Below are 55,983 nucleotides of genomic sequence, written 5' to 3'. Positions count from 1 at the left end.
GATCGGCCTCACGCCGTCTCCCGCCGGGGACCTCGCGTACACGATGTACCCCTGGGTGGTGAGCGGGAGCCGGTTGCACGACGCCGGGTGGCGGCCGCAGTGGACGAACGAGGAGGTCCTCGAGGAGCTGCTGGAGGAGGTGTCCGGGCGGCACACCGTGGCGGGACGGCGGCTCGGACGCAAGGACGCGACGGCGGCGGGGGCCGCGGGGGCGACGGTGGCGCTGCTGGGCGCGGCCGCGGTGGTGCGGCGGGCGCGGAAGGCCCGGCGGCGGATCTGAGAGGCGTGGCGTGCGGTGCGGGCGCCTCGTAGCCGGGCCGTGGCGGATCCGCCCCTGTCCTGTAGGGCGCTCCGAACCTCGACGCGCGCGTGGAGGTGAGTCGTCTGTTCCTCGTTGTCCGTGGTGTGCGGCACGATGGGGACATGGCATCCCACAGCGATCACCCCGGTGAGCAGGCGGCGGACGAGCCCATCAAGCTGCTCGCGATCCGCGACACCCCACTCTCCGTCGACGAGGTCTTCCGGGCCGTCGGTGACGACGCCGCCGGAGGGATCGCTCTGTTCGTCGGGACCGTGCGGAACCACGACGGCGGGGCCGACGTCGACTCGCTGGGGTACTCGTGCCACCCCAGCGCCGAGGCGGAGATGCGGCGGATCGCCGAGAAGGTGGTCGCCGAGTATCCCGTGCGCGCGCTGGCGGCCGTGCACCGCGTGGGGGACCTGCGCGTCGGCGACCTCGCCGTGGTCGTGGCCGTGGCGTGTCCACACCGGGGCGAGGCCTTCGACGCCTGCCGCAAGCTGATCGACGACCTCAAGCACGAAGTGCCGATCTGGAAGCACCAGAAGTTCTCCGACGGGACGGAAGACTGGGTCGGCGCGTAGAGCCGTCGTCGAGGGCGGCGGTCGCGCGACTTACGCGGCGCCTGCCGGCTTCGGAGTAACGCTCATAGGGTTAACCAACCTCTCACCCGGACTCCGGTTGCGTAACCGTACCCCTGGCGTGAGCGTTGACATGGCGGATGATTAATCTGCTGATCAGTCAGTTGCGGTCGCTCATGGGGTTGGGAGGTCGGCATGGCGGCGCTCGCCTGGTTGCTGATTCCGCTTTTGGCTGCGATCGGTGCCGGACTGTGGGGCAGTTGGGCCAGCCGCAACCGCAAGGCGGCGGGCGACGGCTCCGAGCTCGCCGGATACGCCCGTTTCCGCGAGGCCATGGAGAGGTCCCACTCGGGCGGCTGAGCGCTCCGTGATCCGGCGGCCGCCCGCTCGTACGGACGGCCCCGACGGTGCACTGACAGGACCGTCCCGTACTGTCGTTCCATGCCACGCCGCACCGCGACGATGCTCGCCTCCACCCTGATGCTGATCGCGCTTTTGTGCGCGGGAGTGTTCATCAAAGTGCCGTACTCGGAGATGTCCCCGGGTCCGACGGTGAACACCCTCGCCGAGCACGACGGCGAGCCGGTGCTGCAGATCTCCGGGCGCAAGACCTATCCGACGACCGGCAACCTGAACATGACCACGGTCCGCGTCACCAGCGCCGACTACAACATGAACCTGGTCGAGGCCGTCTACGGATGGCTTGCCCATGACAGCAAGGTCGTCCCGCACGACACGCTCTACCCGGACGGCAAGACCGAGCAGCAGTCCACCCAGGAGAACGCCGAGGAGTTCAGCCAGTCCCAGGAGAGCGCCAAGGTCGCCGCCCTGAAGCAGCTCGGTGTCCCCGTGAAGTCCTGGGTGATCGTCTCGACTGTCCTCAAGGGATCGCCCGCCGAGGGCAAGCTGCACGCGGGCGACGTCATCAAGGCCGTCGACGGGTCGGCCGTCAAGGCGCCCGACGACGTGGCCAAGCTGGTGACCAAGCACAAGCCCGGCCAGGACGTCGTGTTCACGATCGTGCCCGCCAAGGAACAGGCCGCCGCCGAGAAGGCGCACAAGACGGCCACCAAGACACAAAATGTGACGATCACCACGATGAAGTCGCACGACAGCGGTCAGCAGCGGGCCATCGTCGGGATCTCCGCCGGGACCGATCACACGTTCCCGTTCACCATCGACATCAAGCTCGCCGACGTCGGAGGACCGAGTGCCGGCCTGATGTTCGCCCTCGGCATTTACGACAGGCTCACTCCGGGCAGTCTCACCGGCGGCAAGTTCGTGGCCGGCACCGGCACCATCGACGACGCCGGTCAGGTCGGTCCGATCGGCGGCATCGAGATGAAGACGGTCGGTGCGCGCAGCAAGGGCGCCCAGTACTTCCTGACACCCAAGGACAACTGCGCGGCCGCCACCGAGGACACCCCCGAGGGGCTCACGCTCGTCAAGGTCAACACCATTGAGGACGCCCTCGACGCCCTCAAGGACATCCGCACGGGCAAGACCGCCGACCTGCCGAAGTGCACGACCAAGGGCTGACCGGCAGCACCCCGACGTGATGAGGGGGCACCGGGTAACCCCGGGCGCCCCCCGTCACGCACGCGCGGCGCTCGGTCCGCTCAGTCCTCGAACGTCGCCGACAGCGCCTCGGCGAGGCCCGGCACCAGCTCCGGACCCGTCAGCACCTCGGTCGGCGAGTCCTTCTCGCGCAGCCGCAGAGCGGACTCGCGCGCTCCGTCCCGCAGGACCGCCACCGTCATCCGCACCTCCTGGCGTTCCGGGTGCTCGGCGACCCACTTCGCCAGCCTCTTTTCGCTCAGGCCCTCCGGGACCTTTGCCTCCGCGGACGGCGGCAGCATCAGTCGCTCCACCGTGAGCGCGCAGCCGGCCACCGCGTCGGGCCAGGCGATGGTGCCGAGGAACTCGTCCAGCGGCCTGTCGGCAGGGATCTCGTCCTGCTCGATGGGGGTGAGACCGGCCGTCTCGGGCTCGTCCTCCAGGCCGAGCTGGACCGCGAGCGAGGGCTCCTCGACCCGCAGTCGCGCGGTGTCTACGAGGGCGAAGAGGCGAGCGGGCTGGTCCCAGCCGAGGCCGGAGGCGTACTCGTCGATCTCGAGCACGGCCCGGGTGAGCGGGTTCGCTGCCATGGGAGTGTTGGACATGGTCACAATCCTGCCTCGTTCCCACCCGGAAGCGGGAACCGAGTAAAGCGCCAGTAAGTTGCATAGGTGGGGCTCCGTGATCGTGGAGCCTCATCCATGGTCCGCGTTCACGGGGGCCTGACGGATCAACACGGATCAACAGCGAACTTCGAGGTGCGCACCTTGGCTTTCCAGATGCCGGACCGCGGCGGAGGCCCGACGGGGCCACGGATCAGAGTGGGCCGCCCGTCCCGGCGTGCCCGGACCCTGCTCATGACACTGGGGGTCCTCGCCGTCCTCGGCATGGCGTTCGTCATGTTCGCCGGCTTCTGGACGGACTGGCTCTGGTACCGGTCGGTGAAGTACTCGTCCGTCTTCACCACCACGCTGTGGACCAAGATCGGGCTCTTCTTCGTCTTCGGTCTGCTGATGGCGGCCGCGGTCGGCTTCAACATCTGGCTCGCCCACCGGCTGCGTCCGCCGCTGAGCGCCATGTCCATGGAGCAGCAGAGCCTCGACCGCTACCGGATGGGGATCGCGCCCTACAAGAGGTGGCTGCTGCTCGGGATCACCGCCCTGGTGGGCCTGATCGCGGGCGCGTCGGCGTCCAGCCAGTGGCGGACCTGGCTGATGTGGGTCAACGGCGTGCCCTTCCACCAGAAGGACCCCCAGTTCCACCTGGACGTCGCCTTCTACGCCTTCGACCTGCCCTGGTACCGCTTCCTGCTCGGCTTCGGCTTCGCCGCCACCGTGCTGTCGCTGATCGCCGCCGCTCTCACGCACTACCTGTACGGCGGTCTGCGGATCACCTCCCCGGGAGCGCGCGCCACGACCGCCGCCACCGGACACCTGTCGGTGCTGCTCGGCATTTTCGTCGCCCTGAAGGCGGTCGCCTACTGGCTCGACCGGTACGGTCTCGCGGTGAAGTCCAGCGACTTCAAGGCGACCGGCAACTGGACGGGCCTGAGGTACGTCGACGCGAACGCCTACCTGCCGGCCAAGACGATCCTGTTCTGCATCGCCGTCATCTGCGCGCTGCTCTTCTTCGCCACCCTGTGGCGGCGCACCTGGCAGCTGCCCGTCATCGGCTTCGGCCTGATGGTGCTCTCGGCGATCCTCATCGGCGGGCTCTACCCGGCGATCGTGCAGAAGTTCCAGGTCCAGCCGAACGAGCAGGCCAAGGAAGCACCGTACGTCGAGAAGAACCTCAAGGCGACCCGCGAGGCCTACGGCATCGACGACGCCCAGGTCACCGAGTACGCCGGGACGAGCGGCACCAAGGACAAGACCAAGCTGCGCGACGACGCCGACGCCACGGTGAGCATCCGCCTGCTGGACCCGAACATCGTCTCGCCGACGTTCCAGCAGCTCCAGCAGATGAAGAACTACTACGCGTTCCCGACCAACCTGGACGTCGACCGGTACAACAAGGACGGCAAGGACCAGGACACGGTCATCGGTCTGCGTGAGCTGAACCTGGCGGGCATCCCGAAGCAGAACTGGATCAACGACCACTTCCGCTACACCCACGGTTTCGGTGTGGTCGCCGCCAAGGGCACCACCGCCGGTACCAACGGCCAGCCCGTCTTCACCGAGTCCGACCTGCCCTCGACCGGAGACCTCGGCACGTACGAGCAGCGGATCTACTACGGCGAGAAGACCAGCACCTACTCGATCGTCGGTGGTCCCCAGAAGGAGATCGACTACTCCGACGACAGCGGTGAGAAGACCACCAGCTACCAGGGCAAGAGCGGGGTCAACCTCTCCAACCCGATCAACCGGGCCGCGTACGCGGTGGCGTTCAGCGAGCCGCAGATCCTGTACTCGGGCGCCATAGGCGAGGGCTCGCGGATCCTGTACAACCGCACGCCCAAGGACCGTGTCGAGGCGGTCGCGCCCTGGCTGACCATCGACGGCGACGCCTATCCGGCGGTGGTCGACGGCCGCATCCAGTGGATCGTCGACGCATACACGACGACGAACGGCTATCCGTACGCCTCCCGTACGACCCTCGGTGACACCACGGCGGACTCGCTGACCGCGGGCAACACCCAACGCGCCGTGATGGCCCAGCAGAACCAGGTCAACTACATCCGCAACTCGGTGAAGGCGACCGTCGACGCGTACACCGGCGAGGTCAAGCTCTACCAGTGGGACACCCAGGACCCGGTCCTGAAGACCTGGATGAAGGCCTTCCCGGGTACGGTGAAGCCGAAGACCGACATCTCGGCCTCGCTGATGGCCCATCTGCGCTACCCGCAGGACCTGTTCAAGGTCCAGCGCGAGCTGCTCACCCGCTACCACGTCAAGGACGCGCAGACCTTCCTCAGCGGCAGCGAGGTGTGGCAGGTGCCGGACGATCCGACGAACAAGTCGGGTGACGCGGTGCCGCCGTACTACCTGAGCATGAAGATGCCCGACCAGACGTCGCAGGCGTTCTCGCTGACGACCACGTTCACGCCGAACGGCCGGGACAACCTCAGCGCGTTCATGACGGTCGACTCCGAGGCGGGCACCAGTGACTACGGCAAGATCCGTGTCCTGAAACTGCCGACGAGCACAACCGTCGACGGACCCAAACAGGTACAGAGCCAGTTCAACTCCGAGCAGGACATCGCCGAGTCCATCAGGCTGCTGAAGGGCGGCGACTCGGAGGTCGAGTACGGCAACCTGCTCACCGTCCCGCTCGACGGTGGACTGCTGTATGTGGAGCCGGTCTATGTACGCGGCGGCGGGCTGAAGTACCCGCTGCTGCGCAAGGTGTTGGTGACCTACGGCGGCAACACCGCGTTCGAGGACACACTCGACCAGGCGCTCAACAAGGTGTTCGGGGTGCAGGGTTCGACCACCACGCCGCCGGACACCGGCACCACCAACCCGCCTCCGTCCGGTAATCCGACGGTCCAACAGGCGCTTGAAGACGCCCAGAAGGCCTTCGACGCCGGCCAGGAGGCTCTCAAGAAGCCCGACTGGGAGGCGTACGCCAAGGCGCAGAAGGACCTCGAGGCCGCTCTGAAGCGGGCCGAGGAGGCGCAGGCCAAGGCCAACAAGACCAGTGGCGGCGGCGGCAGCAATCCGTCCGCCAGTCCCAGCGGTTCGCCCAGCAGTTCACCGAGCAGCAGCCCGAGCAGCTCCGGCGGCGGCTGAACCGAACGCCCCTCCGCGCCGTGATACGGTTGCCTGACAACGGCGCGGGGTGGAGCAGCTCGGTAGCTCGCTGGGCTCATAACCCAGAGGTCGCAGGTTCAAATCCTGTCCCCGCTACTGAAGTCGAGGGCCCGGATCCTGATCAAGGATCCGGGCCCTTCGCGTGTGTCCGCGACACGACGAGGCGTACAGCGTGACCTGGCGACTCTTGCGAAGTGCGACCGCTTGCGGGGGGAGTTGGCCGTTCTGTGTTTGACTTGTCTCTCTGTGGGCATGTCGACAAAACGCTGAAGTGACCTCACTGGCTGCGGTATACCAGGTGTACCCAGGTTGCAGGTGGTGCGACGATGGACGTTATGGGGGAGAAGGCAACTCTGTTCGAGACGGGGCGAATTGCGCAGCCTGGCGGTCGGGACGAGACCGGCGAGGCGGTCGATGAAGCGCGCCAGCGGCTCGCCGCCGAGGCCGGGGACATCGAGGCGATGAGCGTCCTCGGGGCCATGCTGCTGCGCCGCGGTGATCTCGACGGAGCCGAGCCCCAGTTGCGTGCTGCCACCGCCGCGGGTGACCGTGCCGCCGCCAATAACCTGGGTGTCCTTCTGCATCAGCGCGGATACGCCGACGAGGCCGCCGGGTGGTGGCGGATCGCCGCCGTCGCCGGGTCCGCCGCGGCCGCACACGCGCTCGGGCGGCACCACCGTGAGCGCGGCGACGAGCCGGCAGCCGAGTACTGGCTGCGCCAGTCCGCCGAACAGGGACACGCCCTCGGCGCGTACGCGCTCGCCGACCTGCTGGAGCACCGCGGTGACGAGGGCGCCGGGCGCTGGATGCGCGCTGCCGCCGAGCGCGGGCACCGCGAGGCCTGCTACCGGCTGGCGCGCGCACTCGACCGCAAGGGCCTGGACGGGCAGGAGACCGGCGGTGACAACGGTGTCGAGCCGTCCGCGCTCGACGAGGCCGAGCAGTGGTACCGGCAGGCCGCGGCGCGCGGGCACCGGAGGGCCGCGCTGCACCTCGGGGTGATCCTGGAGAAACGCGGCGACCTCAAGGAGGCCGGGCGCTGGTATCTGACGAGCGCCAAGGACGGGGAGCCGAGGGCGGCCTGTGCGCTCGGCTTCCTGCTGCGGGACGCGGGGGACACCGAGAGCGCCGCCGTCTGGTGGCTGCGCGCGGCGCAGGAGGGCGACGGCAACGCGGCGAACGCGCTGGGCGCGCTGCACGCCGAGCGCGGCGAGACGCAGACCGCCGAGCGGTGGTACCGGGCGGCGATGGACGCCGGCGACGTCAACGGCGCCTACAACCTCGGGTTGCTCTGCGCCGAGCAGGGCAGGACCGCGCAGGCCGAGCAGTGGTACCGGCGGGCGGCGTACGCCGGGCACCGTGAGGCCGCGAACGCGCTTGCCATCCTGCTGCTCCAGGGCGGGGACACGACGGGCGCCGAACCGTGGTTCTCCAAGGCCGCGGAGGCGGGGAGCGTGGACGCCGCGTTCAACCTCGGCATCCTGTACGTGGGCCGGGGCGACGACGAGGCGGCCCTCGGATGGTACGAGCGGGCGGCGGCCGCCGGGCACACCGAGGCGGCGCTCCAGGTCGGGATCGCCCGGCTGCGGGAGGGGGACGAGCGGACGGCCGAGCGGCATCTGCGGTGCGCCGCCGGGGGCGGCAGCCCGGAGGGCGCGTACCGGCTGGCCACCCTGCTGGACGCCCGCCGCCCGCCGGCGCCCGCCCATGAGCTGGGCGAGCCGTCGCACGAGAAGAGCGAGTGCGAGGAGTGGTACGAGCGGGCGGCCATGCAGGGGCACCGCCGGGCACAGGTCCGGGTCGGGATGCTGGCCGCCGCGCGCGGTGACGTCGTGGAGGCGGCCCGGTGGTACCGCGAGGCGGCGGAGGGCGGCTCGCGCAACGGAGCGTTCAACCTGGGGCTGCTGTTGGCGCGCGAGGGGAGCGAGCCGGAGGCCGCGCTGTGGTGGACACGGGCGGCGGACGCGGGGCACGGCCGGGCCGCACTGCGCCTGGCCCTCGTCTATGCGCGGCGGGGAGAGCTGGCGGAGGGGCAGCAGTGGGCCGACCGGGCGGTGTCGCTCGGACCCGCCGAGGTGTCCGAACGTGCGGCACGGTTGCGGGATGCGCTGAGGGAGGAGTTGTCGGCGTGACGGACGCCGGGATTCGCGCCCTTCCGTAAGCGATTTGCCTCTGTCAGCGTCATTGACGTAATGTTGCGTTCACCGACGCGGGGTGGAGCAGCTCGGTAGCTCGCTGGGCTCATAACCCAGAGGTCGCAGGTTCAAATCCTGTCCCCGCTACTGAAAGTCCAGGGCCGGAACCCACAAGGGTTCCGGCTCTGGCGCGTTCACGGCTCAGGAGCAGAGAAGGCCCTCGGTGGCAGACAAAGGCCCCGGCACCTCGGGGGTGCCGGGGCCTCGGGGAGCGACTGGTTACGCCGCCGCGCAGTTCGGGCACAGGCCGCGGTACGTGACCTCGACGTCCGAGACCGTGAAGCCGAAGCGCTCCGTGTCGGGAAGGTCGGCCAGCGGGTTGCCGTTCGGGTGGACGTCGCGGATCGCGCCGCAGCGGGCGCACACCAGGTGGTGGTGCGGCCGGTGCGCGTTCGGGTCGTACCGCTTGGCGCGCTTGTCCGTGGTGACCTCGAGCACCTCGCCGAGGGAGACCAGCTCGCCCAGCGTGTTGTAGACGGTCGCCCGTGAGATCTCGGGCAGCTTGGCTACGGCCCGGGCATGCACCTCGTCGGCCGTCAGGTGCACGTGCTCGCCATCCAGGACCTCGGCCACGACGCGCCGCTGCGCGGTCATCCGCCATCCGCGTCCGCGCAGCCGTTCCAACAGGTCACTCATAGAGACCAGCCTAACAGCAGGGGGACCAGGTCCCGAACGGGTGTGACTTTGGAGTGTTACTTGACTTAGACATTGTCTATTGTAGGATCGATATCGGCTTTGGCCAAGGGATAGGACTGGTCGCACATGGGGCTGGTCGGAAATGACGCAGGAGGCGCACGTGATGCAGGGACCGCTTACGACGGAGGCCGGTGCTCCGGTAGCCGACAACCAGAACAGCGAGACCGCGGGCGTCGGTGGTCCGGTTCTCGTCCAGGACCAGCTCCTTCTGGAGAAGCTGGCCCACTTCAACCGTGAGCGCATCCCGGAGCGTGTCGTGCACGCCCGTGGTGCCGGTGCCTACGGCACCTTCACGGTCACCGCCGATGTCACCCGGTACACGCGCGCCAGGTTCCTCTCCGAGGTCGGCAAGCAGACCGAGACCTTCCTGCGCTTCTCGACCGTGGCCGGCAACCTGGGTGCCGCGGACGCCGTCCGTGACCCGCGCGGCTGGGCGCTGAAGTTCTACACCGAAGAGGGCAACTACGACCTCGTCGGCAACAACACCCCGGTGTTCTTCATCAAGGACGCCATCAAGTTCCCCGACTTCATCCACACCCAGAAGCGCGACCCGTACACGGGCTCGCAGGAGGCGGACAACGTCTGGGACTTCTGGGGCCTGTCGCCCGAGTCCACGCACCAGGTGACCTGGCTGTTCGGCGACCGCGGCATCCCGGCCTCGTACCGCCACATGAACGGTTACGGCTCCCACACCTACCAGTGGAACAACGAGGCCGGCGAGGTCTTCTGGGTCAAGTACCACTTCAAGACGGACCAGGGGATCAAGAACCTCACCCAGGAAGAGGCCAACAAGCTCGCCGGTGAGGACCCCGACTCCCACCAGCGCGATCTGCGCGAGGCCATCGAGCGGGGCGAGTACCCGACGTGGACCGTGCAGGTGCAGATCATGCCGGCGGCCGAGGCGGCGACCTACCGCTTCAACCCGTTCGACCTCACCAAGGTGTGGCCGCACGAGGACTACCCGCCGATCGAGATCGGCAAGCTGGAGCTCAACCGCAACCCGGAGAACATCTTCGCCGAGGTCGAGCAGTCGATCTTCAGCCCCGCGCACTTCGTGCCGGGCATCGGTCCCTCCCCCGACAAGATGCTCCAGGGCCGCCTCTTCGCGTACGGCGACGCCCACCGCTACCGGGTCGGCATCAACGCCGACCACCTGCCGGTGAACCGCCCGCACGCCACCGAGGCGCGCACCAACTCCCGTGACGGCTTCCTGTACGACGGCCGCCACAAGGGCGCGAAGAACTACGAGCCGAACAGCTTCGGCGGCCCGTTCCAGACGGACCGTCCGCTGTGGCAGTCGTTCAATGGCTTCCCGGCCGGCACCGGCAACCACGGGGCGCCGGTGCACGCCGAGGACAACGACTTCGTCCAGGCGGGCAACCTCTATCGCCTGATGTCCGAGGACGAGAAGGAGCGCCTGATCGGCAACCTGGCGGGCTTCATCGCCAAGGTCTCGCGCGACGACATCGCCGAGCGCGCGATCAACAACTTCCGTCAGGCCGACGGAGACTTCGGCAAGCGCCTGGAGGCCGCTGTCCAGGCCCTGCGCGGCTGACCGGGTTGGACCGCTTGTCGTAGGGGACGGGCCGGAATCCCAGGGGGTTTCCGGCCCGTTCGCTTGCCCGCGGCCGGTGGGCGGCTAGGGGGCCGTGGCCGGGACGCGCTCCCGGGCCGGTGCCCAGCAGCGGATGATGTCGCGGACCGAGACGACACCGACGGGTTCGTCGCGGTCGAGGACGATCAGATGCCGGAAGCCCCCGTGCGCCATGGCACGTGCGGCCTCTTCGAGGGTCCAGGTGGGCGCGGCGAACACGACATCCGTGGTGGTGTGGGCGTGTGCCCGCTCGATGTCCGGGCTCTGACCCAGGCCGACGGAGTTGAGGATGTCACGCTCGGTGAGGATCCCGAGACCGTCGGCGTCCGGGTCGAGGACCACGGCAGCGCCGACACGGCGGGCCGACATGAGGGCTGCTGCCTGGCGGAGGGTGTGTGTGGGGCCGATGGTGAGGACCACCGTGCTCATGGCGTCGCGGACGAGCATGGGGCGGAGCCACCTCCTAGGAATGCACGGGAACGCACTGGCTCAGGGCTCCGGGTCCGTGGGTTGCCGCCCGCCGGACGCGCCTGTGCAATGCTTCACAAATTCACAAGTGCGGGACCTTCAGAGTCGCAGGCAAAGGGCGGGTCAACAAGAGGGCGCGCGACGCGAGTTCAGGGGCGCTCGCGATGCGCAGGAGCACCCTTGGTGTCTAGTACCGGTCGTTCAGGTAGTCGAGCAGTGTGTCGTGGAGGAGGCCGTTGGACGCGGCCGCGTTGCCACTGTGCGGGCCGGGGCGGCCGTCGAGGCCGGTGAAGGTGCCGCCGGCCTCCGTGACGACGATCGCGTTCGCCGCCATGTCCCACAGCGACAGTTCGGGCTCGGCACAGATGTCGACCGAGCCGTCGGCGACCATCATGTACGGCCAGAAGTCGCCGTAGCCGCGGGTGCGCCACACCGCGCGTGTCAGGTCGAGGAAGCCGCCCAGCCTGCCCTGCTCCTCCCAGCCCGAGAGCGAGGAGTACGCGAAGGACGCGTCGGACAGCTTGGAGACGCGCGAGACGTGCAGCCGGGACGCCGAGGACAGGCTGCGGCCGGTGAACGCGCCGTGCCCCTTCGCGGCCCACCAGCGGCGGCCCAGCGCGGGGGCGGAGACCACACCGACGACGGGCTGGTAGCCGCCCTCACCCGCCTCCATGAGGGAGATCAGTGTCGCCCACACCGGCACACCGCGCACATAGTTCTTGGTGCCGTCGATCGGGTCGACGACCCAGCGGCGCGGGCCCGTGCCCTCGATGCCGTACTCCTCGCCGAGGACCGCGTCGCGCGGCCGGGCGCGCTGCAGCTGGCTGCGGATCAGCTCCTCGGCGGCCTTGTCGGCCTCGCTCACCGGCGTCATGTCCGGTTTGGTCTCCACCTTCAGGTCGAGGGCCTTGAACCGGTCCATGGTCGCGGCATCGGCGGCGTCCGCGAGCACATGGGCGAGCCGCAGGTCATCGAGATAGTCGGGCATGACCGAACGGTATCTGCCCGGTCCCGGGGACGGCCACACGGACCGGCGGATCTTCGGTTGCCCGGGCACCTCGCCTCCGCAGCGAGCGGGTGCCGTGGTGTGATCACAGCGTGCGACGGTGGGCGCACGCCCCCTGGCGCCTCCGCGAACCCTTGACAGTGCAGGTGTGCGCGTCAAACCTGTGCGTCAGAGCCGCCGGCCCCGAGGGAGGCGATGATGCCTGCAGCGCGGGAATCCCTACTGGACGCCGCCTATACGGCGCTCCTGCGGCGCCCCTGGTCCGCCGTACGCATGGTGGACGTGGCCGCCGTGGCCGGTGTCTCCCGCCAGACGTTGTACAACGAGTTCGGCAGCAAGGAGGGGCTCGCCCGGGCCCTGGTGCGCCGGGAGGCCGACAGCTACCTCGCCGGTGTCGAGCGCGCGCTCGCCGCCCCCTCGGAGCCCCGCGAACGGCTGACCGCGGCCGCCGAGTGGACCGCGTCGGCCGCCCGCGACAACGCGCTCGTGCGCGCCATGCTCACCGGCTGCTGGAGCGAGCGGCTGCCCTCGCCGACGCTGTCGGCGGTGCCGTCCAGCTCCACGGTGCCGGCGCAGCGGCGGGCCGACGGGCCGCTGCCGTCTCCTGCGGACTTCGTGGCGCTGGTCCGTGACCGGGCCGTCGCGGCGGTTGCCGGCCCCGGCATGAGCCAGGGGGATGTCGCGGAAGTGGCTCGCGCCTGTGAGCTGGTCGTTCGGCTGTCCCTGTCCTGTGTGTCGGCTCCGCCGGGAGAGGGCGGGGTGGCGGAGTTGGTGCGGTTCGCTCTGCCGCGACCGTTCGGTGAGGGTGCGCCCACCGGGGCGCCCAGAAGTCGTCGCCCCGTGCCCCTACGGGGCGTCCCTCAGTGGGCCGAGCCCGACAGCTGAAGGCCGATCACGCCCACGATCACCAGCGTGATCGAGACGATCTTCAGGGTGGAGACCAGGTCGCCCAGGAAGATCATGCCGTAGATCGCCGTCCCGGCCGCGCCGATGCCGGTCCACACCGCGTACGCCGGACCGACGTCCAGCTTTCTCAGCGAGAGGGTGAGGAGACCGAAGCTGCCGAGCGCGAAGATGCAGAAGGCGACCGTCGGCCAGAGCCTGGTGAAGCCGTGGGAGAGCTTGAGGCAGACGGCGAAGCCCGTCTCGAGAAGCCCGGCCACGATGACCAGCAGCCACGCCATGTCTCGTCCTCCCGCGTCCCCACGTCGACTGCTTCGTCCGGTCGGATCAGGCCCGGTGCGAGGTAAGCATTTACCTGCTCGCAACGGACCCAAACAACGTGGAGGTCAGTCCCCTTCCTTCCGCTCGCGCGTGGCGAGCAGCCTGCGCAGGGAGTAGAGCCGCGCCGGATCCGCGTGCCCCTCGGCCACCCATGCGTCCAGCGCGCAGTCCGGTTCGTCGTGGCTGCACGCCCGCGGACAGCCCTCGGTGCCGGGCTCCAGGTCCGGGAAGGCGTGGATCACGCGGGACGGGTCGATGTGCGCGAGCCCGAAGGACCGTACGCCCGGGGTGTCGATCACCCAGCCCTCCGCCTCCCCCAACGGCAGCGCGAGTGCCGAGGTCGTGGTGTGCCGCCCGCGGCCGGTCACCGCGTTGACCTGGCCCGTCGTACGCCGCCGGTCATCCGGCACCAGCGCGTTGACCAGCGTCGTCTTGCCCACACCGGAGTGGCCGACGAACGCCGTGACCTTGCCGTCCAGATGGTCGCGCACTCGGTCGGCCGCGTCGCCGGTCTCCAACTCCTCGCGGCTGGTGACGATGTACGGGATGTCCAGCGCCCCGTACAGCTCCAGCAGCTTGTCGGACGGCGCGAGGTCCGACTTCGTCATCACGAGGAGGGGCTCGAGGCCGCCGTCGTACGCCGCCACCAGACAGCGGTCGATAAGGCGCGGGCGCGGCTCCGGGTCGGCGAGCGCGGTGACGATGGCCAGCTGGTCGGCGTTGGCGACGACCACACGCTCGAACGGATCGTCGTCGTCGGCGGTGCGGCGCAGGACAGAGGTGCGCTCCTCGATGCGGACGATGCGGGCGAGCGTGTCCTTCATGCCGGACAGGTCGCCGACCAGGGCGACCCGGTCGCCGACCACGGCGGCCTTGCGGCCCAGTTCGCGGGCCTTCATCGCCACGACCGTACGGCCGTCGACGAGGCAGGTCAGCCGACCGCGGTCGACGGTGAGCACCATGCCCTCGGCCGCGTCCTCGTGCTTGGGCCGGATGTTCGAACGCGGCCGGTTGCCCCTGCGGTTCGGGCGAGTGCGAATGTCGTCCTCGTCGGTGTGCTTGCCGTAGCGGCGCATGATCCCGGTCCGCCCGTCAGTTCCCGAGCATCCCGGTCCACAGGTCGGGGAAGTCGGGCAGCGTCTTGGCTGTCGTCGCCACGTTCTCGATCTGCACGCCGTCGACCGCGAGGCCGATGATCGCGCCCGCGGTGGCCATGCGGTGGTCGTCGTAGGTGTGGAAGACCCCGCCGTGCAGGCGGCGCGGGCGGATGTGCAGCCCGTCGGCGGTCTCGGTGACGTCACCGCCCAGCTCGTTGATCTCCTTGGTGAGCGCGGCCAGGCGGTCCGTCTCGTGCAGCCGCAGATGGGCCACTCCGCGCAGGGTGGACGGCGAGTCCGCAAGCGCGGCGACCGCCGCGATGCCGGGCGTCAGCTCGCCGACCTCGCCCAGGTCCACGTCGATGCCGTGGAGGGCGCCCGAACCGGTGAACTCGAGGCCGCGCTCGGTCAGCTCGCAGGAACCCCCCATCTCGCTGAAGATCTCCCGCAGCCGGTCGCCGGGCTGGGTCGTGCGGACGGGCCAGTCGGGGATGACGACCGTGCCGCCGGTCACCAGGGCGGCCGCGAGGAACGGCTGGGCGTTGGACAGGTCCGGTTCCACGGTCAGGTCGCGGCCGAGCAGAGCGCCCGGCGTGACCCGCCAGACGTCGGGCTCCCCGCCCGACTCGGGGGTGTCCACCTGGGCGCCGACCGCGCGCAGCATGTCGACGGTCATGCGGATGTGCGGCATGGAGGGCAGCGTCGAGCCGGTGTGCCGGACCTCCACGCCCTGGTTGTAGCGCGGTGCGGACAGCAGCAGGGCGCTGACGAACTGGGAGGACGAGGACGCGTCGACCCCCACCGGGCCGCCGTCCAGCGCGCCGCCGCCGTGCACGGTCAGGGGCAGCGCGCCGCGGCCGTCGTCGTCGATTCGGGCGCCGAGGACGCGCAGGGCGTCGATCACGCCGTTCAGGGGACGCTCGTACGAACGGGGGTCGCCGTCGAAGCGGATGGGGCCGTCGGCCAGCGCGGCCACCGGGGGCAGGAAGCGCATCACGGTGCCCGCGTTGCCGACGTCGACCGTGGCCGGGCCGTGCAGCGCGGCGGGGATCACCCGCCAGGTCTCGCCGGAGCCGTCCGGGCCGACCCCTTCCTCGATGCCGACGCCCATCGCACGCAGGGCGGCCGCCATCAGCAGGGTGTCGCGGGAGCGCAGGGGGCGGCGCAGCCAGCCGGGCTCGGAGGCGAGGGCGGCGAGGACGAGGGCACGGTTGGTGACCGACTTGGACCCGGGCACGTGGACCGTCGCGTCGACGGCTCCGCTCGCGTGCGGGGCGGGCCAGAGGGCGGTGTGTGCGGGGTTAACGGTCATGCGCCCCACTGTAGTGGCTGGTCCACTCCGGAGATCTTGATCAAATGCGGCGAAACCTGAGCGAAATCGTTCTCTGATATCCGGGCGGAACATGCCGTGCGGACATGCGTGTTCACGGCGCGTCACGCCGGTGTGCTGTCAGAGCCGCAGCAGCCACTGTCCGCCCCCCATCAGCGAGCACAGCGACACCACGTGGAACAGGAAGAGCCACAGCGCCGCCGGTACATGGGTGAGCCGCGAGAGCTGGTCCGCGTCCGAGTCCTGGGCGCCTCCACGCGACCGCTTTGCCTGCAGCTCGAAGGCAGGCCGTACTCCGCCGACGAGCAGGAACCACACCACCGCGTACGCGAAGGCCGCCTGCACCTGCGGGCCGGCCAGCCACGACACCAGCAGGAACGTCCCCCCGGTGAGGACCACGGTCAGCGCACCGTACGCGTTGCGGATCATCACCAGCATCGCCACGAGCAGCGCCGTGGCCAGCCACAGCAGCAGGGTGATGTGCCCGGCGGCGAGCAGCGCCGCGCCGCCGAGGCCGAGCAGCGGGGGAGCGGTGTAGCCGGCGGCGGCCGTGAGGATCATGCCGAGGCCGTGCGGCTTGCCGCGGCTGACGGTGAGACCGCTGGTGTCGGAGTGGAGCCGGATACCGGTGAGCGCGCGCCCGGTGAGCAGCGCGACCAGGCCGTGGCCGCCCTCGTGCGCGATGGTGATGGTGTTGCGCGATATCCGCCACACGCCCTGCGGGACGACCACGGCGAGCGCGGCGAACAGGGTGGCGATCACCACCCACAGGTCGGGGTCGGGCTGGCTCCCGAAGATCCGGTCCCAGAGGTCGGGCAGCGCACTCAGCGAGGTCGAGGCGAGGGTGTCCATCGGGGGTAGTGGCTCCTGGGCTCTCGTCGGATCTGGCAGTGTGGCACGTATGTGCGGACGGTATTCAGCGAGTCGCAGGCCCGAGGATCTCGCAGGAATCTTTGGGATCGAGATGGGGGTCCCCTCTGCTCGAGCGGAGTCGAGAGCTTCGGGGAGGGAGCCGGAGGAGACCCTGGCGCCCGACTACAACGTGGCTCCGACCAAGGAGGTCTACGCGGTCCTGGACCGTCCTCTGAAGGACGCCGACGACCAACGGCCGGTTCGTCAGCTGCGCAGGCTCAAGTGGGGCCTCGTGCCGTCCTGGGCGAAGTCGCCCGAGGGCGGCGCCCGGATGATCAACGCGCGCGCCGAGACGGTGCACGAGAAGCCGGCGTACCGCCGTGCCTTCGCCGCCCGGCGCTGCGTCATCCCCGCCGACGGCTACTACGAGTGGGTCACCGGCAAGGAGGAGCGCGACCTGGAGGCCGAGGGCAGGAAGAAGCGGCCGCGCAAGCAGCCGTACTTCGTGCTGCCCGCCGACGGCTCGGTGTTCGCGATGGCCGGCCTGTACGAGTTCTGGCGGGACAGGACCCTGCCCGACGACCATCCGCAGGCCTGGTGGGCGACGTGTTCGGTGATCACGACGGAGGCGGAGACGACACCGCTGGCCGTGGCCCCTGCCGAGGGCCCGCGCTCCCTGTCCGACATCCACCCGCGCATGCCTCTCATGCTCACCCCGGACCGCTGGGACGCCTGGCTCGACCCGTCCCACACGGACCCCGACGCCTTGCGCTCCCTGCTGGACGCACCGCCGCCCGGCCTGATGCGCGCCTACCCGGTCTCCACGGCGGTCAGCAACGTCCGCAACAACGGCCCGGAGCTGCTGAAGGAACTGGCAGCCCCCGAAGAGGGCACACTCTTCTGACGTGACGGATGTGACAGAGAGCGTCGGAACCGACGCGGGTACGGCCCGCATCACCTGGCACAGGGCGAAGAAGGCGACGTGCGTCCTGGCCGTGAGCCATGGAGCCGGCGGCGGCGTCGAGGCACGCGATCTGCAGGCGCTGGCCCGGGTGCTGCCCGCGCACGGAGTGAGCGTCGCCCTCGTGGAGCAGCCCTGGCGTGTCGCCGGAAAGAAGGTGGCGCCCGCCCCGAAGACGCTGGACGTGGGCTGGCGCGGGGTGTGGCCCGCGCTGAAGAAGCCCGGGCTGCCCGTGATCGCCGGCGGGCGCAGCGCCGGGGCCCGGGTCGCCTGCCGTACGGCGACCGAGCTCGGCGCCGCAGGCGTCCTCGCGCTGAGCTTTCCGCTGCACCCGCCGGGCAGGCCCGAGAAGTCCCGCGCCGGCGAACTGCTCGGCGCGGGCGTGCCCACCCTTGTCGTCCAGGGCGGGAGAGACCCGTTCGGGAAGCCTGTGGAGTTCCCGGAGGGCTCGTACCAGCTCGTCGAGGTTCCCTACGGCGATCACGGCTTCGCCGTCCCCAAGCGCGAGGACCTCACCCAGGAGGAGGCTTTGGAGATCATCACCGACGCCGTGGTGAAGTGGGCCGCGTCACTCGGGTGACGCCCGGGAATGCCGCGGGGCGGACCACTGTTGTGCGGATCAGACAGCACCTGTCGTGCTGCACCGCACGTAGAGAGGAAGTCCGCCGCATGGGTTCGACCATCTGCCCGAGCCGCCGCAGCAGTGCTGACCTGGACTGGACGGTGCTGCACGCGGCCAAGACCGCGCCTGTTCGGGCGGCGGCGGGTGAGGATGTTCGTCTATCCTCCGATTCCAGTGGGATCGGTTTCGGTCCTGCCACGTCACTGGAGGAGGTGGGTCCGGTCACCGGTACCGACGCAGGGACCGACAACGGCCAGGCGGAGCAGCCCGAGGGCCGGGGGACGGGCGCGGAGTCGTCCGCCGAGCGCAGTGCGCGCTTCGAGCGGGACGCGCTCGAATTCCTCGACCAGATGTATTCGGCCGCACTGCGCATGACGCGCAATCCTGCCGACGCCGAGGACCTGGTCCAGGAGACGTACGCGAAGGCGTACGCGTCCTTCCACCAGTTCCGCGAGGGCACCAACCTCAAGGCCTGGCTGTACCGGATCCTCACCAACACCTTCATCAACTCGTACCGCAAGAAGCAGCGCGAACCCCAGCGCAGCGCGGCCGAGGAGATCGAGGACTGGCAGCTGGCCCGCGCCGAGTCGCACATGTCGACCGGTCTGCGCTCCGCCGAGTCGCAGGCGCTCGACCACCTGCCCGACTCGGACGTCAAGGCGGCGCTGCAGACGATCCCCGAGGAATTCCGTATCGCCGTCTATCTCGCGGACGTAGAGGGCTTTGCGTACAAGGAGATCGCGGACATCATGGGGACACCCATCGGTACGGTGATGTCCCGGCTGCACCGAGGTCGCCGTCAACTGCGCGGCATGCTCGAGGACTACGCCCGTGAGCGCGGGCTGGTCCCGGCCGGCGCCGGAGAGTCGAACGAAGCGAAAGGCTCGGGCTCATGAGCTGCGGAGAGCCGCACGAGACGGACTGCAGTGAGGTCCTCGACCATCTCTACGAGTTCCTCGACAGTGAGATGCCGGACGTCGACCGCACCAAGTTCAAGCAGCACTTCCAGGAGTGCTCGCCGTGCCTGGAGAAGTACGGGCTCGAAGAGGCCGTCAAGAAGCTGGTCAAGCGGTGCTGCGGCCATGACGACGTGCCGAGCGATCTCCGGGCGAAGGTCATCGGCCGCATCGAGCTGATCCGTTCGGGCCAGGCGGTGCCCGAACACGACGTGACCGCGACGCCGCAGGAGTCCTGAACTCCAGTTCGGTCAACCTCCGTCAAGCCTGGGTGGATCGTCACCCGAACGTGCTAATCCGCGGGCCGTGGGCCCGCGGATCCGGCCAATGGCGTCCCTGTGCGCTGCCCTCCCCCTTAGGCTCCGGAGCCTGAAAGGGGCATGACCGGGCCCGCCCGGTTCCGGGACGGGCGCGGGTTGCGGGGGAGGTACGTGATGGGGCCGGTCCGGCCGTGGGCACGCGTGTACGTCGGCTGTGCCGTCCTCGCCGCCCTGGTGTGCGTGGCCCCCGTGCCGGACGTTCCGGCTCCCTGGTGGGCGGTCGCCCTGCCCGCCGCGCTCTACGCCGGCTGCGAGCAGATCTCGCTTCCCCGAGGTCTCGGCTGCGCTCGAGCAGGGGGGACCGGTACGCGCCACGTCGGCACCCGGGCCCCCGAGGGCATGGGCACCTTCTTCCCCGTGCTGCTCGCCGCGGCCTTTCTGCTGCCGCCTGCGGCCGCCGCGCTCGTGCCGCTGCCGGGGGCCCTGCTGGCCCGCGTCGCCGAGCGGCCCTCATGGCTGCGCCGCGTCTGGCGGGCCGCCCGGCTCGCCCTCGCCGTGTGGGCCGCCTCGCGCGTGCACTGGGCGTTCGGCGGCCAGGATGCGGTCGTCGGCCCCCACTTCCCGTACGCGCTCCTGACCGCCGGGGCGGCCGTGCTGGCGTTCTGCCTGACTCTGACCGTGCTCGACGGCGGCATCCTGGTACTGGCGGAGGGGGTACCGGTCGGCAGCGCCTGGCGCGGGCTGTTCCTGCGCTCCCTGGCGCCCGTCGCCGTGCACGGGCTCGCCGGGCTGATGATGGCGGTGCTGTGGCGCAGCCCGTTCGGGCCGGTCGCCGCCCTGCTCGTACTGCTTCCCATGTACGTGTCCTGCTGGGTCTTCGCCCAGTACCACCGGGAGCGTGCGGCCCACCAGGCGACGATCCGCGCGCTGGTGCAGGCCGTCGACATCAAGGACGGATACACCCGCGGGCACAGCGAGCGGGTCGGGCAGGCCTCGATGATGATCGCGCGCGAACTCGGGATGGACGACGAGCGCATCGAGGTGCTGCGGTTCGCCGGGATCCTGCACGATGTCGGCAAACTCGGCGTTCCCACCCGGCTGTTGCGCAAGGACGGGCCGCTCACCTCCGAAGAACGGCGGATCATCGAGCTGCACCCCGAGTACGGCCACGAGATGGTCCGCGGGATCGGGTTCCTCGGCGAGGCACGGTCCGCGATCCTCCACCACCACGAGCGACTGGACGGCAGCGGATACCCGTACGGTCTCGTGGGCCCCCAGATCCCGGAGTTCGCCCGGGTGGTGGCGGTCGCCGACGCCTTCGACGCGATGACCTCGACCCGTTCGTACCGGCGCGCCCGTCCTGTCGAGGCGGCGCTGGAGGAGCTGAAGCGGTGCGCAGGAGCGCAGTTCGACCCGGCGATGGTGCGGGCGCTGATCCGCGCGCTGGACCGGCACGGCTGGCATCCAGTGGTGACCGCGGACGAGGTGCGTCGCCGGAACGTACGGCCGCCGGTCCTGCCCATGGCCGGTGAACCCGCCGGGCAGCGCCGCGGCGGGGGCGGCGCATGACGGCGGGCCGCCGCACCCTCGTCCTCGCCCATGCGGCGGCCGCGCTCCTGGCCGCAGGCTCCCTCGCGCTCACCCTCTGGCACGGCCTCGACGAACCCGCCGTCGCCCTCGCCTTCGGTGCCCTCGTCGCTGTGGGGGAGCTGACCCGGTGGAGCGACAGCGACGAGCGGGAGCCCGCGCCCCTCGGGGCGGCCGGGGCACTCTCCTACGCCTTGCTCGGACAGAACGCCGGACAGCTCACCCACCACGGGGTGCAGCAGGTGGTCACCGTGGTTCTCGCGGCCGCCCTCGCCGGCTGCGTCCCGCACGTGGCCCGCGGCCGCGGATCGACCGCCGACCACCTCACCCGCCGCCTGCTCACCGTCGGCTTCGCCGCCGTCTGCTTCCAACCCCTCTACAGCCACGGCAGGTTGCACGGCTGGGGAGGACCCGCGTACGCGCTGCTCGTCGTCGCGCTGCTCGTACTCACCACGCTGTGCGACGCAGTGCTCTCCGCCGCGCTCGCGCACTCCCGGACCCGCTGGCCCTTCGGCCCGTTGCTGCGCGACGAACTGCGCGCCCGGCTCGGCATCGGCTCGGCCGTGTGCGCGACCGGCGCCGTGATGTCGCTCGCGGTCGCGGTCGTCGGCCTGTGGGCGCTACCCGTGTTCTCGCTGCCGCTGCTGCTCACCCAGCTCTCCTACCGCCGGTACGCGGCCGTGCGCACCACCTACCGGCAGACCATCGCCTCCCTGGCACGCGCCACCGAGATCGCTGGGTACACGCCCGCCGGGCACGCCCGCCGCGTGGCGGCGCTCAGCCGGGCCGTCGGCAGGGAGCTGGGCCTCACCGAGCCCGAGCTGACCGTTCTGGAGTACGCGGCCCTCATGCACGACATCGGACAGCTCAGCCTGGTGGATCCCGTGCCCGCCGGTGCCACCGCCGCGCTGCCCGCCGAGGAACAGCGGCGCATCGCGCTACTGGGCGGGGCCGTCGTACGCCAGACCGGGGTGGACGCCGAGGTCGCGATCGTCGTGGAGCGGCAGGCCGACCCCTACCGGGAGCAACCGGTCAGCGCCAGAATCGTCCGGGCGGTGAACGCGTACGAGGAGATGGCGCGGGAAGAAGCGGGACCGGGGGGACCGCTCAGTGCGCTGGAGCGGCTGCGGCTCGGCTGTGCCCGTGACTACCAGCCGGACGTCGTGGAGTCACTCGCCAGGGTGTTGCAGAGAGACGGTCTGACCTTGCCGGCGGCGGGGTAACCCATGGGTAATGAGCGCCCGTCCGGCGGTACGTGGTTGGATGCGAGAAGAGGGTGTTCGGGGGCACAGCTCGGCCTGGCCCCCGCGGACGTCAAGGAACCGGCAGGCGGGAAAAGCAAGGGACTGGCAGGCGGGAAACGTGAGGATCTTCGGGAAGGGACGGCACCGGCCCTCCGCCTCCTGGCGGCAGGCCACCGACCGCGCGTTCACGCTGATCGGCGACGGCCGCTACGAAGACGCGGGGGCCCTGCTGACCCGTGCCGCGGACCTGGAGCCCTGGCTGTCGGAGTCCTGGTTCAACCTCGCCCTGCTGCACAAGTTCCGCCACGACTGGGAGCAGGCCCGCACCGCGGGGCTGCGCGCCGTGGCCCTGCTCGACAGGGAGACCGGGGCGCCCGATTGGTGGAACGTGGGCATCGCCGCGACCGCCCTGCAGGACTGGCCGCTCGCCCGCCGCGCCTGGCAGGCGTACGGCCTGAGGGTGCCGGGGGGCGCCGCCGTCTCCGACGAGCCCGCAGGGATGGAGCTGGGCAGTGCGGCCGTGCGGCTGTCTCCGGAGGGCGAGGCCGAAGTCGTGTGGGGGCGCAGGCTGGACCCCGCCCGCATAGAGGTGCTCTCCATTCCGCTGCCGTCCTCCGGACGCCGCTGGGGCGAGGTCGTGCTGCACGACGGCGTACCGCACGGCGAGCGCACGACGGCCGCCGGGCACGCGTACCCCGTCTTCGACGAGATCGAGCTGTGGGCCCCCTCGCCGGTGCCCACCTGGGTCGTTCTGCTGGAGGCCGCGAGCGAGGAGGACCGGGACGCACTGGAGCAGCTGGCCGCCGACGCCGGCTTCGCCGCCGAGGACTGGTCCTCGTCCGTGCGGCTGCTGTGCCGTATGTGCTCCGAGTCCCGGATGCCGTCCGACGAGGGCGACGGCGAGCACCTCGACCCGCACGACCACAGCGAGCCGGGGCACCCGGGGCCGCTGGGGCACCGCACGGACGGGCAGCTGTGGGTGCCCGAGCGCGAGTGCGGCATCGCGGCGCCCGCCTCACTGGTGCGCGGGCTGCTCGACAGCTGGATTGCGGACAGCCCGGACTCCCGGGACTGGCGGGACCTCGAAGAGGTCTGCTGAGCCGGATTTCGGTCGCACAGATCACGGGGAGGGCATCCGACCGTGCCCCGTAGGCTGTACCCGCAGGTTTTCTCACAGGTTGCAGGAAGGCATACGTCGGTCATGGCGCAGCAGGACACCGATCAGCAGCACACGGGCGTGCTCCCCGTGGACGACGAGGGCTTCGTCATCGACACCGGGGACACGGAGGGACGCGAGAGCGCCTGGCGTGAGCGCGGCGCCTCGCGGCCGATCACTGTCGTCGGGAACCCGGTGCTGCACAAGGAGTGCAAGGACGTCACCGACTTCGGCGAGGAGCTGCAGCAGCTGGTCGCGGACATGTTCGCCAGCCAGCGCACCGCCGAGGGCGTGGGCCTTGCCGCCAACCAGATCGGCGTCGACCTGAAGGTCTTCGTCTACGACTGTCAGGACGACGAGGGCGTACGGCACGTCGGCGTGGTCTGCAACCCCAAGCTCGTCGACCTGCCCGCCGACAAGCGCCGCCTGGACGACAGCAACGAGGGCTGCCTGTCCGTTCCGACCGCGTACGCGCCGCTCGCCCGCCCTGACTACGCCGAGGTGACCGGGCAGGACGAGAAGGGCAACTTGATCAAGGTGCGCGGCACCGGGTACTTCGCTCGGTGTTTGCAGCACGAGACGGATCATCTGTACGGGTACCTCTACATCGACCGGCTCTCCAAGCGCGAGCGCAAGGAGGCCCTGCGGCAGATGGCCGAGAACGAGCCCCGCTACCCCGTGGTGGCCAACGACTGAGAGCCCTGACGGCGACGCCTGGCCGGGTGCGCCTCCCGACCAGGCGTCGTTCATGTGTGCGTCGTACATTCGATCCCTTGTACGCACGAACTGACTCACATTTAGTCATGTATGGGAGATTCTCGGCACTGTGGGCTAGCGGGTGAAGCAAATCCGTTCCCAGACCGGTCAGTTGTAGTGCTGAATGGAAAGCGCGGGGATACGCAACGGCGCGCGCCCGGCACGGCGGGAGGGGTGTAGCGCCAACCGGCTGCTGAGAGGGGTTCGTTCGTGCCAGCTTTCCCACACAGCACTTCATCGACGGCGACCGTGGTCGCGGTTCCACCGGCGCTCTCCATGCCGATGATCGAGGCCGCGTTTCCCCGTCGACTGCACCCGTATTGGCCCCGCCTGCAGGAGAAGACGCGTTCCTGGCTACTGGAAAAGCGGCTCATGCCGGCGGACAAGGTCGAAGAATATGCCGACGGACTGTGCTACACCGACCTCATGGCGGGCTACTACATCGGTGCCCCCGACGAGGTCCTGCAGGCGATCGCGGACTACAGCGCGTGGTTCTTCGTCTGGGACGACCGTCACGACCGTGACATCGTCCACCGGCGGCCCACCGCCTGGCGGAAGCTGAGGTTCCAGCTCCATGCGGCCCTCGACTCCCCCAGGGACCATCTGCACCACCCGGATCCCCTGGTCGCGGGGTTCGCGGACAGTGTGATGCGGCTGTACTCGTTCCTGAGCAAGAAGTGGAACGCACGCTTCGCACGGCACTTCCACGCGGTGATCGAGGCGTACGACCGGGAGTTCTGCAACCGGACCTCCGGAACGGTCCCGACGGTCGAGGCGTACCTCGAACTCCGCCGGCTCACCTTCGCGCACTGGATCTGGACCGATCTGCTGGAGCCCGGCGCGCGGCGTGAACTGCCGGACTCCGTACGGAAACATCCCGCGTACCGGCGGGCGGCACTGCTGAGCCAGGAATTCGCAGCCTGGTACAACGACCTCTGTTCGCTCCCCAAGGAAATAGCGGGCGACGAGGTCCACAATCTCGGAATCAGTCTCATCCACCATGAGGGGTTGACGCTCGAAGAGGCCGTCAAGGAAGTGAGGCGCCGGGTCGAGGAATGCGTATCCGATTTCCTCGTCGCCGAACAAGAGGCACTGCGGTTCGCCGACACCCTCGCGGACGGCACCGTGCGCGGCAGGGAATTGAGCGTTGCCGTGAAGGCGATCGTCGCGAATATGCGGAACTGGTTCAGCACCGTGTACTGGTTCCACCACGAGTCCGGCCGGTACATGGTCGACAGCTGGGACGACCGCTCGACACCCCCGTACGTCAACAACGAAGCGGCAGGTGAGAAATGACCCTGGAATCGGTCAAGCCCGAAACGACGGCGGAACTCCGCGTTCCACCGCTCGCGACGGGCGGCGTCCTCGGCCTCGGCCATGGCTGGAAGCTGGCCCGCGACCCGCTGGGCTTTCTGTCCCGGCTGCGCGACGACGGCGACGTCGTACGGCTGAAGCTCGGGCCCAAGACGGTGTACGCCGTCACCACCCCGGCACTCACCGGCGCACTCGCCCTCAGTACCGACTACGAGATCGGCGGGCCGCTGTGGGAGTCCCTCGAGGGCCTGCTCGGCAAGCAGGGGGTGGCGACCACCAACGGGCCGTTGCACAAACGCCAAAGGCGGGCGATCCAGCCCGCCTTCCGGCTCGAGGCCATCCCCGCCTACGGGCCGATCATGGTGGAGGAGGCGCACGCGCTCGTGGAGCGCTGGCGGTCCGGTGAGACCATCGACGTCACGGCGGAGTCGTTCCGCGTGGCGGTCCGCGTGGCCGCCCGCTGTCTGATGCGCGGCAGCTACATGGACGCCCGGGCGGACCGGATCTGTGCAGCGCTCGCCACACTGTTCAGCGGTATGTACCAACGCATGGTCATACCGCTCGGACCGCTTTATCGGATACCGATTCCGGCCAACGTCGAATTCAACCGGGCGTTGGCCGATTTGCATCTCCTGGTCGACGAGATCGTCGCCGACCGGCGGGCTTCCGGCCAAAAGCCGGACGATTTGCTGACGGCTCTGCTGGAGGCGAAGGACGAGAATGGCGAGCCCATCGGAGAGCAGGAGATCCACGACCAGGTCATCGCGATACTCACCCCCGGCAGCGAAACCATCGGCTCCATGCTCATGTCCCTCCTCCTGGTCCTCACGGAGCACCCGGAACAGGTGGACAAGATCCGCGACGAGGTGAAAACCGTCGTGGGTGACCGACCGGTCGCATTCGAGGACGTCCGGAAGCTGACGTACACCGCGAATGTCGTCGTCGAGACAATGCGTTTGCATCCCGCCGTATGGATATTGACGCGGCGGGCGGTGACCGACACCGAGCTCGGTGGGTACCGCATACCGGCCGGCGCCGACGTCGTATACAGCCCGTACGCGATCCAGCGCGACGCGCGGTCGTACGAGCGCCACCTGGAGTTCGACCCCGACCGCTGGCTTCCGGAACGGGCCAAGGAGGTGCCCAAGTACGCGATGAGCCCGTTCAGTGTGGGCAACCGGAAGTGCCCGAGCGACCACTTCTCGATGGCCGAACTCACGCTCATCGCGGCGGTGGTGGCGTCCGCCTACCGTTTCGAGCAGGCGCCCGGGTCCGACGACAGGCCCCGCATCGGCATCACGCTCCGTCCCCGCCGACTGCTGCTGAGGGCCCTGCCACGGTGACCGTCCCGGCGCACGTTCAGGCGGGCCTGCGGTCCCCTGAACGTGCGCCGGTAGGCGTTCGGCGTGGTGCCGAGGGCGCGCACGAACTGATGGCGCAGGGCCGCCGCCGTGCCGAAGCCGGCGCGGTCGGCGATCGCGTCCATCGTCTCGTCGGTGCGCTCCAGCAACTCCTGTGCCAGCAGTACCCGTTGGCGCAGGATCCAGCGGTAGGGGGTGGTGCCGGTCTCCTGCTGGAAACGACGGGCGAAGGTGCGCGGGGACATATGGGCGCGGGCGGCGAGCTGCTCCACGGTCACCTCCTGGTCGAGGTGCCGCTCCATCCACGTCAGCACCTCGGCGACCGTGTCGCACTGCGACCGTGGCAGGGGCCTTTCGATGTACTGAGCCTGGCCGCCGTCGCGGTGCGGCGGCACCACCATGCGGCGGGCGATCTTGTTGGCGACCTCCGGGCCCTGCTCCTTGCGCACGGTATGCAGGCAGGCGTCGATGCCGGCGGCGGTGCCCGCGGAGGTGATCACCGGGTCCTCGTCGACGTAGAGCACGTCCGGTTCGATGATCGACCGCGGGTTGCGCAGGGCCAGCTCCTTCGCGTGCCGCCAGTGCACGCTGCACCGCCGTCCGTCCAGCAGCCCCGCGGCGCCGAGCACGAAGACCCCGGAACACACGCTCAGCACCCGCGCGCCGCGCTCCACCGCCCGGACCAGAGCGTCGAGCAGCTCGGGAGGATAGTCGCGCGTGACGTACTCGCTTCCGGCCGGCACCGCGATCAGATCGGCCTCGTCCAGCCGGTCCAGTCCGTACGGCGTCGAGACGGTGAGCCCGCCGACATGGGTGCCGAGCGAGGGGCCCTCGGCCGAGACCACGGCGAAGTCGTACACCGGCAGCCCCTCGTCGCTGCGATCGATGCCGAACACCTCGCAAACGACGCCGAGTTCGAAGGGATGCACGCCGTCGAGCAGGACGGCGGCCACGTTCTTCAACATGGTGCCAGTGTGCCTGGCAAGTGGCAGTAATTCGAGGCTGTGCGGCAGTCCTGCCACTGATGGTAAGGAGTATTCGGCGCGACAGTGGTGTCCATGGATACGACACACATGGAAGCCCTGACCGGAATGCTGACCGTCCTCGGGATCCTCGCGCTCCTGGTCCTCCCCTCGCTGACCGGCATCGCGCACGACCGGCGCGTCGACCGACAGATCAGGGAGGCCCAGGAGGCTCGGGAAGAGCGGGGCGGAGAGAGGACTCAGAAGTCCTCGTCCAGGTCGACGGTGCCCTCCACCGCCACCTGGTACGCCGACGGACGCCGCTCGAAGAAGTTGGTGAGCTCCTGAACGCCCTGGAGCTCCATGAAGGAGAAGGGGTTCTCCGAGCCGTACACCGGGGCGAAGCCGAGGCGCGTGAGGCGCTGGTCGGCGACGCACTCGAGGTACTGCCGCATCGAGTCGGTGTTCATGCCCGGGAGGCCGTCACCGCACAGGTCGCGCGCGAACTGCAACTCGGCCTCGACGGCCTCCTTGAGCATGTCGGTGACCTGCTGCCGCAGCGCGTCGTCGAAGAGGTCGGGCTCCTCCTTGCGCACGGTGTCGACCACGTCGAAGGCGAAGCTCATGTGCATCGTCTCGTCGCGGAACACCCAGTTGGTGCCGGTCGCCAGGCCGTGCAGCAGGCCCCGGCCGCGGAACCAGTAGACGTACGCGAAGGCGCCGTAGAAGAACAGGCCCTCGATGCACGCGGCGAAGCAGATGAGGTTGAGCAGGAAGCGGCGGCGGTCGGCCCTGCTCTCGAGGCGGTCCAGCTTCTCGACCTCGTTGATCCACTTGAAGCAGAACTCGGCCTTCTCGCGGATGGACGGGATGTTCTCGACGGCCGCGAAGGCCGCGGCGCGGTCGTCCGGGTCGGGCAGGTAGGTGTCCAGCAGCGTCAGGTAGAACTGGACGTGCACGGCCTCCTCGAAGAGCTGGCGGCTCAGGTACAGCCGCGCCTCGGGGGAGTTGATGTGCTTGTAGAGGGTGAGCACCAGGTTGTTCGCCACGATGGAGTCGCCCGTCGCGAAGAAGGCGACCAGGCGGCCGATCAGGTGCTGCTCGCCCGGGGTGAGCTTGGCGAGGTCCGCCACGTCCGAGTGGAGGTCGACCTCCTCCACGGTCCAGGTGTTCTTGATGGCGTCTCGGTAGCGCTCGTAGAAGTCGGGATAGCGCATGGGGCGCAGAGTCAGCTCGAAGCCCGGGTCGAGGAGGTTCTGGGCACGGGTGGAACTGGTGGTCATTACTGGCAGGCCTCGCAGGACTCGGGGTTCTCCAGGGAGCAGGCGACGGCGTCGGGGTCGGCGACCTGCTGGACGGGGATGGTGGCCGGCTGCGCCTGGGCCGCGCGGGCGATCCGGGTCGCCGGGCGGGAGCGCAGGTAGTACGTCGTCTTCAGACCCTGCTTCCAGGCGTACGCGTACATCGAGGAGAGCTTCCCGATGGTCGGCGTCTCCATGAAGAGGTTGAGTGACTGGGCCTGGTCCAGGTACGGAGTACGGGCCGCGGCCATGTCGATCAGGCCGCGTTGCGGGATCTCCCACGCCGTGCGGTACAGGGTCCGTACCTCGGCGGGGATCCAGGCGAAGCCCTGCACCGAGCCGCCCGAGTCGCGCAGCGCCTCACGCGTGCGGGCGTCCCAGACGCCGAGGTCCTTGAGGTCCTGCACCAGGTAGGAGTTGACCTGGAGGAACTCGCCGGACAGCGTCTCGCGCTTGAACAGGTTGGAGACCTGCGGCTCGATGCACTCGTACACGCCTGCGATGGAGGCGATGGTCGCGGTGGGGGCGATCGCGAGGAGCAGCGAGTTGCGCATGCCCACGGCGGCGATCCGTTCCCGCAGGGTCGCCCAGCGCTCCGGCCAGGTCGGCTCGACAGGGTAGTGGTCGGGATGCAGGACCCCCTTGGCCGTACGCGTCTTCCCCCAGGCGGGGAGCGGGCCGTTGCGCTCGGCGAGGTCGGCGGAGGCCTCGTAGGCGGCGAGCATGATGCGCTCGGCGATACGGGTCGAGAGCGCCTTCGCGTCGGCGGAGTCGAAGGGCAGGCGCAGCTTGAAGAAGACGTCCTGCAAGCCCATCGCGCCGAGGCCGACCGGGCGCCACTTGGCGTTGGAACGGCCCGCCTGCTCGGTCGGGTAGAAGTTGATGTCGACCACGCGGTCGAGGAAGGTGACGGCGGTGCGGACCGTGGCGTCCAGCCGCTCCCAGTCGAGGTCGCCGGCCGCCGTGTCGACAAAGGCACCCAGGTTGACCGACCCCAGATTGCAGACAGCCGTCTCCCCGTCGTCCGTGACCTCCAGGATCTCGGTGCAGAGGTTGGAGGAGTGGATGACGTGGCCCGGCTCCGCGGTCTGGTTGGCGGTGCGGTTGGCGGCGTCCTTGAAGGTCATCCAGCCGTTGCCGGTCTGCGCGAGGGTGCGCATCATGCGGCCGTACAGATCGCGGGCCGGGATCGTCTTCTTCGCCAGCCCGGCCGCCTCCGCCCTGCGGTACGCGGCGTCGAACTCCGGGCCCCACAGGTCGACCAGCTCGGGCACGTCGGACGGCGAGAACAGGGACCACTGCTCGTCCGCGTCGACCCTGCGCATGAACTCGTCCGGGATCCAGTGCGCGAGGTTGAGGTTGTGCGTACGGCGGGCGTCCTCGCCGGTGTTGTCCCGCAGCTCCAGGAACTCCTCGATGTCGGAGTGCCAGGTCTCCAGGTAGACCGCGGCCGCGCCCTTGCGCCGGCCGCCCTGGTTCACGGCGGCGACCGAGGCGTCGAGGGTCTTCAGGAAAGGGACGATGCCGTTGGAGTGCCCGTTCGTGCCGCGGATCAGCGAACCGCGCGACCGGATGCGGGAGTACGACAGCCCGATGCCGCCTGCGTGCTTCGAAAGACGGGCGACCTGGTGGTAGCGGTCGTAGAGGGAGTCCAGCTCGTCCTTGGGGGAGTCGAGGAGGTAGCAGGACGACATCTGTGGGTGCCGCGTGCCGGAGTTGAAGAGGGTGGGGGAGGAGGGGAGGTAGTCGAGGCGGCTCATCAGCCCGTAGAGCGCGGCGACTTCGTCGACCGAGCGGGTGGTGTCGTCCTCGGCGAGGCCGCTCGCCACCCGCAGCATGAAGTGCTGGGGCGTCTCGATCACCTTGCGGGTGATCGGGTGCCGGAGCAGGTAGCGGCTGTGCAGCGTGCGCAGGCCGAAGTAGCCGAAACGGTCGTCGGCTGCGGGGTCGACGAGGGCGTCGAGACGGTCGGCGTGCAGCCGTACGAACTCGGCGGTGCGGTCGGCGATGAGTCCCTCGCGGTGTCCGACCGCGACGGACTCGGTGAAGGTGGTGACGCGCTGGGAGGCGGCCTCGGCGCGGATGCCGATCGCCAGCAGGCGGGCGGCCAGCCGCGAGTAGGCGGGGTCCTCCGAGATGAGTCCGGCGGCTGCCTCCGTGGCCAGCTCGCGCAGCTCCTCGGCGATTTCGCAGTCCTCGCGAGCCGACCGGCCGCGCAGCGCGGCGGCGGCGACCCTGCCGGGATCGGCGTCGGGGAGGTCGGCGGTCAGCTCGGTCAGGGTCCGCAGCAGCGCGGCACCGGGGCCGTCGGTCTGCGTCGCCGGGGTGGCTGAAGCCGGGTCGGCTGGCGCGATGGTCACGTGGGACTCTCCCTCGCTCGGCACGGGGCCTGGCGGAGGGCAGAGGCAGCTCACGAGCGCGCGCGGCGTCGCGTCCACCGGCCCATTCCACGAGGCCCGGACGTCAGGCGCCCGGGCCGGACGGCCGGGCGCACTGTCGGCAGGTCCTCGGACTGACGCTCGGACGTGCACGCATGGGCGAACACGCACAAGTACACCGTTGCGGGACAGTTCCGGATTCGCACCGGATTCCCCTGCGGCGACAGCGAGCATGAGCATACATCTTGTGCCGGGCTGCGATGTCACCCCCAGATGTTGTGTCGTGGTGGTGTCAGAGCGTCAACTCGTAGGTGAGGAGAGTGATGTCGTCGAGCTCGGGGAGGGGATTCCAGTCGCGCTCGGGAGTGCGGAGGAAGCCCAGCCGCTCGTAGATGCGGTGGGCGGCGTGCATCGTGCGCTGGGTCGACAGGACGACGCTCATGCAGCCGGCGGTGGCCCGTGCCCGGTCGACACAGGCGCGGACGAGGGCCCCTCCGGCACCGCGGCCGCGAGCCGTGCGGTCGACCGCGAGCATCCGTATCTCGGCCTCCCCCGGGCCGGCGATGTCGGCCATGGGGCCGCCGGCCGGCACGAAGGTCACGCCGCCGAGGACGCGGTCGCCGTCGCTGGCCACCAGCACCTCGGCGGCAGCCGCCCGCCTGGCGACGTCTCTCAGCTCGCCCAGGTACTCGTCGCTCTCGCCGAAGTCGAGGAGGCCGTCCTGGAGGTAGGCCTGGGCGGTGATGTGGCCGAGCGCGTCGTATTCGTCGGGGGTCGCCTGCCGGATCACGATGTCCATGCGGCCGAGTGTGCCGGACGGGTACGACAACGGGCCGCCGGATTTCCTCCGACGGCCCGTGAAGCACCGGTTCCTAGTGGGATGTGCCCGCCGTCGCCGGCGGCAGCTCCACCTGCACCCCGGGGTCGCCCGCGTCCACCGTGTAGTCCTCCGGCCTGGTCTCGTCGACGCCCTCGGGAGCCTTGACCGCCTTCAGGACGAAGGTCAGCACCACCGTGACGACGACGTTCAGTACGAATGCCGTCAGGCCGATGTAGCCGATCTCGCCGATGCCGGGGATCTCCTTGGCCGAGCCACCGAAGTGCTTCTGGGTCGGGGAGGCGACCCCATAGGCCGCGAGCGTGCCGTAGACCATGCCGACCGCCCAGCCCGCCAGCAGTGCCCAGCGGTGGAACCAGCGGGTGAACAGGCCGCCGACCAGGGCCGGGAAGGTCTGCAGGATCCAGATGCCGCCGAGCAGCTGGAAGTTGATCGCCACCGTCTTGTCCATGGTCAGGACGAAGACCAGCGCGCCCACCTTCACCAGCAGCGACACGATCTTGGAGACCTTGGTCTCCTGTTCGGCCGTGGCGTCCGGCTTGATGAAGTCCTTGTAGATGTTGCGTGTGAAGAGGTTCGCGGCCGCGATGGACATGATGGCCGCCGGGACGAGGGCACCGATGCCGATCGCCGCGAACGCCACGCCTGCGAACCAGTCCGGGAACATGTTCTCGAACAGCTGTGGGATCGCCAGCTGCCCGTTCTGCACCTTGATGCCGGCCGCGATCGCCATGAAGCCCAGCAGCGCCAGCAGACCCAGCATGAGCGAGTACAGCGGCAGGATCGTGGTGTTGCGGCGGATGACCTCACGGCTGCGCGAGGACAGCGTCGCCGTGATCGAGTGCGGGTACATGAACAGCGCGAGCGCCGAGCCCAGGGCGAGCGTCGCGTACGTCCACTGACCCGCCTCCGGCGGTGCCAGGGCCCCGCGCGGCTTGCCCGTCGCCGGATTCGTCTGCGCGAACGCCTGGCCCGCCTTCGCGAAGATGTCGTCGAAGCCGCCCAGCTTGATCGGGATGTAGATGATCGCCACCGCGATGACGATGTAGATCAGGGCGTCCTTCACGAACGCGATCAGAGCGGGGGCCCTGAGACCGGACGAGTACGTGTACGCCGCGAGCACACCGAAGGCGATCAGCAGCGGCAGATCCTTCACGAACCAGTTCGTGTTCTCGCCGCCGCCCACGCCCATCACGTCCAGCACGGCCTGGATGCCGACCAGCTGGAGCGCGATGTACGGCATCGTCGCCAGGATGCCGGTGACCGCCACCGCCAGCGACAGGCCCTTGGAGCCGAAGCGGCCGCGCACGAAGTCCGACGTCGTCACATATCCGTGCCGGTGCGACACCGACCACAGGCGGGGCAGGAAGGTGAAGATCAGCGGGTAGACGATGATCGTGTACGGCACTGCGAAGAAGCCCGCCGCACCCGCCGCGTAGATCGCCGCCGGCACGGCGACGAAGGTGTACGCGGTGTACAGATCGCCGCCGAGCAGGAACCAGGTGATCCAGGTGCCGAAAGACCGTCCGCCGAGGCCCCACTCGTCGAGGCTCTGCTCGTTCTCGGCCCTGCGCCAGCGTGCCGCCAGGAAGCCCATGACGGTGACGGCCAGGAAGAAGAAGATGAAGACGCCGAGCGCGACGCCGTTCACGCCGTCCTTCATTCCGCCGCACCTCCCTTCCGGTCGGCCCGGGTGCGCTGGTCACGCCGCCACAGTTGGTACGCGGTCATCGTCAGCACCGTGGAGATCAGCACCCAGAGCATCTGGTACCAGTAGAAGAACGGGATGCCGATGAACGCGGGGTCCGTCTTGGCGTATGAGCCGACCCACAGCATCGCGACGAAGGGTGCTACGAGGCAGAGGGCGATGACGACGCGCACAGGCGTCACCACCGCCGCTCTGCCCACGTCTGGCTGATCTGACATCTTGCGGCTCCGTCCCCTCACTGATCACCGATGTAACGCGCAGGCAATGTAGGTGACGGTCTCAGGAAAGCGGAAGTCCTCGTCCGCATATCGGTCCCCACCGCATGCGAAACCGTGACCTGGGCTCGAGTGCTCGCCGTACACATCGGGGAGGTCTCCCGTCCATGCGGCGACGGGAGGAACGTAGAGCAGGATCAGCGGTCGCGCTACACCGCGTGCGCTACCAGAGGTGGCTCATTCCTGCGGCCGCTTGAGCCGGGCCACGAACTTGTACCGGTCTCCTCGGTACACCGACCGCACCCACTCCACCGGCTTGCCCTCCCGGTCCAGTGAGTGCCGGGAGAGCATCAGCATCGGCAGGCCCACGTCCGTGCCGAGCAGGCCCGCCTCCCGCGGGGTGGCCAGCGACGTCTCGATGGTCTCCTCCGCCTCTGCCAGGTGCACGTCGTAGACCTCGGCGAGCGCCGTGTAGAGGGAGGTGTACTTGACCAGCGACCGGCGCAGTGCCGGAAAGCGTTTGGCGGACAGATGTGTCGTCTCGATCGCCATCGGCTCGCCGCTCGCCAGGCGCAGCCGCTCGATGCGCAGCACCCGGCCGCCGGCCGCGATGTCGAGCAGTCCGGCGAGCGTGTCGTCGGCGGTGATGTAGCCGATGTCCAGCAGCTGAGAGGTCGGTTCGAGGCCCTGGGCGCGCATGTCCTCGGTGTAGGAGGTGAGTTGCAGGGCCTGGGAGACCTTCGGTTTGGCGACGAACGTGCCCTTGCCCTGGATGCGCTCGAGACGCCCCTCGACGACCAGTTCCTGGAGGGCCTGGCGCACGGTCGTTCGCGAGGTGTCGAACTCCGAGGCCAGTGTGCGCTCGGGTGGCACGGGAGTACCGGGCGGCAGCGTCTCCGTCATGTCGAGAAGATGCTTCTTCAGACGGTAGTACTTGGGCACGCGCGCGGTGCGGACGGTCGGCCCGCCCTCGTTCTCCGCACTGCTGACGTCGGTGCTCATGTCCTGCCTTCCCGGCTCCGGAGGCCGAAGCGACCGACAGGCTGCCGGTCACGGCTCACATCGTGGCACGGCTTCATGTGGGGTGCCCCGCACGCTCCGTGATCCCCGGTTACGCGGCCGGGGATCCCCTCTGTATACCGTCGGTACCCCCGCTGGTCTAGTCCACCGAGCTCAAGTGGTCCAGTCGGGCGCGCCGGCAGTGGTCTACCCGATTTCGCTGGGTTCCTACTTAAAGGTCCTTTCATATGTAGGTCCCATAACGGAGGCCCTGAGCGCCGTGAACACCCTTGACACACCTATTGGTCTGGGCCAAGCTTCCCGCACTGGTCTACACCATTGGTCCAGGTCCCGGCCCCACGAGCGGTACTCGTCAGTCGCCGCGGGGACAAGGGGGGTTTGTGGCATCCCTGAGGAGGGTGGCGTGAAGCGCAAGCTGATAGCCGCGATCGGTATCGCGGGCATGATGGTCTCCATCGCGGCGTGCGGGGACGGTGGCAGCAAGTCGGGGGGATCGGACAAGGGAGCCGACGCCAAGGAGCTCACCGTCTGGCTGACGGTGGACGCCCAGAACAACTGGCCCGCGCTGGTGAAGGCCGCCGACGACGCGGTGGTGAAGAAGCACCCCGGCGTCAAGATCAAGCACGAGTACTACGGCTGGCCGGACAAGAACACCAAGCTCGACGCGGTGCTCGCCACCGACAAGGCGCCCGACGTGGTCGAGATGGGCAACACCGAGATGCTCGGCTACATGGTCAAGGGCGCCTTCGCCCCTGTCGACCCCTCCACTTTCGACAACTCCGCCCAGTGGCTGGACGGCCTCAAGGCCTCGGTGACCTACGACGGCAAGACGTACGGCGTCCCCTACTACGCCGGCGGCCGCGTCGCCAACTGGCGCAAGGACGTCGCCGCTTCGGTCGGCGTCAAGGCAGCGCCGAAGACATACAAGGAGCTGACCGCCGACCTGGACAAGATCCAGAAGAAGGAGGGCAGCAAGTTCAGCGCCTGGTACCAGCCGACGCGCGACTGGTACGCGGCCATGTCCTTCGTGTACGACGCGGGCGGCTCCATCGCCAAGGAGGAGGGCGGCCAGTGGAAGGCCAACCTCTCCTCGCCGGAGTCCCTCAAGGGCCTGACCGAGTTCAAGTCGGTCGTCGACAAGTACATGCACGGCGACAAGACCAAGGACGAGTCGGACCGTTACATCGTCTACGGCCAGGGCAAGTCCGCCATGATCTTCGGCGCCGCCTGGGAGGGCGCGACCTCGGCCGACCCGAAGAACGACAAGACCGGCAAGCTGAAGAACAACCTCGAGAACTTCGTGATGCCCGGCCCGTCCGGCAAGAACATCCCGGTGTTCCTCGGCGGTTCGGACCTGGCCGTCCCGGTGAAGTCCAAGGCGCAGGCGCTGGCCGCCGAGTGGATCAACGCGTTCACCGGCTCCGAGGGCCAGAAGGGCCTGATGGCCAAGGGCAACCTGCCCAACAACAAGACCGACCTCGCCACCCTCAAGAACGACCCGGCGACGGCGGTCCCGGCCACTGCGGCCGAGTCCAACTGGTTCGTCCCGATGGCGCCGGGCTGGGGCCAGGTCGAGAAGGCGCAGATCCTGCAGACCATGCTGCAGAACATCGGCACCGGAAAGAAGTCGGTCGAGGCGGCGGCCAAGGAAGCGGACGCCGCGATCGACAAGGTCATCAACACCAAGTGACCTGAGGGCAGGGCCCCGTCGACCCCGGGGGGTATGCGGGGCCGGGGCCCTGCCTCTCGTACGACCTGAGGGACCCCTGAGGAGCGCGCGATGAGTGCCGCAGACACAACCACCCCCGCCAAGGTGCCGCCGCCGCGGCCGGCGCCGCCACCGGCCGTCCCGGACCGGTCACGCAGAAAGCGGACGTCGGGCGGGGCCGCCGTCCCGTGGCTGCTGCTCGCGCCCTGTCTGCTGATCCTCGCCCTGGTGATGGGCTATCCGCTGGTCCGCCTGGTCACCCTGTCCTTCCAGAAGTTCGGGCAGTCCCAGCTGTGGGGCTTCCGGCCGGCCGAGTCGGTCGGGTTCGCCAACTTCAGCACGGTGCTGTCGGACGGCGAGTTCTGGACCGTCGTGCTGCGCACCATCGTCTTCGCTGCCACCTGCGTGATCTTCACCATGGTCGTCGGCATGCTGATCGCGCTGCTGCTGCAGCGGGTCTCCGGCTGGATGAAGACGCTGATCAACATCGTGCTCGTGGCCAGCTGGGGCATGCCGGTCATCGTGGCCACCACCGTCTTCAAGTGGCTCTTCGACTCGGACTACGGCGTCCTCAACGCGCTGCTCAGCAAGCTGCCCGGCGTAGAGCTGATCGGCCACAACTGGTTTGCGAGCGGGCCGCAGGGCCTCGCCGTGATCACGCTGCTCGTGGTGTGGGGCGCGGTGCCGTTCGTCGTCATCACACTCGCCGCGGGCCTCACCCAGGTGCCGAAGGAACTGGAGGAAGCGGCCCGACTGGACGGCGCGAGCGGCTGGGGGGTCTTCCGCCACGTCACCCTGCCGATCCTCAAGCCGATCATCGTGATGCTCACGACCCTCTCGGTGATCTGGGACATGGGTGTCTTCCCGCAGGTCTTCGTGATGCGGAACGGTCATCCGGAGCCCGAGTTCCAGCTGCTCCAGACGTATTCCTACGACCGTGCGTTCGTCGTCAACGACTACGCGCAGGGTTCGGCCATCGCCCTGCTGACGGTGGTGTTGCTGCTCGGTGTGGTCGCCGTGTACATGCGGCAGATGCTGAAGATCGGAGACGTGGAATGACCGGCATGAGTGCCATGGCCACCGGGGGGCGGCGCCGTAGAAAGTCCCGGCTCGGCTGGAACCTCCTCGGGCTCCTCGTCTTCCTCACCGTCGGCTTCCCCGTCTACTGGATGGTCGACACGGCCTTCAAGCCGGCCAAGGACGCCATCGACCCGGACCCGAGCCTGCTGCCCACCGGCATCACGCTCGACAACTTCCGCCGGGCGCTGGACATCGCCGACTTCTGGGGACCGGTCGGCCGCAGCCTGATCGTGTCGCTGTCGGTGGTCGCGATCGGCATCGGCGTCGGGCTGCTGGCCGCGCTCGCCATCTCCCGCTTCGCCTTCCGCGGCCGGAAGATCGTGATCGTGGGCATCCTGGCGGTCCAGATGGTCCCGCTGGTCTCCATGATCATCCCGGTCTTCCTTCTCCTCAACGACCTCGGTCAGTACGACAAGCTGACCGGCCTGATCATCACCTACCTGACCTTCATCCTCCCGTTCACGGTGTGGACGCTGCGCGGCTTCGTCGTCAACATCCCGCGCGAGCTGGAGGAGGCGGCGATGGTCGACGGCTGCTCCCGCACCGGTGCCTTCCTGCGCGTGGTCTTCCCGCTGCTCGCCCCCGGCCTGGTCGCCACCTCGGTCTACGGCTTCATCCAGGCGTGGAACGAGTACCTGTACGCGCTGATGCTGATGAGCCAGGAGAACCAGACCGCGACCGTCTGGCTCGGCAACTTCACCACCAAGCACGGCACCGAGTACGCCCCGATGATGGCCGGTTCCACGATGATGGCGGTGCCGATCGTCATTCTCTTCCTCCTCGTCCAGCGCAAGATGGCCGCGGGCCTCACCGCGGGCGCCGTGAAGGGATAACGCCACCCGATGACGACATTCGCCAGCGGTACCGACACCCTGACGCGAGACGCGCTGACGGTCCTCCAGCCCGGCTTCACCGGAACCACCGCCCCCGAATGGCTGCTGCGCCGCCTCGGCGAGGGCTTGGCCTCCGTGGGCCTGTTCGGCCGGAACGTCGCCTCACCGGAGCAACTCGCCGCCCTGACGGCCCAGTTGCGCGCCGAACGTGGCGACGTCCTGGTCGCCATCGACGAGGAGGGGGGTGATGTCACGCGCCTTGAGGTGCGCACGGGTTCCTCCTTCCCGGGCAATCACGCCCTGGGCGCGGTGGACGACGTGGACGTGACCCGTCGGGTGGCGTACGAACTCGGTCGCCGGCTCGCGCAGTGCGGGGTGAACCTCAATTGGGCACCCTCCGCCGACGTGAACTCCAACCCCGCGAACCCGGTGATCGGCGTCCGGTCCTTCGGGTCCGACACCGAGCTGGTGGCCCGGCACACCGCCGCGTACGTCACCGGCCTCCAGTCGGCCGGCGTCGCGGCCTGCACCAAGCACTTCCCCGGGCACGGCGACACGTCGGTCGACTCCCACCACGCGCTGCCCCGTATCGACGCGCAGGCGGCGGTGCTCCAGGAGCGCGAACTCGCGCCGTTCCGCGCGGCGATCGCCGCCGGGACCCGCGCGGTGATGAGCGCACACATCCTGGTGGCGGCCCTGGACCCGGACCGTCCGGCAACGTTGTCCCGACGCATCCTGACCGATCTGCTGCGCGGCGAACTCGGTTACGACGGGCTGATCGTCACCGACGGCATGGAGATGCAGGCGATCGCCGGGACGTACGGCATCGAGCGCGGCAGCGTTCTCGCCATCGCGGCAGGGGCGGACGCCATCTGCGTGGGCGGCGGCCTCGCGGACGACGAGACGGTACGACGCCTGCGGGACGCCCTGGTCACGGCCGTCCGCTCGGGCGAACTGGCCGAGGAGCGGCTCGCCGAGGCGGCGGAACGCGTGCGGGCGCTGGCGGGGTGGACGGCGTCGGCGGGAGCGGGGGCTGCGGCCGAGCAGCAGGCCACCGGTGCCGACATCGGTCTGCTCGCGGCCCGGCGCGCCCTGACGGTCACGGGCGCGGAGGGCTTCACCGCGCTCACCGAGCCGCCCTACGTCGCCGCCCTCACCCCCGTGGCCAATATCGCGGTGGGTGACGAGACCCCCTGGGGTGTGGCGGCGGAACTCTTCCACCTGCTTCCGGGCACCGAGACGGGAAGCTTCGCGGGGGAGGAGGCCGGACGGGCGGCGCTGGAGGCCGCCGGGGCCCGACGGATCGTGGCGGTGGTCCGTGACGAGCACCGCCACCCCTGGATGGCCAGGGCCCTCGACACCCTCCTCGCGGAACGTCCCGACACGATCGTGGTCGAGATGGGCGTCCCCCAGGCCACTCCCCGCGGTGCCCTGCACATCGCCACGCACGGGGCGGCGCGGGTGTGCGGGCGGGCGGCGGCGGAGGTCGTCGCGGGCGGGTAGCCGGTACACCGAAGGCGCCGTCCGCCCCCGGGGGCGGACGGCGCCTTCGCGTGAGGGGGGTAGGTCCTAGATGCCCTGCCAGGAGGGCTTGTTGGCGTAGGTGTGGCGGAAGTAGTCGGCCAGCTTCAGCTTGGACGCGGCGGCCTCGTCCACGACGACCGTCGCGTGGGGGTGCAGCTGGAGCGCGGACGCCGGGCAGACCGCGGCGACCGGGCCCTCGACGGTCGCGGCGACCGCGTCCGCCTTGCCCTCGCCGGTGGCGAGGAGCACGAGGTGCCGTGCATCGAGGATGGTGCCTATGCCCTGGGTGATCACGTGATGGGGCACCTGGTCGATGTCGCCGTCGAAGAAGCGCGCGTTGTCGATCCGGGTCTGCTCGGTCAGCGTCTTGATCCGGGTGCGCGAGGCGAGCGAGGAGCACGGCTCGTTGAACCCGATGTGCCCGTCGGTCCCGATGCCGAGCAACTGGAGGTCCACGCCGCCGGCCGTCGCCAGCGCCCTGTCGTACGCCTCGCAGGCCGCCTGCACGTCCTCGGCGGTGCCGTCCGGGCCCATGAAGGCGTCCATGCCGATGCCGAGCGGCTCCAGCACCTCACGCCGGAGCACCGAACGGTACGACTCCGGATGCTCGGCCGGCAGCCCCACATATTCGTCGAGCTGAGCGATTCGCGCCCGGGAGGGGTCCACGGCCCCGGAGCGCACCCTGGCCGCCAGTGCCTCGTAAACGGGCAGCGGTGTCGACCCGGTGGCCACCCCGAGCAGGGCGTCGGGCTTGCGCCCGAGCAACTGCGCCATGGCCTCGGCGATGAGTTCGCCACCCGCCTTGGCGTCCGGAACGATGACAACTTCCACGCTGGGCCTGCCGATCTGAAGAGGGCTCGCCGGGAACCGAAGGGGAAAACAGATGTGGTATAGACCAATCTAGCAGAAACGGCTCCCTGGAAGGCTCCCGAGGTCGGGGTTCCCGTGCCCGTCATGCCCAGGTCGCCCCCCAGATGCGCGGATCCGGGGACGGGGGAGTGGAATGGAGTCAGCCGGCGCCGTGCCGTACCGGTGAGCCATCCAAGGAGGCCTCATGACCGCTCCCACCTCGGACCCCCACACCGACGATCTGCCCGGACGGATCATGGCCAGGGAAATGGCCGAGCAGCCCGCCGTGCTGCGCCGGATCCTGGACGCCGGAGCACCGCGGATCCGGGAGGCGGCCCGGGAGGTCGCCGCCCGCAAGCCCCGGTTCGTGCTGCTCACCGCCCGCGGCACCTCCGACAACGCCGCGCTCTACGCCAAGTACCTGCTGGAGATCCGCCTCGGCCTGCCCTGCGGTCTCACCTCGATGTCGACGACCACGGCGTACGGAGCCCGTCCCGACCTCACCGACGTCCTCGTCATCACCGTCAGCCAGTCCGGCGGCTCCCCGGACCTGGTCGCCTCCACGCAGGCCGCCCGCGAGGCAGGCGCTCTCACGCTCGCCGTGACCAACAACCCGGACTCGCCGCTGGCCGCCGTCTCCGAGTACCACATCGACATCATGGCCGGACCGGAGAAGGCACTCCCGGCGACCAAGACCTACACCGCCTCCCTTCTCGCCCTCTATCTCTTCGTCGAGGGACTGCGCGGCGGCGACGGCGCCCCCGCGAAGGTGCTGCCCGACCTGGCCGAGCAGCTGCTCGCCCGCCAGGACGAGGTCCGCACCCTCGCCTCCCGCTACCGCTTCGCCGAGCGGATGGTCATCACCTCGCGCGGTTACGGCTATCCGACCGCCAAGGAAGCCGCCCTGAAGTTGATGGAGACCAGCTACATCCCCGCCCTGTCCTACTCCGGCGCCGACCTTCTGCACGGCCCGCTCGCCATGGTCGACAACGTCTCGCCGGTCATCGCGGTCGTGACGGACGGCAAGGGCGGTGCCGCGCTCCAGCCCGTGCTCGACCGGCTGCGCGGTCGGGGCGCCGACCTCGTCGTCATCGGACCCAAGAACCAGGTCGAACGGGCCTCGGCCGGTTTCGTCCTGCCCACCGAGGGCGTGGCCGAGGAGGTCCAGCCGATCCTGGAGATCATCCCGCTCCAGCTCCTGGCGTACGAGGTCACCATCGCCCGCGGTCAGGACCCGGACGCCCCCCGCGCGCTGGCCAAGGTGACGGAGACGCACTGACGAAGACGGAAGCGGCCGGGTGGGCGATCCGGCCCCGCACAGGAGCCGAAGACGGCTACGCTGCGGGTGAGCCGTCGGGGATGTCCGATAAAGAGACAACAACAAACATCCCCCAACGCATGGACACAGGCGCCCGGACGCAGGAACATGGGTCACGGACGTGGTCTAGTCCACAGAGCCAAGCATCAATAGGTAAAGTAAGTAAATTCCAGCCTCCGTCTTCCCCGCACAGGAAGGCGGATCGAGGATCCGGCGCTCTCTGCCCTGACTGCTCCGGCTCCTCGACCTTCGGCCGACCGGGACCGCACACCCCACGGCCGTTGCTGCTCCGGGCTGCGGTGCCGGGAGGGTTGAGGGTCCCTCCCAGGCGCCGCGGCCCGCGGGTGTCTGCGGGCCTGCCGGAGCGGTCCCCGCCTGGCCGATTTCGATCGATGTCGCAGCCCCCAGGTACCCTCGCTGACGTGCCCTCCATGAACGAACTGGTCCGCCAGCACACCGCCCTCAGTGACTCCGACCTGGAGTGGCTGCACCTGCTGGTGTCGGAGTGGCAGCTGCTCTCCGACCTCTCCTTCGCGGACCTGGTCCTGTGGGTGCCCACGCGCGACGGCGCGCGGTATGTCTCGGTGGCCCAGATGCGTCCCAACACCGGCCCCACCTCCTACCAGGACGACATGATCGGCCATCTCGTCCCGCGCGGCCGCCGCCCCCTGCTGGACGCGGCCCTGGACGAGGGCCGGATCGTCCGGGAGGGCGACCCCGAGTGGCGCGAGGAGGTCCCGGTCAGGGTCGAGTCCATTCCCGTACGACGCGAGGGCCGCGTCCTCGGCGTCATCGCGCGCAATACCAACCTGCTGACGGTGCGCACGCCGAGCCGCCTCGAGCTGACGTACCTCCAGAGCGCCTCCGACCTGGCTCAGATGATCGCTGCGGGCGCCTTCCCGTTCCCCGACCAGCAGGTCGACATGGACGCGTCGCCGCGCGTCGGCGACGGGCTGATCAGGCTGGACGCGGACGGCGTCGTCCAGTACGCGTCACCGAACGCGCTGTCGGCGTACCACCGGCTGGGGCTCGCGTCCGATCTCGTCGGCCATCACCTCGGCAAGACCACCGCCGAACTCGCCCCGACCCGGGGCCCGGTGGACGAGGCGCTCGTCAAGGTCGCCAGCGGCTGGGCGCCGCGCGAGTTCGAGATCGAGGCGAACGACGGGGTGATCCAGTTCCGAGCGATCCCCCTCAAGCCCAAGGGCACGCGCGTCGGTTCGCTCGTCCTGCTCCGGGACGTGACCGAACTGCGCCGCCGCGAGCGGGAGTTGATCACCAAGGACGCGACCATCCGGGAGATCCACCACCGGGTGAAGAACAACCTCCAGACGGTCGCCGCCCTGCTCCGCCTCCAGGCCCGCCGCATCGAGTCCGAGCGGGGACGGGAGGCGCTCGAAGAGGCTGTCCGGCGCGTGGGCTCGATCGCGATCGTGCATGAGACGCTGTCCCAAAACCTGGACGAGTGCGTGGAGTTCGACGAGATCGCCGACCGGGTGCTGGCGATGGTCGCCGAGATCTCGCCCGGCGCGGTCACCGGCCGGCGCAGCGGCCGCTTCGGGATCCTGGACGCCGAGGTCGCGACCCCGCTCTCCATGGTGCTGACCGAGATCCTGCAGAACGCCCTCGAACACGGTTTCCGGCAGGGCGACACCGGCACGGTCGAGGTCTCGGCGGTCCGTGGCGGCACGACGAAAGAGGCCCGCCTGCTGGTCACCGTCCAGGACGACGGGGTCGGCCTGCCCGAAGGCTTCGACCCGCACACGGGGGGCAACCTCGGCCTGCAGATCGTACGGACGCTGGTGGAGGGCGAGTTGGGCGGCACCTTCGACATGGTCCCGGCCTCCGAGCGCGGTACGCGGGTCATCCTGGACATTCCGGTGCGGGCGCACAAGTGACACCACCGCACAAACCGGACACCGCCGTACGGGGGCGGCCCCACGCAGCAATGAGCCCCGGACCACAAGTGGTCCGGGGCTAAAGCTCGTTGCCAGCTGTTGTGCTAGGCGCACCGGGGTACTGCGCGCTGCGGCTCGGGAGCGGGAGATGCGTACTCGCTGTACGCGCCGCCAAGCTCAGGCTCGTACGGGGTGGGTGTGTCAGGCGGAGGCCTGACGGGCCCGGTTGCGGGCGGCGCGGCGCTTCATGGCGCGGCGCTCGTCCTCGCTGAGGCCACCCCAGACGCCGGAGTCCTGACCGGACTCGAGCGCCCACTGCAGGCACTGCTCGACAACCGGGCAGCGACGGCAGACGGCCTTGGCTTCCTCGATCTGCAGCAGCGCAGGACCGGTGTTGCCGATGGGGAAGAAGAGCTCGGGGTCTTCCTCGCGGCAAACGGCGTTGTGACGCCAGTCCATGGCTGCTACCTCTCCGTGGTATTACGTGCAGATTGCTTGTGAATGTGAACGCTTTCACGAATCCCTCAACAAGTGAAGGGCCGATCGTCAGAATCACTGACGTGGTCCTGTGGATTGAGGAGGGGTTCGGGCTCTCCGTGGGGGCCGATGGTGCGGGCCGTCCCGAGCGCCACGTAGAGACTCGCAAACCTCAGCGGCGGATACAACCCCTTCCGGAAAGTTTTTTTTGATTCCTTGGTGTCGACTAGGTCACAGCCGTACTTCCAAGGGGTGGATCCTGGCCTAAACGTTCGAGTGAAAGGACTTTGGCCCCTTCTGCTCACACAATCACACGCAGTGCACGGCGTACGCCTGTGAACGTCACGCTCGTACGCAGTCCCAGGTGGTCACCGTCCATCTGCAGGGGCAGGGGCACCTTCGAATGCAAGGTGAAGCCGCTCAGGTCGTGCAGCGACACCACGTGCTTGCCGCGGGGTCCGCGCTCGGGGGACGAAGTGAGCAACTGGGTCGCATACTGGGCAACCGACGCCGTGGACGCACGGCTGAGAGCGAGTACGTCGAGCCCGGTATCGAACGAAGCCTTAGGTGACGCGTACACCGGACGATTACCGAGAAACGTCCAGGGTGCCGTGTTGCAGATTATGGACAGCACGAGATCGGTGACCGGCTCCTCGCCGGCCCGCTCCAGGGTGATCGTTCCGTGCCTGCGGTGCGGTTCGTCCAGAAACTGACGCACCATCTGGCGGAGATACAGCGCATGGGTCGAGCGCTTGCCCTGTTCCCGCTGCTGTTCGACCCGGCCGACCACACCCGCGTCGAAGCCGAGGCCGGCGTTGAACGTGAACCAGCGGCAAGGCACCGCCTCGTCCGCCGTGCCCGGGGTGCCCTCGGCCAGTCCCAGGCCGACCGTGCGCTCGCTTCCCTCGCGCAGGGCGTCGAGGATCGCGCCGGTGGCCTCCACGGGATCGTTGGGCAGACCGAGGGCGCGGGCGAAGACGTTGGTCGAGCCGCCGGGGACCACGGCGAGGCGGGGCAGACGCTCGGGGTCGGGCCCGTGGTGCAGCAGGCCGTTCACGACCTCGTTGACCGTGCCGTCGCCGCCGAGGGCCACCACCAGCTCGATGTCCTCGCTCTCCGCGGCCTGGCGGCCGAGGTCGCGGGCGTGCCCCCGGTACTCGGTGGTGACCGCCTCGAGCTTCATCTCGCTCGCCAGCGCGTGGATCAGGACGTCACGGGTGCGTGCGCTTGTGGTGGTGGCTGCCGGATTGACCACGAGAAGTGCACGCATGAGTTGCAGCGTACCTACTGGGCGGTACTCGGCCCAGACCGAGGTAGGGATCCGGTAAGAGACAGGGGAGTGGTCTTGGGCACAGTGGTGGTCGCCGGGGTCGGCGACGGGGTGTGGCCGACGGCTACCCTTCAGGGGTGAGCGCTGAGCAGAACACCACCCCTGAGACCCCTGAAGCCGAGCCTCGTCCTGTGCGGCTGACCGCCACGGCGGCGCTGGCCGGGCTGGAGGGGCTCGCCCTGGTCGCGGGCGGCGTCTGGATCCTCGTCCTGGCCCTCACCGGCTCGCCGGACGACCGTGGCCAGGCCGTCACCGGTGGCCTCACCCTGATCGTGCTCGCGCTGCTGCCCCTGCTGGCCGCGCGCGGTCTGCTGCTGCGGCGCAGCTGGAGCAGGGGCCCTGCCGTCATCACACAGATCATGGCTCTGCCCGTGGCCTACAGCCTGCTCCAAGCCGACAGCATGGCGATCCCGGGCGGCATCGCGCTCGCGGTCGTCTCGGTGGCGGCGCTGGTGCTCCTGGTGAACCCGGCGACGACGCGGGCGCTGGGCATCCGCGGACCCGGGGACGTACAGGACCAGAAGTAGGCGGCGCACCCGCCGCCGACGTACGCACTCGAGGGCGACCGGTCTCCCGGTCGCCCTCCGTCACTCCTCGACCAGCAACTTCTCCCGCAGCTGGGCCAGCGTTCGGGCCAGCAGGCGCGAGACGTGCATCTGGGAGATGCCGACCTCCTGGGCGATCTGCGACTGCGTCATGTTGCCGAAGAAGCGGAGGAGCAGGATCCGCTTCTCTCGCGGCGGGAGGTCCTCCAGCAGCGGCTTGAGCGACTCCCGGTACTCGACGCCCTCCAGCGCCTCGTCCTCCGCGCCGAGCGTGTCCGCGACCGCGGGGGACTCGTCATCCGTGTCCGGGACGTCCAGGGACAGCGTCGAGTACGCGTTGGCGGACTCCAGGCCTTCCAGGACCTCCTCCTCCGAGATGGCCAGCTTCTCGGCCAGCTCATGGACGGTCGGGGAGCGGCCGTGCTGCTGGGACAGCTCCGCCGTGGCTGTCGTCAGGGCCAGGCGCAGCTCCTGCAGACGCCGCGGCACCCGTACCGCCCAGCCCTTGTCACGGAAGTGGCGCTTGATCTCGCCGACGACCGTGGGGGTCGCGTACGTCGAGAACTCGACGCCGCGGTCCGGGTCGAAGCGGTCCACCGACTTGATCAGACCGATCGTGGCGACCTGGGTCAGGTCGTCCAGCGGCTCGCCGCGGTTGCGGAAGCGGCGCGCGAGGTGCTCGACGAGCGGCAGGTGCATACGGACCAGCTGATTGCGCAGCTCCGCGTACTCCGGGCTGCCCTCCGTCAGCTTGCGCAGCTCGACGAACATGGCCCGCGCTCCGGTGCGGTCCTGTGGGTCGTGCTGTGCGCCGCCCGGCACACTCTGCTCAGCGTTTCGCTCGTGCTCGCTCATCGTCCCGCCCGTCAACCGCCGCCCTCCGGAGGACGTGCTCTGCGTGGCACCGCCTGGATCCCGCCGTCCGTCGGCCCGGACGGAGAGCACCTCGCCCGCGTCGGCCGGTCCCGTCTGCGTGGGTGCCACGGCCGCCGAAGCCTCGTCCTCCGGGTGCGGACGGGCCTGTTCGGGGATGCCGTCCACGCCGTCGGTCATGCGCCGCGACCCGCTCGGGCCGCCGGCGTTCCCGGCGGAAAGATCCCGTGTGCCGCGCTCTTCGTCCCGCACCGGCCCGTCCCCGTTCGTCACGCCGGCCCGGGTCCCGCGCCGCGCTGTTTGTAGAGGCTGATGGACACGGTCTTGTCCTCGGCGACAGCGGAGGAGACCTTGCCGGCCAGGGCCGACAGCACGGTCCAGGCGAAGGTGTCGCGCGAGGGGGCGTGACCGTCCGTGGTGGGGGCCGCGACGGTGACCTCCAGCGAGTCGTCGATGAGCCGGAAGACGCAGCTGAGCACCGAGCCGGGCACGGCCTGCTGCAGCAGGATCGCGCAGGCCTCGTCGACCGCGATACGCAGGTCCTCGATCTCGTCGAGGGTGAAGTCCAAACGAGCCGCGAGACCGGCCGTGGCCGTGCGCAGCACCGACAGGTAGGCACCCGCGGCCGGCAGCCGGACTTCCACGAAGTCCTGGGTCGCGGGCTCGCCTGCGATCTGGGACACCCTCACCTCCAAGGTGGTACAAGCTCTTTCGGGGCCGAGGGTCGCCCCCCGGGGTAACGCCCTACGTGGTTCAGCGGTGACGCTATCGCGCTCTCAGCTTTCTGTCCCTCGGGACCCCGACCCCTTGCTGTCACTCATAGTAAACCTATGTATACGCACAGTGGCTAGGGGTCTGCGGGACCGAATGGCAAGAGCGTGCGCCGGTTTGACGTACCCAGGCGTCAGACCGCCGAACCGTCCGGATCCAGGGTCACACGAGCACGGATCCCAAGTCACACAAGTACATGATCGACGAAGCACCAGCGCCAGTTCTCACCCGGTTCGAAGGTGCGCATCACCGGGTGGCCGCTGTCGCTGTGGTGCGCCGTCGCATGCCGCAGGGGCGAGGAGTCGCAGCAGGCCACGTGTCCGCACTCCAGACATAGCCGCAGCTGCACCGGGTGCGTGCCGGCGGAGAGACACTCCAGGCACGTCTCGCTCTGGGGCTCGGGCTCGGGGTGCGGCAGCGCGCCGGCGTGCGTGCACTGTTTCATGATTGCCAGGTTACGACGGGCCCGCGCGAAGCCGTGCGGAAATCGAGGGCGGGAAGTCGTGCGGAGAACGAGGGCGGGCGGAAGACGATGAACGTGTTGCCATTGCTCATGCTGGTAGCCGGCAGTGCCGCCGTCGCCGGTGCGGCGCGCCGCACCCCGATACCCGCGCCACTGCTGCTCGTCGCGGCGGGGCTCGCGGTCTCGTACCTGCCCGGGGTGCCCGAGTACACCCTCGACCCCGACATCGTCCTGCCGCTGGTGCTGCCCCCGCTGCTGTACACCGCGGCCACCGACAGTTCGTACCTGGACCTGCGGGCCCAGCTGCGGCCCGTGGCGCTGCTGTCCGTCGGGTACGTGCTGTTCGCGACGCTCGTCGTGGGCTGGGCGGTGTACATGATGGTGCCGGGTATGCCGCTCCCCGCCGCGCTGGTGCTGGGCGCGGTGGTCGCACCGCCGGACGCGGTCGCCGCGACGGCGGTCGCCCGGCGGGTGGGCCTGCCGTCGCGGATCACCACGATCCTGCAGGGCGAGTCGCTGGTGAACGACGCGACCGCGATCACCGCGTACAAGGTGGCGCTCGCGGCCGCGGTCGGCGAGGGCGCGACCTGGGCGGACGGGGTGCGGGAGTTCCTGCTGGCGGCGGTCGGCGGTGTGGCGATCGGTCTGCTGCTGATGATGCCGATCCACTGGCTGCGCACGCACCTGAAGGAGGCGCTGCTGCAGAACACCCTCTCCCTGCTGATCCCGTTCGTCGCTTACGGGGCCGCGGAGTGGGTCCACGCGTCCGGGGTGCTCGCCGTGGTCGTCGTCGCCCTTTACCTCGGCTACCACAACTGGCAGGTGGACTTCGCGACCCGGCTCCAGGAGGAGGCGGTGTGGAAAATGGTCGCGTTCGTCCTGGAGTCGGCGGTGTTCGCGCTCATCGGGCTGCAACTGCCGGTCGTCCTGAAGGGGCTCGGTCAGTTCGAGGGCACGCGCGCGACCTGGTACGCCGTGGTTGTGTTCCTCGTGATCGTCGTGGCGCGGTTCGTGTGGGTGTATCCGGGGACCTTCCTACCCCGCGTGATCTCCCAGCGCATCCGGGAGCGCGAGGAGAGTCCGACATGGAAGGGGCCGTTCATCATCGGCTGGGCGGGGATGCGCGGTGTGGTCTCGCTCGCGATCGCCTTCTCGATCCCGCAGACCATGCACAACGGTGCCCCGTTCCCCTACCGCAACCTGATCCTCTTCCTGGCCTTCACCACGGTGATCGGCACGCTGGTGGTGCAGGGCCTGACCCTGCCCCCGCTCATCCGGTTGCTGAGGCTGCCGGGGCGTGACGCGCAGGCGGAGACCCTCGCGGAGGCCAACGCCCAGGCCCAGGCTTCCCGGGCCGCCGAGCGGCGCCTGGACGAGCTCCTCGACGACGAGCGCAACGCCCTGCCGCCGCCGCTGGCCGACCGCCTGCGCACGGTCCTGGAGCGCCGCCGCAACTCGGTCTGGGAACGGCTGGGCTCGGTGAACGCGGTCACCGGCGAAACGCACGACGACACCTACCGCCGCCTGTCCCGCGAGATGATCGGCGCGGAACGGGAGGTCTTCGTCAAGCTCCGCAACCACCGCTAGATCGACGACGAGATGCTCCGCACGTTGCTGCGCCGGCTGGACCTGGAGGAGGCGGCGGCCTACCGGGAGACCACGTGAGCCGTCCCGTTCGCCCCACGGTCCCGAAGACCCGGGAGCGCACTAGGAGACCGGGGCCGGTTCCTGGGAAAGGGGCCTCCCGGTGATCACGGCGGCCAGAGTCGTCCCCCGTGGGAACGCACCCTCCTCGGCCAGGGCGACAAGTCCGTACAGCAGCTTGGCGACATAGAGACGTTCCACCGGGAAGCCGTGGCGGGACTCGAAGTCGTCCGCGAAGGCCTCGAGGTCGTCGGGTATGCGGGCGTAACCGCCGAAGTGGAAGCGGGTGTCCAGGGACCAGGTGCCGCGCCGGGCGCCGAAGGCCCGGGTCTGCAAGGCGGCCGTGTCGGCGGCCAGGAAGTCGCCCTTCAGGACAGGTATCCCCAGGGCCCGCTGACCGGGCGCCAGGCCCGCGGCCAGGCCCGCCAGTGTGCCGCCCGTGCCGCAGGCGACGGCGACCACGTCCGCACGGTCGCGCAGTTCCTCGCCCAGCGCCCGGCAGCCCCGGACGGCGAGAGAGTTGCTGCCGCCCTCCGGCACCACATACGCCTCCTCGGCGCCTGCCGTGCGCAGGATGGCGGCCAGGGTCTCCGGCGCGGACTTGTGGCGGTAGGTCGACCTGTCGACGAAGTGCAGCCGCATGCCGTCGGCCGCGCACCGCGCAAGGGAGGGGTTGAGCGGGCGGGCGGCCAGCTCCTGGCCGCGGACCACCCCGATCGTGTCCAGCCCCAGCAGCCGGCCCGCGGCGGCCGTGGCCCGCAGATGGTTGGAGTAGGCGCCGCCGAAGGTGAGCAGGGGACGGCCGGCCGCGGCCGGCAGGTTCGGGGCGAGCTTGCGCCATTTGTTGCCGACCAGGTCCGGGTGGATCAGGTCGTCGCGCTTGAGCAGCAGCCGGACGCCGTGCCGCGCGAAGCGCTCGTCCACGGCCTCCTGCAACGGCGACGGCAGGCGCGGGTGAAGCACGGCCGGCTCGCGCGCTTCGGGGTGCGGCACTTGGGGGCTGGTCACTCCGTCATTGTCGGACACCCGCAGCAGGCCGCGTCATGGTCCGACACTCGCAGCAGGCCGCGCGGCGGGCGTCGGCCGCAGGCACTTCAGGCGGCTCACTTCAAGCGGGTCACTTCAAGTGGCTCACTTCAAGTGGCTCACTTCAAGCGGGTCACTTCAGGCGGTCGCGGATCCGCTCCCGCAGCCAGGCCATCGAGAAGCCCTTCGGGTCGACCTTGCCGGGCTGCCACTCCAGGTGGCCGATCACCGAGCGTTCGGTCCAGCCGTGATGGCGGCAGATCGCCGCGCCCACCTTCTCGATCGCGCCGAGTTGCGCCGTGGGCCAGGGGTCCTCGCCGTCGCCGAGGTTCTCGCACTCGAAGCCGTAGAAGTGACGGTTGCCGTCGGTGTTCGCCTCGTTCACCGGAGGCAGTGCCTTCTCGGCGACGACCGCGCGCAGCACGTCGTCGTCGCCCAGCCCCGCGTGGTTGGCACGGCCGCACCCCACCAGGTGCACCACGCCGTCCTTGGTGATCACGCCGTGGCACAGAGGTCCCGGCAGCTCCGTGTCGCCGTCGCGGCAGACGGCCACGGTCCGCTCGCCTCCCGAGGTCGCCGTGTGGTGGATCATCACCCCGTGGACGGGGCCCCAGGGGCCCTTGTGGTTGCGGTTGTGATGTTCCCAGTCGCCGACCTCGACGACGGTGACGCCCTCCGCCCTGAGCCGGTCGAGGAACGTGCCCGCGGACATGGGTGGGGTCATGGCCACCTCCTTCGCGCTGCGCGACGGCCACCGGTCGCGGCCGCCTCGTACCGCTGCTTGTACCGGCGACCGCCTCACACGGACCAGCCGTTCGCACGGCGTGCGAGCCGATCCGGTCAGCGGATGACCGTCCGACGATCAGCCGACCCGATCAGGGAGTTCCCGCCCGCCGAGCCCGTCCCGGGCGGACGGCGAAGCCTCGACAAAACGCTCCCGTCTGCCCAGGCCGCCGATGATCCATTCCCGCTCTTTTGGGTAATGGCACCGACACGCTCCGTGCTGAGACGCTTGCGCCGCAGATCAATGCATGACCGGGAGGGGCAATATCGATGTCGGTAGGCGAAGAGGTCCGCGCGGAGGAGAACAGGCCGCAGCAGAGTCTGGGCACCGCGGCCGCACGGAACCTGGCCACCACCACCAAGTCCGCACCCCAGATGCAGGAGATCAGCTCACGGTGGCTGCTGCGCATGCTGCCGTGGGTGAACGTGCAGGGCGGCACGTACCGGGTGAACCGCCGCCTCACCTACTCCGTGGGCGACGGCCGAGTGACGTTCGTGAAGACAGGCGACCAGGTCACGGTCATCCCCGCCGAGCTGGGGGAGCTGCCGGCCCTGCGCACGTACGACGACCAGGATGTGCTCGGCGAACTCGCCCAGCGCTGCCAGCAGCGGAGGTTCGCGCCCGGAAACGTGCTCGCGGAGTTCGGCAGCCCCGCCGACGAGGTGTACCTGCTGGCGCACGGCAAGGTCGAGAAGGTCGGCACGGGCCCCTACGGCGACGACGCGGTGGTCGGCGTCCTCGCCGACGGCGCCTACTTCGGCGAACAGGCGCTGGTCGACCCCGACGCCATCTGGGAGTACACGGCCCGCGCGGTCACGGCCTGCACGGTGCTCGCCCTTCCCCGCCGGGACGTCGAACAGGTCGCGGAGCGCGCCGAGTCGCTGGGTGACCACCTCCGGCGGCTGCGCTCGATCCCCGCGCAGCGCACCAACAAGTACGGAGAGAAGGAGATCGACCTCGCCGCGGGCCACAGCGGCGAGCCGGACATTCCGCACACCTTCGTCGACTATGAGGCCGCGCCCCGCGAGTACGAACTGAGCATCGCCCAGACCGTCCTGCGCATCCACACGCGTGTGGCCGACCTCTACAACCAGCCGATGAACCAGACCGAGCACCAGCTGCGGCTCACCGTCGAGGCGCTCAAGGAGCGCCAGGAGCACGAGCTGATCAACAACCGCGACTTCGGTCTGCTCCACAACTGCGAATACGACCAACGGCTGCAGCCGCACGACGGCGTGCCGAGCCCCGACGACATGGACGAGCTGCTCAGCCGGCGGCGCGGCACCAAGCTGTTCCTCGCGCATCCGCGCGCGGTCGCCGCGTTCGGCCGTGAGCTCAACAAGCGCGGGCTCGTCCCGGAGAGCATCGACATCGGCGGCAACCGCATCCCCACCTGGCGCGGAGTGCCGATCTTCCCGTGCAACAAGATCCCGGTCAGCGACGCCCGCACGACCTCGATCATCGCCATGCGTACCGGAGAGGAGGACCAGGGCGTCGTCGGCCTGATGCAGTCCGGCATCCCCGAGGAGATCGAGCCGAGCCTGTCGGTCCGTTTCATGGGCATCAACGAGCAGGCGATCATCAGCTATCTGGTGACGGCCTACTACTCGGCCGCCGTCCTGGTACCCGACGCGCTGGGCGTCCTGGAGAACGTCGAGATCGGCCGCTGGAGGTGAGGCTTCCCACAGACGGCACGCCGTGTTCCCGCCCGCCAGGGCGGGTACACCCTCGGGGTACCGGCCCAGCGGCAGCGGAAGCGTCACCGTCCGCAGACTCTTCGAGGCGGTTCCATGGGTGAGTTCATGACGGAGCCGAAGCGGCGCCCGGCTCTCGAACGGCGCGGCCCGGCCGGCTCCCCGGCCCGGCGCGATCCGCCGCCGGGCGTGGCAGGGCCGCCCGAGGGGCACGAAGCCGAGGTGATCCTGGAGCGTGCCCGCGCCTCGGTCGACCCGGAGCTGCGCAAGGCTGTCGCCTCCCTGCCCGGCTCGATGCGCCGCATCGCGCGCTACCACTTCGGCTGGGAGCACGCGGACGGCACCCCGGCGTCCGGCAACGCCGGAAAGGCCATACGCCCAGCGCTGGTCCTGGCCGCGGCCCGCGCGCTCGGCGGCCGCGAGAGCGCCGCCGTGGGGGCGGCAGCGGCCGTCGAACTGATCCACAACTTCACGCTGCTGCACGACGACGTGATGGACCGGGACACCACCCGCAGGCACCGCCCCACCGCCTGGACCGTCTTCGGCGACGCCGACGCCATCCTCGCCGGCGACGCCCTGCAGGCGCTGGCCCAGCGGCTGCTCGCCGAGGACCCGCACCCGGCGTCCGGGGCGGCGGCCGCCCGGCTCGCGGCCTGCGTCGTCGAACTGTGCGCCGGTCAGCACGCGGACACGGCCATGGAGCGGCGCGGTCCCGACGAGGTCACCCTCGACGAGGTGCTCGCCATGGCCGAGGCGAAGACGGGCGCACTGCTCGGCTGCGCCTGCGCGCTCGGCGCGCTCTACGCCGGAGCCGACGACGAGGACGTCGAGGCGCTGGACGCCTTCGGCCGCGAAGCCGGGCTCGCCTTCCAGCTCATCGACGACGTCATCGGGATCTGGGGGGACCCCGGCCGCACCGGCAAGCCGGCCGGGGCGGACCTCATGGCCCGGAAGAAATCGCTGCCCGTGGTCGCCGCGCTGGCCTCCCGCACCCAGGCGGCGGCGGACCTGGCCGAGCTGTACCGGGGGCCGTACGAAGAAGGGGAACTGGAGCGCACCGTCCTCGCCGTCGAGCAGGCGGGCGGCCGTGACTGGGCGCAGTCGCAGGCGGCCGACCGGATGAGCCGGGCGATGCACGAGCTGTCCTGCGCGGTCCCCGATCCCGAGGCCGCGGGCGGTCTGCTGGCCCTGGCCGAGTTCGTGACCCGACGCAGCACCTGACCGGCACCACCGTCGGACCCCGGAGACCCGGGTTCCGCGCGGCTCCTGACCCCGCGCGGCACCCGGCGGCTCCGGCCGGGGCGGGCCCCGCTCATCCCCACGGCGTGTGGGGCCCGCGCACGTGCTTTCGGCGGCTCGGTTCGCCTCCGGCGCGCCCCTTCGGATCACTCGCCCGGCAGCACTCGATAGGCTCAACGACCGTGGAATCAAAGCCGGTTGAGACGAAGGGGCGGGAGATGGGCGTGGCGATCCGGGAGGCGGGCGGGGGCGACCGGGAACTGGTCGTCCGGCTGCTGGACGAGGCGTTCCAGAACGATCCGGTCAGCAGCTGGGTCTTTCCGGGCGAGCAGTACCGGCGTACGACGCACCACAGGCTGATGGCCGCGTTCACCGACACCGTGCTGGCCGAGGGCTGCATCGACGTGACCGAGGACGGCACGGCGTGCGCGCTGTGGCTGTCCGTGCCCGCCGGCGACCACTCCGGGGCCCAGGACGAGGACGACGCCGTGCGGTTGCGCGAGGCGGTCGACCCGGAGAACGAGCGGGTCGAGCGGATCGCCCCCCTCTCTGTCAGCCTGTGGTGAGACGCCCTTCTGTGAACGTTTAACCTGAGAGGGCACGACAGGAGATTGCACACCCATGAGCAGTAGTGAACC

Annotated in this window: 50 protein-coding genes, 2 tRNA genes, 2 pseudogenes and 1 riboswitch (1 of these 55 only partly in view); of the genes and pseudogenes, 31 read left to right on the top strand and 23 right to left on the bottom strand. The window is 69.8% G+C overall.

What is annotated here, in order from left to right; all coding sequences use genetic code 11:
• The 4 genes from ACZ3TS_RS03630 to ACZ3TS_RS03615 all read left to right on the top strand — a co-directional run.
• Positions 1-280 carry the end of an SDR family oxidoreductase gene (locus ACZ3TS_RS03630; RefSeq protein ID WP_467613427.1) on the top strand. It extends 884 nt beyond the left edge of the window, so 280 of the gene's 1,164 nt are visible here — the last part of the coding sequence; the start codon falls outside the window, past its left edge; the stop codon is at positions 278-280.
• A gap of 143 nt (positions 281-423) precedes the next feature.
• Entirely contained in the window at positions 424-882 is a 459-nt protein-coding gene (locus ACZ3TS_RS03625; protein WP_467613426.1) for a molybdenum cofactor biosynthesis protein MoaE, read from the top strand.
• A 192-nt stretch (positions 883-1,074) separates the two neighbouring features.
• Entirely contained in the window at positions 1,075-1,239 is a 165-nt protein-coding gene (locus tag ACZ3TS_RS03620) for a hypothetical protein (RefSeq protein WP_467613425.1), read from the top strand.
• Positions 1,240-1,320: 81 nt separating this feature from the next.
• Positions 1,321-2,418, top strand: coding sequence for a YlbL family protein (locus ACZ3TS_RS03615; RefSeq protein ID WP_467613424.1), 1,098 nt, complete (start codon positions 1,321-1,323; stop codon positions 2,416-2,418).
• An 80-nt stretch (positions 2,419-2,498) separates the two neighbouring features.
• Here ACZ3TS_RS03615 and ACZ3TS_RS03610 read toward each other — a convergent pair whose 3' ends face one another.
• Positions 2,499-3,041 carry a PPA1309 family protein gene (locus ACZ3TS_RS03610; RefSeq protein WP_467613423.1) on the bottom strand — a complete coding sequence of 181 codons (543 nt, stop codon included), beginning with the start codon at positions 3,039-3,041 and terminating at the stop codon, positions 2,499-2,501.
• 153 nt (positions 3,042-3,194) lie between these two features.
• Here ACZ3TS_RS03610 and ACZ3TS_RS03605 point away from each other — a divergent pair, with 153 nt between their 5' ends.
• From ACZ3TS_RS03605 to ACZ3TS_RS03590, 4 genes are all read left to right on the top strand, one after another.
• Entirely contained in the window at positions 3,195-6,167 is a 2,973-nt protein-coding gene (locus ACZ3TS_RS03605; protein WP_467613648.1) for a UPF0182 family membrane protein, read from the top strand.
• Positions 6,168-6,210: 43 nt separating this feature from the next.
• Positions 6,211-6,284: transfer RNA gene (locus ACZ3TS_RS03600), tRNA-Met, on the top strand.
• A 230-nt stretch (positions 6,285-6,514) separates the two neighbouring features.
• Positions 6,515-8,320 carry a tetratricopeptide repeat protein gene (locus ACZ3TS_RS03595; RefSeq protein WP_467613422.1) on the top strand — a complete coding sequence of 602 codons (1,806 nt, stop codon included), beginning with the start codon at positions 6,515-6,517 and terminating at the stop codon, positions 8,318-8,320.
• Between the two features lie 76 nt (positions 8,321-8,396).
• Positions 8,397-8,470: transfer RNA gene (locus ACZ3TS_RS03590), tRNA-Met, on the top strand.
• Between the two features lie 132 nt (positions 8,471-8,602).
• On the opposite strand, the gene ACZ3TS_RS03585 is transcribed toward ACZ3TS_RS03590, so the two are convergent.
• Entirely contained in the window at positions 8,603-9,019 is a 417-nt protein-coding gene (locus ACZ3TS_RS03585) for a Fur family transcriptional regulator (protein WP_467613421.1), read from the bottom strand.
• Positions 9,020-9,161: 142 nt separating this feature from the next.
• On the opposite strand from ACZ3TS_RS03585, the gene ACZ3TS_RS03580 reads away from it, so the two are divergent.
• The gene (locus tag ACZ3TS_RS03580) at positions 9,162-10,634 is read left to right on the top strand and encodes a catalase (protein WP_467613420.1); all 1,473 of its coding nucleotides are present in this window, start codon (positions 9,162-9,164) and stop codon (positions 10,632-10,634) included.
• Between the two features lie 84 nt (positions 10,635-10,718).
• Here the strand turns inward: ACZ3TS_RS03580 and ACZ3TS_RS03575 are convergent, their stop codons facing one another.
• Positions 10,719-11,120, bottom strand: a complete 402-nt coding sequence (locus ACZ3TS_RS03575) for a CBS domain-containing protein (RefSeq protein ID WP_467613419.1) — start codon at positions 11,118-11,120, stop codon at positions 10,719-10,721.
• 208 nt (positions 11,121-11,328) lie between these two features.
• Positions 11,329-12,129, bottom strand: coding sequence for a histidinol-phosphatase (gene hisN / locus ACZ3TS_RS03570; protein WP_467613418.1), 801 nt, complete (start codon positions 12,127-12,129; stop codon positions 11,329-11,331).
• A 216-nt stretch (positions 12,130-12,345) separates the two neighbouring features.
• Between hisN and ACZ3TS_RS03565 the strand changes: the two genes are divergently transcribed.
• Positions 12,346-13,032, top strand: coding sequence for a TetR/AcrR family transcriptional regulator (locus tag ACZ3TS_RS03565; protein ID WP_467613417.1), 687 nt, complete (start codon positions 12,346-12,348; stop codon positions 13,030-13,032).
• Here ACZ3TS_RS03565 and ACZ3TS_RS03560 read toward each other — a convergent pair.
• The 4 genes from ACZ3TS_RS03560 to ACZ3TS_RS03545 all read right to left on the bottom strand — a co-directional run bounded on the left by ACZ3TS_RS03560 (position 13,008) and on the right by ACZ3TS_RS03545 (position 16,650).
• The gene (locus tag ACZ3TS_RS03560) at positions 13,008-13,331 is read right to left on the bottom strand and encodes a DMT family transporter (protein ID WP_467613416.1); all 324 of its coding nucleotides are present in this window, start codon (positions 13,329-13,331) and stop codon (positions 13,008-13,010) included. The genes ACZ3TS_RS03565 and ACZ3TS_RS03560 overlap by 25 nt on opposite strands.
• Positions 13,332-13,436: 105 nt before the next feature.
• On the bottom strand, positions 13,437-14,447 hold the full coding sequence (gene rsgA / locus ACZ3TS_RS03555) for a ribosome small subunit-dependent GTPase A (RefSeq protein ID WP_467613415.1): 1,011 nt from the start codon (positions 14,445-14,447) through the stop codon (positions 13,437-13,439).
• A gap of 16 nt (positions 14,448-14,463) precedes the next feature.
• Positions 14,464-15,780, bottom strand: coding sequence for a 3-phosphoshikimate 1-carboxyvinyltransferase (gene aroA, locus ACZ3TS_RS03550; RefSeq protein ID WP_467613414.1), 1,317 nt, complete (start codon positions 15,778-15,780; stop codon positions 14,464-14,466).
• A 138-nt stretch (positions 15,781-15,918) separates the two neighbouring features.
• Positions 15,919-16,650, bottom strand: a complete 732-nt coding sequence (locus ACZ3TS_RS03545; protein ID WP_467613413.1) for a M50 family metallopeptidase — start codon at positions 16,648-16,650, stop codon at positions 15,919-15,921.
• 49 nt (positions 16,651-16,699) lie between these two features.
• On the opposite strand from ACZ3TS_RS03545, the gene ACZ3TS_RS03540 reads away from it, so the two are divergent.
• From ACZ3TS_RS03540 to ACZ3TS_RS03495, 10 genes are all read left to right on the top strand, one after another.
• A complete protein-coding gene (locus ACZ3TS_RS03540) occupies positions 16,700-17,554 on the top strand; it encodes an SOS response-associated peptidase (RefSeq protein WP_467613412.1) in 855 nt (284 codons plus the stop codon).
• A 10-nt stretch (positions 17,555-17,564) separates the two neighbouring features.
• On the top strand, positions 17,565-18,191 hold the full coding sequence (locus ACZ3TS_RS03535; protein ID WP_467613647.1) for an alpha/beta hydrolase family protein: 627 nt from the start codon (positions 17,565-17,567) through the stop codon (positions 18,189-18,191).
• Between the two features lie 254 nt (positions 18,192-18,445).
• Positions 18,446-19,129 (top strand): RNA polymerase sigma factor SigR, encoded by a 684-nt coding sequence (gene sigR / locus ACZ3TS_RS03530; protein WP_467613646.1) that lies wholly within the window; start codon positions 18,446-18,448, stop codon positions 19,127-19,129.
• A complete protein-coding gene (gene rsrA, locus ACZ3TS_RS03525) occupies positions 19,126-19,428 on the top strand; it encodes a mycothiol system anti-sigma-R factor (RefSeq protein WP_467613411.1) in 303 nt (100 codons plus the stop codon). Before sigR ends, rsrA begins: the two co-directional genes overlap by 4 nt.
• Positions 19,429-19,623: 195 nt before the next feature.
• Positions 19,624-21,018, top strand: coding sequence for an HD-GYP domain-containing protein (locus ACZ3TS_RS03520; protein WP_467613645.1), 1,395 nt, complete (start codon positions 19,624-19,626; stop codon positions 21,016-21,018).
• A complete protein-coding gene (locus tag ACZ3TS_RS03515) occupies positions 21,015-22,259 on the top strand; it encodes an HD-GYP domain-containing protein (protein ID WP_467613410.1) in 1,245 nt (414 codons plus the stop codon). The genes ACZ3TS_RS03520 and ACZ3TS_RS03515 overlap by 4 nt, the downstream gene beginning before the upstream one ends.
• Before the next feature lie 139 nt (positions 22,260-22,398).
• Positions 22,399-23,379 (top strand): tetratricopeptide repeat protein, encoded by a 981-nt coding sequence (locus tag ACZ3TS_RS03510; RefSeq protein WP_467613409.1) that lies wholly within the window; start codon positions 22,399-22,401, stop codon positions 23,377-23,379.
• A gap of 102 nt (positions 23,380-23,481) precedes the next feature.
• Positions 23,482-24,132, top strand: coding sequence for a peptide deformylase (gene def / locus ACZ3TS_RS03505; RefSeq protein ID WP_467613408.1), 651 nt, complete (start codon positions 23,482-23,484; stop codon positions 24,130-24,132).
• A 270-nt stretch (positions 24,133-24,402) separates the two neighbouring features.
• Complete coding sequence (gene cyc1, locus ACZ3TS_RS03500; protein ID WP_467613407.1) at positions 24,403-25,488, top strand: epi-isozizaene synthase; 1,086 nt, start codon at positions 24,403-24,405, stop codon at positions 25,486-25,488.
• Positions 25,485-26,849 carry a bifunctional albaflavenone monooxygenase/terpene synthase gene (locus tag ACZ3TS_RS03495; protein ID WP_467613406.1) on the top strand — a complete coding sequence of 455 codons (1,365 nt, stop codon included), beginning with the start codon at positions 25,485-25,487 and terminating at the stop codon, positions 26,847-26,849. Before cyc1 ends, ACZ3TS_RS03495 begins: the two co-directional genes overlap by 4 nt.
• Here ACZ3TS_RS03495 and ACZ3TS_RS03490 read toward each other — a convergent pair.
• From ACZ3TS_RS03490 to ACZ3TS_RS03460, 7 genes are all read right to left on the bottom strand, one after another.
• Positions 26,753-27,832, bottom strand: a complete 1,080-nt coding sequence (locus ACZ3TS_RS03490; RefSeq protein ID WP_467613405.1) for a helix-turn-helix domain-containing protein — start codon at positions 27,830-27,832, stop codon at positions 26,753-26,755. The genes ACZ3TS_RS03495 and ACZ3TS_RS03490 overlap by 97 nt on opposite strands.
• A gap of 257 nt (positions 27,833-28,089) precedes the next feature.
• Complete coding sequence (locus ACZ3TS_RS03485) at positions 28,090-29,112, bottom strand: ribonucleotide-diphosphate reductase subunit beta (RefSeq protein ID WP_467613404.1); 1,023 nt, start codon at positions 29,110-29,112, stop codon at positions 28,090-28,092.
• Positions 29,112-31,490: a ribonucleoside-diphosphate reductase subunit alpha gene (locus ACZ3TS_RS03480; RefSeq protein ID WP_467613403.1), complete on the bottom strand. Its 2,379-nt coding sequence runs from the start codon at positions 31,488-31,490 to the stop codon at positions 29,112-29,114. Before ACZ3TS_RS03480 ends, ACZ3TS_RS03485 begins: the two co-directional genes overlap by 1 nt.
• A 121-nt stretch (positions 31,491-31,611) precedes the next feature.
• A riboswitch (cobalamin riboswitch) is annotated at positions 31,612-31,748 on the bottom strand.
• A 52-nt stretch (positions 31,749-31,800) separates the two neighbouring features.
• On the bottom strand, positions 31,801-32,307 hold the full coding sequence (locus tag ACZ3TS_RS03475) for a GNAT family N-acetyltransferase (protein ID WP_467613402.1): 507 nt from the start codon (positions 32,305-32,307) through the stop codon (positions 31,801-31,803).
• Positions 32,308-32,380: 73 nt separating this feature from the next.
• Positions 32,381-34,009, bottom strand: coding sequence for a monocarboxylate uptake permease MctP (gene mctP / locus ACZ3TS_RS03470; RefSeq protein ID WP_467613401.1), 1,629 nt, complete (start codon positions 34,007-34,009; stop codon positions 32,381-32,383).
• Positions 34,006-34,272: a DUF3311 domain-containing protein gene (locus tag ACZ3TS_RS03465; protein WP_467613400.1), complete on the bottom strand. Its 267-nt coding sequence runs from the start codon at positions 34,270-34,272 to the stop codon at positions 34,006-34,008. The genes mctP and ACZ3TS_RS03465 overlap by 4 nt, the downstream gene beginning before the upstream one ends.
• 234 nt (positions 34,273-34,506) lie before the next feature.
• Positions 34,507-35,271, bottom strand: a complete 765-nt coding sequence (locus ACZ3TS_RS03460; protein WP_467613399.1) for a GntR family transcriptional regulator — start codon at positions 35,269-35,271, stop codon at positions 34,507-34,509.
• Between the two features lie 421 nt (positions 35,272-35,692).
• Between ACZ3TS_RS03460 and ACZ3TS_RS03455 the strand changes: the two genes are divergently transcribed.
• From ACZ3TS_RS03455 to ACZ3TS_RS03440, 4 genes are all read left to right on the top strand, one after another.
• Entirely contained in the window at positions 35,693-36,979 is a 1,287-nt protein-coding gene (locus ACZ3TS_RS03455; protein WP_467613398.1) for an extracellular solute-binding protein, read from the top strand.
• 90 nt (positions 36,980-37,069) lie between these two features.
• The gene (locus ACZ3TS_RS03450; protein WP_467613397.1) at positions 37,070-38,056 is read left to right on the top strand and encodes a carbohydrate ABC transporter permease; all 987 of its coding nucleotides are present in this window, start codon (positions 37,070-37,072) and stop codon (positions 38,054-38,056) included.
• Between the two features lie 5 nt (positions 38,057-38,061).
• Entirely contained in the window at positions 38,062-38,910 is an 849-nt protein-coding gene (locus ACZ3TS_RS03445; protein ID WP_467613396.1) for a carbohydrate ABC transporter permease, read from the top strand.
• Between the two features lie 9 nt (positions 38,911-38,919).
• Positions 38,920-40,413, top strand: a complete 1,494-nt coding sequence (locus ACZ3TS_RS03440; protein ID WP_467613395.1) for a glycoside hydrolase family 3 protein — start codon at positions 38,920-38,922, stop codon at positions 40,411-40,413.
• A 66-nt stretch (positions 40,414-40,479) separates the two neighbouring features.
• On the opposite strand, the gene nagB is transcribed toward ACZ3TS_RS03440, so the two are convergent.
• Positions 40,480-41,265, bottom strand: coding sequence for a glucosamine-6-phosphate deaminase (gene nagB / locus ACZ3TS_RS03435; RefSeq protein ID WP_467613394.1), 786 nt, complete (start codon positions 41,263-41,265; stop codon positions 40,480-40,482).
• 223 nt (positions 41,266-41,488) lie between these two features.
• Here nagB and ACZ3TS_RS03430 point away from each other — a divergent pair, with 223 nt between their 5' ends.
• On the top strand, positions 41,489-42,562 hold the full coding sequence (locus ACZ3TS_RS03430; RefSeq protein ID WP_467613393.1) for an SIS domain-containing protein: 1,074 nt from the start codon (positions 41,489-41,491) through the stop codon (positions 42,560-42,562).
• 470 nt (positions 42,563-43,032) lie between these two features.
• Positions 43,033-44,499, top strand: coding sequence for a sensor histidine kinase (locus ACZ3TS_RS03425; RefSeq protein WP_467613644.1), 1,467 nt, complete (start codon positions 43,033-43,035; stop codon positions 44,497-44,499).
• Between the two features lie 201 nt (positions 44,500-44,700).
• Here the strand turns inward: ACZ3TS_RS03425 and ACZ3TS_RS03420 are convergent, their stop codons facing one another.
• Both ACZ3TS_RS03420 and ACZ3TS_RS03415 read right to left on the bottom strand, forming a co-directional pair.
• Complete coding sequence (locus ACZ3TS_RS03420; protein WP_040248489.1) at positions 44,701-44,958, bottom strand: WhiB family transcriptional regulator; 258 nt, start codon at positions 44,956-44,958, stop codon at positions 44,701-44,703.
• Between the two features lie 319 nt (positions 44,959-45,277).
• A complete protein-coding gene (locus tag ACZ3TS_RS03415; RefSeq protein WP_467613392.1) occupies positions 45,278-46,246 on the bottom strand; it encodes a diacylglycerol/lipid kinase family protein in 969 nt (322 codons plus the stop codon).
• Positions 46,247-46,383: 137 nt separating this feature from the next.
• On the opposite strand from ACZ3TS_RS03415, the gene ACZ3TS_RS03410 reads away from it, so the two are divergent.
• Positions 46,384-46,833 (top strand): hypothetical protein, encoded by a 450-nt coding sequence (locus ACZ3TS_RS03410; RefSeq protein WP_467613391.1) that lies wholly within the window; start codon positions 46,384-46,386, stop codon positions 46,831-46,833.
• Positions 46,834-46,893: 60 nt separating this feature from the next.
• On the opposite strand, the gene ACZ3TS_RS03405 is transcribed toward ACZ3TS_RS03410, so the two are convergent.
• The 3 genes from ACZ3TS_RS03405 to ACZ3TS_RS03395 all read right to left on the bottom strand — a co-directional run bounded on the left by ACZ3TS_RS03405 (position 46,894) and on the right by ACZ3TS_RS03395 (position 48,940).
• Complete coding sequence (locus ACZ3TS_RS03405) at positions 46,894-47,997, bottom strand: RNA polymerase sigma factor SigF (RefSeq protein WP_467613390.1); 1,104 nt, start codon at positions 47,995-47,997, stop codon at positions 46,894-46,896.
• Positions 47,994-48,407 (bottom strand): ATP-binding protein, encoded by a 414-nt coding sequence (locus ACZ3TS_RS03400; RefSeq protein ID WP_467613389.1) that lies wholly within the window; start codon positions 48,405-48,407, stop codon positions 47,994-47,996. The genes ACZ3TS_RS03405 and ACZ3TS_RS03400 overlap by 4 nt, the downstream gene beginning before the upstream one ends.
• Before the next feature lie 272 nt (positions 48,408-48,679).
• The gene (locus tag ACZ3TS_RS03395) at positions 48,680-48,940 is read right to left on the bottom strand and encodes a UBP-type zinc finger domain-containing protein (RefSeq protein WP_467613388.1); all 261 of its coding nucleotides are present in this window, start codon (positions 48,938-48,940) and stop codon (positions 48,680-48,682) included.
• An 87-nt stretch (positions 48,941-49,027) separates the two neighbouring features.
• Here ACZ3TS_RS03395 and ACZ3TS_RS03390 point away from each other — a divergent pair.
• Positions 49,028-50,623, top strand: a pseudogene (locus ACZ3TS_RS03390) (Na+/H+ antiporter).
• Positions 50,624-50,665: 42 nt separating this feature from the next.
• Here the strand turns inward: ACZ3TS_RS03390 and ACZ3TS_RS03385 are convergent.
• Together ACZ3TS_RS03385 and ACZ3TS_RS03380 are read right to left on the bottom strand one after the other, a co-directional pair.
• Positions 50,666-51,610: a 1-aminocyclopropane-1-carboxylate deaminase/D-cysteine desulfhydrase gene (locus tag ACZ3TS_RS03385; protein ID WP_467613387.1), complete on the bottom strand. Its 945-nt coding sequence runs from the start codon at positions 51,608-51,610 to the stop codon at positions 50,666-50,668.
• Positions 51,611-51,761: 151 nt separating this feature from the next.
• Complete coding sequence (locus tag ACZ3TS_RS03380; RefSeq protein ID WP_467613385.1) at positions 51,762-52,352, bottom strand: N-acetylmuramoyl-L-alanine amidase; 591 nt, start codon at positions 52,350-52,352, stop codon at positions 51,762-51,764.
• A 329-nt stretch (positions 52,353-52,681) separates the two neighbouring features.
• On the opposite strand from ACZ3TS_RS03380, the gene ACZ3TS_RS03375 reads away from it, so the two are divergent.
• The 3 genes and pseudogenes from ACZ3TS_RS03375 to ACZ3TS_RS03365 all read left to right on the top strand — a co-directional run.
• On the top strand, positions 52,682-54,088 hold the full coding sequence (locus ACZ3TS_RS03375) for a family 2B encapsulin nanocompartment shell protein (protein ID WP_467613384.1): 1,407 nt from the start codon (positions 52,682-52,684) through the stop codon (positions 54,086-54,088).
• Positions 54,089-54,202: 114 nt separating this feature from the next.
• Complete coding sequence (locus ACZ3TS_RS03370) at positions 54,203-55,327, top strand: family 2 encapsulin nanocompartment cargo protein polyprenyl transferase (RefSeq protein ID WP_467613382.1); 1,125 nt, start codon at positions 54,203-54,205, stop codon at positions 55,325-55,327.
• Between the two features lie 236 nt (positions 55,328-55,563).
• A pseudogene (locus ACZ3TS_RS03365) lies at positions 55,564-55,896 on the top strand (GNAT family N-acetyltransferase); the annotation flags it as partial.
• Between the last annotated feature and the right edge of the window lie 87 nt (positions 55,897-55,983).

The sequence above is a fragment of the Streptomyces sp. NPDC022910 genome (genome assembly GCF_055561075.1).
This window is presented reverse-complemented; position numbering and strand designations above follow the sequence as displayed.

Excerpts from the sequence above, each read along its gene's own strand:
- ACZ3TS_RS03625 (WP_467613426.1), top strand. The coding sequence starts at position 424 with ATGGCATCCCACAGCGATCACCCCGGTGAGCAGGCGGCGGACGAGCCC.
- ACZ3TS_RS03620 (WP_467613425.1), top strand. The coding sequence starts at position 1,075 with ATGGCGGCGCTCGCCTGGTTGCTGATTCCGCTTTTGGCTGCGATCGGT.
- ACZ3TS_RS03615 (WP_467613424.1), top strand. The coding sequence starts at position 1,321 with ATGCCACGCCGCACCGCGACGATGCTCGCCTCCACCCTGATGCTGATC.
- ACZ3TS_RS03610 (WP_467613423.1), bottom strand. The coding sequence starts at position 3,041 with ATGTCCAACACTCCCATGGCAGCGAACCCGCTCACCCGGGCCGTGCTC.
- ACZ3TS_RS03595 (WP_467613422.1), top strand. The coding sequence starts at position 6,515 with ATGGACGTTATGGGGGAGAAGGCAACTCTGTTCGAGACGGGGCGAATT.
- ACZ3TS_RS03585 (WP_467613421.1), bottom strand. The coding sequence starts at position 9,019 with ATGAGTGACCTGTTGGAACGGCTGCGCGGACGCGGATGGCGGATGACC.
- ACZ3TS_RS03580 (WP_467613420.1), top strand. The coding sequence starts at position 9,162 with ATGACGCAGGAGGCGCACGTGATGCAGGGACCGCTTACGACGGAGGCC.
- ACZ3TS_RS03575 (WP_467613419.1), bottom strand. The coding sequence starts at position 11,120 with ATGCTCGTCCGCGACGCCATGAGCACGGTGGTCCTCACCATCGGCCCC.
- hisN (WP_467613418.1), bottom strand. The coding sequence starts at position 12,129 with ATGCCCGACTATCTCGATGACCTGCGGCTCGCCCATGTGCTCGCGGAC.
- ACZ3TS_RS03565 (WP_467613417.1), top strand. The coding sequence starts at position 12,346 with ATGCCTGCAGCGCGGGAATCCCTACTGGACGCCGCCTATACGGCGCTC.
- ACZ3TS_RS03560 (WP_467613416.1), bottom strand. The coding sequence starts at position 13,331 with ATGGCGTGGCTGCTGGTCATCGTGGCCGGGCTTCTCGAGACGGGCTTC.
- rsgA (WP_467613415.1), bottom strand. The coding sequence starts at position 14,447 with ATGCGCCGCTACGGCAAGCACACCGACGAGGACGACATTCGCACTCGC.
- aroA (WP_467613414.1), bottom strand. The coding sequence starts at position 15,780 with ATGACCGTTAACCCCGCACACACCGCCCTCTGGCCCGCCCCGCACGCG.
- ACZ3TS_RS03545 (WP_467613413.1), bottom strand. The coding sequence starts at position 16,650 with ATGGACACCCTCGCCTCGACCTCGCTGAGTGCGCTGCCCGACCTCTGG.
- ACZ3TS_RS03540 (WP_467613412.1), top strand. The coding sequence starts at position 16,700 with ATGTGCGGACGGTATTCAGCGAGTCGCAGGCCCGAGGATCTCGCAGGA.
- rsrA (WP_467613411.1), top strand. The coding sequence starts at position 19,126 with ATGAGCTGCGGAGAGCCGCACGAGACGGACTGCAGTGAGGTCCTCGAC.
- ACZ3TS_RS03520 (WP_467613645.1), top strand. The coding sequence starts at position 19,624 with ATGGGGCCGGTCCGGCCGTGGGCACGCGTGTACGTCGGCTGTGCCGTC.
- ACZ3TS_RS03515 (WP_467613410.1), top strand. The coding sequence starts at position 21,015 with ATGACGGCGGGCCGCCGCACCCTCGTCCTCGCCCATGCGGCGGCCGCG.
- def (WP_467613408.1), top strand. The coding sequence starts at position 23,482 with ATGGCGCAGCAGGACACCGATCAGCAGCACACGGGCGTGCTCCCCGTG.
- ACZ3TS_RS03495 (WP_467613406.1), top strand. The coding sequence starts at position 25,485 with ATGACCCTGGAATCGGTCAAGCCCGAAACGACGGCGGAACTCCGCGTT.
- ACZ3TS_RS03490 (WP_467613405.1), bottom strand. The coding sequence starts at position 27,832 with ATGTTGAAGAACGTGGCCGCCGTCCTGCTCGACGGCGTGCATCCCTTC.
- ACZ3TS_RS03485 (WP_467613404.1), bottom strand. The coding sequence starts at position 29,112 with ATGACCACCAGTTCCACCCGTGCCCAGAACCTCCTCGACCCGGGCTTC.
- ACZ3TS_RS03475 (WP_467613402.1), bottom strand. The coding sequence starts at position 32,307 with ATGGACATCGTGATCCGGCAGGCGACCCCCGACGAATACGACGCGCTC.
- mctP (WP_467613401.1), bottom strand. The coding sequence starts at position 34,009 with ATGAAGGACGGCGTGAACGGCGTCGCGCTCGGCGTCTTCATCTTCTTC.
- ACZ3TS_RS03465 (WP_467613400.1), bottom strand. The coding sequence starts at position 34,272 with ATGTCAGATCAGCCAGACGTGGGCAGAGCGGCGGTGGTGACGCCTGTG.
- ACZ3TS_RS03460 (WP_467613399.1), bottom strand. The coding sequence starts at position 35,271 with ATGAGCACCGACGTCAGCAGTGCGGAGAACGAGGGCGGGCCGACCGTC.
- ACZ3TS_RS03450 (WP_467613397.1), top strand. The coding sequence starts at position 37,070 with ATGAGTGCCGCAGACACAACCACCCCCGCCAAGGTGCCGCCGCCGCGG.
- ACZ3TS_RS03445 (WP_467613396.1), top strand. The coding sequence starts at position 38,062 with ATGAGTGCCATGGCCACCGGGGGGCGGCGCCGTAGAAAGTCCCGGCTC.
- ACZ3TS_RS03440 (WP_467613395.1), top strand. The coding sequence starts at position 38,920 with ATGACGACATTCGCCAGCGGTACCGACACCCTGACGCGAGACGCGCTG.
- ACZ3TS_RS03430 (WP_467613393.1), top strand. The coding sequence starts at position 41,489 with ATGACCGCTCCCACCTCGGACCCCCACACCGACGATCTGCCCGGACGG.
- ACZ3TS_RS03425 (WP_467613644.1), top strand. The coding sequence starts at position 43,033 with ATGAACGAACTGGTCCGCCAGCACACCGCCCTCAGTGACTCCGACCTG.
- ACZ3TS_RS03420 (WP_040248489.1), bottom strand. The coding sequence starts at position 44,958 with ATGGACTGGCGTCACAACGCCGTTTGCCGCGAGGAAGACCCCGAGCTC.
- ACZ3TS_RS03415 (WP_467613392.1), bottom strand. The coding sequence starts at position 46,246 with ATGCGTGCACTTCTCGTGGTCAATCCGGCAGCCACCACCACAAGCGCA.
- ACZ3TS_RS03395 (WP_467613388.1), bottom strand. The coding sequence starts at position 48,940 with ATGAAACAGTGCACGCACGCCGGCGCGCTGCCGCACCCCGAGCCCGAG.
- ACZ3TS_RS03380 (WP_467613385.1), bottom strand. The coding sequence starts at position 52,352 with ATGACCCCACCCATGTCCGCGGGCACGTTCCTCGACCGGCTCAGGGCG.
- ACZ3TS_RS03375 (WP_467613384.1), top strand. The coding sequence starts at position 52,682 with ATGTCGGTAGGCGAAGAGGTCCGCGCGGAGGAGAACAGGCCGCAGCAG.
- ACZ3TS_RS03370 (WP_467613382.1), top strand. The coding sequence starts at position 54,203 with ATGGGTGAGTTCATGACGGAGCCGAAGCGGCGCCCGGCTCTCGAACGG.